The organism is Leptothoe kymatousa TAU-MAC 1615 (assembly GCF_018739865.1).
Taxonomy (GTDB): domain Bacteria; phylum Cyanobacteriota; class Cyanobacteriia; order Phormidesmidales; family Phormidesmidaceae; genus Leptothoe; species Leptothoe kymatousa.
The window spans coordinates 241,311-298,981 of record NZ_JADOER010000004.1; the positions used below are offsets into that span (position 1 = coordinate 241,311).

Genomic DNA, 57,671 nt, shown 5'->3' on the forward strand with positions numbered 1-57,671 from the left:
CGTCGCCATTGGGGTCGGGGTTCTCGAACTCGGTGTCAACGCCGTCCGCATCGTCATCAACATCTAAGTAGTCGGGGGTGCCATCGTTGTCGGTGTCATCGTTGGTGGGATCATTATCACCGTCGATATCCTCATTGATGGTGTCCACACCGTCGTTGTCGTCATCGATGTCTAGATAGTCAGGGGTGCCATCATTATCGGTATCTTGGGCATCGTCAGGACTGCCATTGCCGTTAGCATCTGGAATTTCCAGGGCAGTGGGCACCAAGTCACCGTCGTCGTCGACATCCTGGAAGTCGGGATCCGCGTCGCCATCCGTATTGGTTAGGGGATAGTTAGTAAATCCAGATTCGGTGCCGAATTCAACAATGTTGGGTAAGCCGTTGGTGTCCCCTGCACCGTTGGTATCGATGGCACCGTCATTGTTGGTGTCTAGCGAAGCAACAACAAAGGCTGGCAGCGTATCGGTGGCACCACTTTCTTGCAGGTCAAACAGGCCGTCATTGTCGCTGTCGAGATCGTAATGGTCGGGGGTGCCATCAAGGTCCGTATCATACCGATCATCGATGCCATCGTTGTTGGTATCAACAAAGCCAGGGGCATCGGGATCTTGCCAATCGGAGACTAAATCCCCATCGGCATCGGCATCGGGGTCAAGGCCACGGGTTTCAACGGTGTCCAGAATGCCATCGTTGTCATCGTCGAGGTCAATGCCATTGGCAACACCATCGCCATCCGTATCGATTTGGAGCGTCACCGTGGCGGTGTCCGTAGCCCCATCAACATCGCTGAGGATATAGTCAAAGACTTCGGACTCGCTGCCAACGGTGGCGGGAGTGATGTTGAAGGAGCCATTGGCTAAGAGATCAACAATGGTGCCGGTGGCAAGGGTGACGGGGTTGCCCACGCTGATGGCGACGGGCGTGCCGGGGTTCGCCGGGTCGATGATGGCGGTGATGCTAATGGTGTCGCCATCGCTGTCGCTATCGTTGGTGATGGCCGGTACGTTGGTAATGGTGCCGGGGGTGACTAGGACAGGGCCATCGTCAGTGGCCACGGGGGCTGGGTTGTCGATGGTCCAGACAAAGGAGTCGTCCACCGAGAGCGTGCCATCGCTGGCGGTGACAGTGACGTTAAAGGGACCGGACTGGGAGGCCGAGGAATCGACGGTGCCGGTGATTTCGCCAGTGGTGGGGTTAATGGAAAGACCGGTGGGTAGACCCGTTGCGGAGTAGGTGAGGGTATCACCATCCACATCGGCGAAGTTGCCAGAGACATCGAGACTGATGACGTCGCTGTCGTTGTTGCTCTGGTCTGTGATCAGTGTGTCAACAACGGGGGCATCGTTGACATCGATAATGTCGGCAAAGGACAGGGTGGCCGTGTCGGTGGCCCCATCGGCATCGGTGAGGGTATAGGTAACGGTGGGTACCGTGCCGTTGTAGTCAGGGGCTGGGGTAAAGCCATAGGAGCCATCACTGTTCAGGGTAATGGTGCCGATGGGATTCCCAGAGAGGTCGGTGAGATTAGTGGGAGTGCCGATGGGTAAAGCATCAGCGGAGCCGTTGCCATTGAGGTCGACCGTAGCCGCCGTGACGGTGATAGTGTCGCCGTCGGGGTCGCTGTCGGCGGTGGCATCGGTGATGACATTGCCCGAGACCGGGGTGTCTTCGGTGACGGTGATGGGACCATCGTCGGTGGCAATGGGGGCTGGGTTGTTGACGGTCCACACAAAGGTGTCATCAACGGAGAGCGTGCCATCATTAGCGGTGATGGTGACGTTAAAGGGACCGGACTGGGATGCGGACGCGTCAATGGTGCCGGTGATTTCGCCCGTGGTGGGGTTAATGGAAAGGCCGGTGGGTAGACCCGTTGCCGAGTAGGTAAGGGTGTCGCCATCCACATCGTCGAAGCTACCAGAGACATCGAGGCTAATGACATCGCTGTCGTCGTTGGTCTGGTTTGTTATTGGCGTGTCAACAACGGGGGCATCGTTAACATCGATGATGTCGGCGAAGGAGAGCGTGGCGGTATCGGTGGCACCATCAACATCGGTGAGGGTATAGGTGACCGTGGGCACTGGGCCATCGTAGTCGGGGGCAGGGGTAAAGGTGTAGCCACCATTGCTGTTGATATCCATAGTACCGATGGGGTTACCGGCACCATCAGTAACGTTGGTGGAAATCCCAATGGGAAGAATCTCCTGGTTGCCATCGCCATCAATGTCCATGGTTGCGGCGGTGACGGTGATGGTGTCGCCGTCGGGGTCGCTGTCGGCGGTGGCATCGGTGATGACATTGCCAGACACAGGGGTGTCTTCTGTAACCGCAATGGGGCCATCGTTGGTGGCAATGGGAGCGGGGTTATTAACAGTCCAGACAAAGGAGTCGTCCACCGAGAGCGTGCCATCGCTGGCGGTGACGGTGACATTAAAGGGACCGGACTGGGAGGCCGAGGAGTCAATGGTGCCCGTGATTTCGCCGGTGGTGGGGTTAATGGAAAGACCGGTGGGTAGACCCGTTGCCGAATAGGTGAGGGGGTCTCCATCTACATCGGAGAAGTTGCTAGAGACATCTAAGCTGATAACATCGCTATCGTTGTCAGCCTGGTTAACGATGGGGGTGGCAACGGGGGCATCGTTAACATCGGTGATATCAGCAAAGGAGAGAGTGGCCGTGTCAGTACCGCCGTTGCCATCGCTGAGGGTGTACTCCACCGAGGGCACCGTGCCGTTGTAGTTGGCAGCGGGGGTAAAGGTGTAGGTACCATCGCTGTTAACAACAAGGGTGCCGATGGGGTTGCCGCTGTTGTCGGTGATGTTAGATGGCGTACCGATGGTGAGGGCATCGGGAGTACCGTCGCCATTTAGGTCTACGGTTGCCGCCGAGACTGATAATGGATCATTCTCAATATCGCTATCCGGAACTGCGTCAGTAATGACATTGCCCGAGACAGCGATGTCTTCTGTGACCGCAATGGGGCCATTATCCGTAGCGACTGGATCGTCGTTGACGGGGGTCACCGACAACTGCAGCAGTCCATCATCGGTTTCGGTGCCATCACTAATGGTGTAAGTGATATCAGGGACGGAACCGTTGTAGTTGGTGGCGGGGGTAAAGGTGTAGGTGCCGGTGCTGTTAACGACGATGGTGCCGATGGGGTTGCCGCCGTTGTCGTTGATGGTGGTGGTGGTGCCTAGGGTTAGCGATTCAGGAGTGCCGTCACCATTGGTATCGACTGTGGCTGCCGTAACGGTGAGGGCATCTCCATCGGGGTCGCTGTCGGGGGTGCCATCGGTGAGGACATTGCCAGAGACAGCTGTGTCTTCGGGGGTGGTGTTCGTATCATCCTGGGCGACGGGTGGGGCATTGTCGTCGCGGTAGTCCAGGTCGATTGTGGAGGGGGCTGCATTGGCACCATCGGCGTCGGTGTCATTGTCTGTGTCGGCTAGGGTGAAGTTGCCACTGCCGTCGATGTTTTCGTCGTTGACATCGTAGCCATCGTTGGTGTTGCCACCTTCGTAGGCATCGAGCAGACCGTCGCCATCGGTGTCGTTGTTGTTGGCCGCTGCGGTGAGGCCGGACTCAGCTTGGTCGGTGTCGCCATCTGCGTCGGAGTCGGAGTCGAGGTAGTCGGCGGTGGAGTCGCTGTCGGTATCGACGGGGGTGAGACCAACGCCGGTGGCTACGCCTCCGGCGATGATGCCTGCGTCGAAGTTGTCGTCGAGACCATCGTTGTTGGTGTCGGTGATGCCTGCGCCGATGCCGCTGGGGGCGATGTAGTCGGCAGTGGTTTGGGCCTCAACGTTGTCGGTGATGCCATCGTTGTCGGAGTCGAGGTCGTATTGATCATAGATGCCATCGCCGTCAGTATCGTAGGGTACTTCAACCTCAATAGATATGAATGCGTTGCGGCCGATGCTAGCGTTACCGACACCATACCCGTAATATGCGCTGATGGATGAGGCATTCCTATACTCAGCCGTGATGAAGTGATCGGGATCTGTCGTGGCAGAATCTCCAAGGGGACTAGCGAAACTGGTATATCCAGCAGGTGGCGTGAACGTTGATGGTATTGGGTTCAGATCGTTTCCTGCGGTGATGCTAGTGTGGCCAGAGAACCCGCCAACCTCAGGACCATCAATATCCATCAACGAAGTCGTTGCGGAAATAATGTCGATAACATCTCCCGTGGGATTTGCATCTGTTGAACTACCTGCAGCAGTAATCGAATAACTAAAGGCAACGTAGTCACCTTCACTTGCCTCAAATGATCGAGCAAGAATCCTATCATTGATGATAGCTACAGAATCACCGGATATTGTGTGGAGTTCAAGTTCATCGATCGTGAGTGTGACGTCATAGAAAGTTCCATTTGGCAATGGAATTGCGTTCCGCCAAACAAACACATCTCCTTGCTGAGTGTTGTCTATATCTGCTCCATTTAGAGAATCAGGTACAAAGCTGAGATCCAAAACGGTTTTGAACGCTTCATCCGTATCCAAGATGCCGTCGTTGTCGTCGTCGATATCATTGATGTCGACAACGCCATCACCATCGGTGTCGAGCTGGTCGCGGAAGTCAAAGTCTGAGGTTAGCGGTGTAGCTCCTGTTCCATCAGCAGCGGTGTCGTTGTCGATGTCGGGCAGGTTGAAGTTGCCGCTACCGTCGATGTTCTCGTCATTGACGTCGAAGCCGTCGTTGTTGTTGGTGCCTTCGTAGTCGTCGAGGAGACCGTCACCGTCGGTGTCGGTGGTGGTGGTGGCAGCGGTGAGGCCAGATTCGGCTTGGTCGCTGAGGCCATCGCCATCGGAGTCGGAGTCGAGGTAGTCTGCAGTACCATCGCTATCAGTATCGATGGGAGAGAGACCGTTACTATTAGCGGCACCGGTGGTGTCGCTGTCATAATTGTCGTCTACTCCGTCGCGGTCAATGTCAATAAAGTTGCCACCGTTATTAGGGTCGCCTGTACCGGAGGGTGCCTTGTAGTCTGCAGTGGTTTGGGCTTCAACGTTGTCGGTGATGCCGTCGTTGTCGGAGTCGAGGTCAAGGTGGTCAAAAACACCATCACCATCGTGATCAATACCAAGGGTCGTTAGTTTAAAGGCATCGATGAAGTTACCAATTGTGGCTCCCCCCGCCGCAGAAACTGAGTCAAAGGAGAAGCGGGTGGTGGTTTGTCCCTCTGGTACGGTGTAAGTGCCTGTGTAAACGACCCAGCCGGTATTGTCAGTGGACATGGTTTCCACTACAGTCAATGCGCTGCCGGGGTCACCAATGCTGACTGTGGCTGTATCTACCCCTGCTCGTCCACGGTGGGCGACGGACCATTCAATGGTCGTACCAGGCTCAATTTCAATATCTTGGAAGAGGGACGCTACCTGGTTGGCGTTCAGTTCGGCATGGTAGTCGCCTTCGTAGGAGGCTACGCCTGCATGGCCAGTGTTCCAAATTTCGATTTTGTCATCGGTAGCATCCGTGGACCAAAAGGGGACTGCGGATTCATCAAACAGGGCAAAGTCTCCTGGTGCTATGCCACCTGGAGAGTCAAAATTATCGTTGTTAGCGATTACAACATCAAGCCCTTCATTAGTATCAAGGATGCCGTCGTTGTCGTCGTCAAGGTCGTTAGCATCAATAACACCGTCGCCGTCAGTGTCGAGCTGGTCGCGGTAGTCTAGGTCGGCAGTGAGCGGAGTGGCTCCTGTGCCATCGGCAGCGGTGTCGTTGTCGATATCTGGCAGGTTGAAGTTGCCACTACCGTCGATGTTTTCGTCATTGACGTCGAAGCCATCGTTGTTGTTGGAACCTTCGTAGTCGTCTAGGAGACCGTCGCCGTCGGTGTCGTTAGTTGTTGTGGCCGCCGTCAGACCAGACTCGGCCTGATCGCTAACACCATCAGCATCGGAGTCGGAATCGAGATAGTCGGAAGTGGAATCGCTATCGGTATCGACGGGAGTGAGGCCACCTAGATAGGCTGAGTTAACACCATCGTTGGTGGTGTAGGTGGCAGCCGTATCTGCATTGGGCGCAATATAGCCATCAGTAGTTTGTGCTTCAACGTTGTCGGTGATGCCGTCGTTGTCGGAGTCGATGTCGAGGTGGTCGAAGACCCCATCACCATCCGTATCGCGGTCAAAGCCCAGCAGTGATTCAGGAACTGATGTGGCACCGTAGTAGAGACCAGCAGATAATGCTGTGCCTGTAATTTCAGTAGTGGGAATCGCACCTGTGCCACCACTGATGGGGCTAGAGGGTACATCCAAACGTAATAGGCTAGATTGACCGCCGCTGTTGTTAGCAACGGCATAGATATCACCATTGGCATCTGCCGTTAAGCCAAAGGCATTGGCCGGTAATGTGCCCAGGATGGTGTCTGATGTAATGTTGTTATTGTCATCCAGAGTGACTTCTCTTAGGACAGCTCCGCCATCACTCCAAGAAATGTATGCTCTATCTGCTAAGAAGATAAAGTCGCCTCCGGCAGAACCACTGCCAAAGTCGTGCCAAAGTGTGGCCCCAGCCGGGTTGGTTGGATCAAATCGATGGATTTCTGAAGTGCCTGCAAAGCCTGCATAGGCAAGACCATTTTCGTCAAATGATAGGGCATTGGCAGAAGCTGCTACAGGTAATGTGCCAATGAGAGTTGTAGCTGCAGTATCAGGATCAATTTCATAAACTGCTGAAGGGCTGGAAAATTCAACACCATAGAGCTTGCCATCGGGAGCTATGCCGATGTCACCAAAGGTAATGCCTAGGTTACCTACAGTAGTGGTCGTAGGCGTGCCATTTACATCATCAACTCTGACTAGGTCCTGATTGTTATCGTTGAGATAGATGGTAGAAGATAGTCCTTCGGGACCTACGCGTTCGATAACATCCAGGATGCCGTCGTTGTCGTCATCTAGGTCGTCGATGTCAGTAACACCATCGCCGTCAGTGTCGAGCTGGTCGCGGAAGTCGAAGTCAGCGGTTAGGGGAGTGGCCCCGGTGCCATCGGCAGCCGTATCGTTGTCGCTATCGGGCAGGGCAAAGTTGCCACTACCGTCGATGTTCTCGTCATTGACATCGAAGCCGTCGTTGTTGTTAGTACCTTCATAAGCGTCAAGAAGACCGTCGCCGTCGGTGTCAGTTGTTGTTGTGGCAGCAGTGAGACCGGACTCTGCTTGGTCGCTGGCACCATCGTCATCGGAGTCGGAGTCGATGTAGTCGGCGGTGGTGTCACTATCGGTATCCACAGGGGTGAGGCCAGGGCCACCGGACCCATCGGCAGTTAGATAGGCGCTGTTGAGACCATTATTAGTTGTGTAATCCGCGTTAGTATCTGCATTGGACTCGATATAATCCGCAGTGGTTTGAGCTTCGACGTTGTCGGTGATGCCATCGTTGTCGGAGTCGATGTCGAGGTAGTCGGCGATGCCGTCGTTGTCAGAGTCAGAGAAGGCTGTAGATACTAGCGCAAACCCATAGGCGTCTGCAGAGGCAGTACCCGTTACGGTAATTTCGATGGTGGAATAGGTACCGGGAAGTACATATTCACCATGCCACTCGTTACCAGTAATGGTATTGCCAGAAACAGAAACAGGGCCAGTGGTAATGCCAGAGCTACCGCCGCTGTGGGTGTAGGATATTTGAACATCAACTGGCTCACCGTCGCCTAAGATGGTGTGGGTGGCAGGGTTAGTTGTTGCACCGAGACTCCACACCTGAAATGTGGGGTTCTCGATGGGTTGATCAAAGGTGAATGTGAGCACATCGCCGTCTTGGGGAGCTGTGCCGGTAAATTCACCGGTAAACTCTTCTTCCCCAATGGTGTGTGAACCAGCTGTGGGGGTATTGTAAAAGTCATGTCCCCAGATAGGCCCGTCAAATGTGACATTGACTGTTTCGCCATTGACCGCGTTGACGATGGTTCCTGTTCTGGCGTTGGGGTCGTTGGTGCCTGCCCAGTCGATGTAGTTGCGCTGGGTGACTACCTGCTCAACGGTGTCAAGGATGCCGTCGTTGTCGTCGTCGACGTCGTTGACGTTGATAACGCCATCACCGTCGGTGTCGGCCTGGTCGCGGTAGTCGAGGTCAGTGGTGGGCGGTGCAGCATTGGAGCCGTCGGCAGCGGTGTCGTCATCGCTGTCGGCTAGGGTAAAGTTACCGCTGCCGTCAATGTTCTCGTCATTGACATCAAAGCCATCGTTGTTGTTGGCACCTTCAAAGATGTCTAGCAGACCGTCACTGTCGGTGTCGGCATTGGCTACAGCGGGGGCATAGGTGATGCCAGATTCGGCTTGGTCGTTAATTCTGTCACCATCGGAGTCGAGGTCGAGATAGTCAGCTGTGGAGTCACTATCGGTATCGACCGGGGTGAGCCCACCAAGATAAGCGGAGTTTACACCACTGTTAGCAGTGTAAGTAGCGGCGTTATCTGCATTAGGCGCAGTATAGGCACTGGTTAACTGAGCTTCGACGTTGTCAGTGATGCCATCATTGTCGGCATCGATATCTAAGTGGTCGGCAATACCATCCCTATCCGTGTCATAGGCAATTTGTTTTAGCGAGATATCGTCGAGGGCTAAATCATTACCCACACCGCCGGGGCCATTGTTGCGAAAAATCAGCCTTAGGGATGTGTTGTTGCCATTTTCAAAGCGGATGCCAAGCTCATGCCACTGATCATCTTCTGCAATGTTGCCAGTATCAAAACTTGCTAGAACAGTGCCGCTAGTATCTTGAACTTCAAAGGTGACATCTGGGGGTAAAAAGTTGCGGCCAGGGCTAACCAAGTTACGAACAAATGCAGACAGTTCGTAGTGTCCGTCGGGTTCTAACCCAGTGATGACGCGGTTATAAAATTCACCGGCAGTGAACTCTGCGTTGACGATCATCATGCGGCCATCGGTGTTGCCGGTATGATCGGTAAAGTTGCTCCAAATACCTGAAGCTACGTTGGTGCTCGCATCATTAGTATTGCTGAGAACAGCATATTCACCATCGTTGACATTGGGGCTACCGCCAGTGCCGTCTTCGTAGTTGTAGTTGGTATAGGCCGTGGTGGTTCTGCCACCGGTACCAAAATCTTCGACCAATTCAACATTGAGGTCAATGATGCCATCGTCTGTCAGTTCGCCAGTATTGACAGCTGTGCTGGCCAGGAGACCGTTGTCAAATTCGTCCGCATCTAGGATGCCGTCGTTGTCGTCGTCGAGGTCAATGTCGTCATCAACGCCGTCGCCATCGGTGTCGGGGAGGACGGCGGGATAGGCGGCGAGGGCAGCGAGGGAGAAAGGAGAATTCGGAAGTTGGGAAATTGTGGGTAATGCCTGGGGAAATGTGGTGTCTAGAGCCCAGCTGCCGCCAAGGGCTGCGTTGCCGACTTTGGTGGTGGAGGCGTGGATGGTGGCTCCGGTGATGCGGTGGAGCTTGGTGATAAATTCTTCTCCGGCGTCGCCAGTGGCTAGGTTGCAGGCATAGAAAGATAGGGAGTGGGGAGTGGGGAGTGGGGAGTGGGGGTGGCACTGCCCACCGTCCAGGGAAAACCAGGTTTTTAGGTGCTCGGTGTAGTGAGCGAGGGTGTCTAGGGATAGGTGGGTGTTACCTAAACGAATGCTGCCGGGGATGGCGTGGGCGACAATGTGTAACCTTAAACCGTGCCCTAACTCCTGTGGAGACGCTTCGTGAACGACTTCGCTCAGGGCACGATTCTTTTTTAAGATATTCGTAATTTGTTGGATGCCGTCTTGCTGGGCATCTAAAATATGAGCCTGCACACCGGGCTGCAGACCCTGGAGTAGCTGTTGTGGGTCTGCGACGCCTGCATCAATGAATACGAAGGAAACGGTTCTGAAAGCCTGATTGATCATGGGTTCTGTGATGAATGTGTGGAAATATAGAAATGCTTAAGCAAGGCAGAGCCTCACAACAAAATGTGTGAGAACCGGTGGTTGGGTTTGATGTCAATAGATTGATTGCACTGGCCTTGCCTGAGTTAGTGTCTCTGGCAGCTGGTCAGGCGTTAATTCTGTGCTGGATGCGCTAGCCTGCCTAGGCCATGGGCCTGGTGGGCAGAACTTTTATCCTAGGAATGAATGCCGGGATTTTGTGCGATCGCACACCGTAATACAAGACTATTGATATGCAAGGAGCGTGGTAGTTCTGTCGCAACAACTCTAGCGAGCTGGACACTGATGAAGCGGTGGATGCATACCGAAAGGCTGATGACTGAATCGAGGAAGTTGGTAGAGACCCGATTGAGACTAAGTACAGCAGCCAAATCTACACCAACTTTAACAATCTACCCCGGTCGCCATAACCGCCATTCTTCCTAACTCTGCGCCCAATCTGGTGTGAAGATGTCGTCCTGAATGCGATGGGGTTGCGTATGTTTTCGGTGCATCCTGTGAAATCCTTCACACAACAGACAACCATGCGCAGAAAACTACTTAGTGTTGTCCGATGGCTGCCTGTTGCCCTAGGGAAGGTTACTGAATACATCTGTCAGTCACATTGACATAACCCGCTGTGCTGGGTGTTAACCCGAGGAAGAAGTCATTCACCAAGAAGACAACGTTAGTATCGGCCACCAGGTCAGCGAGATCCTGTACCTGTACCGAAGCAATGTTGCCATTAAACGTAGGATCGGGCGCTGTGATTTCAATGCTGTTGGTCGTTACATTATCTTCCAGCACTAGACAAGCATTCACGCTACCGGCGGGTAAGGTGGTGTCTGTGCTGATGGCAATGTCGGGGGTCGCCCCATTACCCGAAATAGTATTGTTGCCAATGCCCACCACCGGTAAGATTGCCACATCTTCCAGGTCTAGGGTGATGGCCTGACCGCCATTGCCGGTGATGGTATTGTCACTGATGCCCAGGGCACCGGTGTCATTATCTGTTCGCCACTCTTGCACACTGGCTGTCTGGGCTACGGAATCAATGCCGTTACCACCATTGTTCACGATTTGATTGCCCTGAATAAACAGTTCTTGCGCGCCCGCATCCAATAGCGTGATGTCGATACCGTCCAAGGCATTATTCGTGATCTGACTATTGGTGATCACAATTTCCTGGGGCGATGCGCCATCGGGGGTGGATACGGTGACGCTACCATTAATGGCCGTATCACCATTAACCACGGCGATACCATTGCCGCCACTGTTGGTAACAGTGCCGTTATCCAGGGTAAACAATTGCTGGTGGACGCCCACATCGGCCACCACCTGGAGACCGTCACTGCCGCTGGTGTCAATGGTGGTATCGTTCACCGTTAGCTGTTGGGTACTGGCTGCCGTGAGAGAATCTCCCTCCGCCCGTAGCACCAGACCTTCATCCGTACTATTGAGGATGCTAGTAGTGAGGGCCGTACCCCCTGGGGTGCCAACGCTGGTATTAGCAGTTGAGCTAGGGCCAACGGAGATAATCTGGCTAGGAAATTCGGTGCCAGCGGTGGCAATGGTGGAGAAATCCATGCCCACCTGGTTATTGTTAAGGTCAAACCCAGCAATGGTGGCCTGGAGCGGACGGTCGGTGCTGGTATTTTCAATAAAGATGCCGCGCTCAGTGGAATTGTTGACCACGTTGTCGAATAGAATGGCGCTACCGCCCACATCATTGAGGAAGATGCCGCTGCCGCCTGAGTTAGAAATCAGGTTGTTGCGCAGTTCTACATTGTCAATGGCGCTGCCAGTTACACCATGCTGGGTGGCTCCGTCAATTTGGAAGCCCGCTAGGACCGTATTGTTACCCAGGGTCACCAGGTCAGCGGCTGAGCCCCCAGTAATGGTGGGAAAGACCCCGTCGTTTGAGTCGGGCAATGAAACGGTGATGCCGTTAGCATTGGTAATGCTGGCATCGACGTTAAAGTTTTGGTCCGCCGAGAAGGGTAAACGGGTGGCCGTAGACGGGAAGATGGAAAATTCCATGCCGGCAATAATTTGCTCGGGCCCCTGGGAAAGGACGCGCACCCGGTCTGGAATGGTAAACCCAGGGATGGTGCTACCGGAGGCGATTTCGCCATCGACATACACAATGGTGTTGCCATCGCTGTAGGTGGTGGGGTCGCTGTTAATTAGGGTAATGGCATCGTCAACGGTGGCGAAGGGGCTTTCGTAGGTGCCGTCGCCAGCAGCGCCCCCCAGGGCTACGTGGACAAAGCGATAATCTTCTTCCTCTTCTGGGTTGCGTAGGGGTTCAGTTTCTTCGTCGAAAATGATTTCGGATTCGTTGATGATGTTGACGGCCACATTGTCCCGTCGAGCGATGGGGTCCCGCAGGCGGATGGGCACTTCAAATTCTTCTTCGAATTCGTTTTCTTCGTCTTCTTGGAAGCGCAGTTCGGGCCAGGTGGCACCGATGGATAGGGCCACGGTGGTGCCAAATAGCCCATCGTGCTGGAGGGAAAGACCGGCATTAAAATTGGAGTCGAAGTTAACGGCTAGGCGGGCCTGGCCGCCAAGGCTGCTCTCCTCGCCAGACAGTAGATAGCCGCCGACATAGCCCATGAGCTCGCCGCCATCCCACTCGTCTAGTTCGGCCCCAAATTCGGCATCAAAGCCGCCGAGGGCATCTTCTTGTTCTAAAATGCGCTGGCGTTCGCGAATGGCCGATAGCACCAGCTGGTTGCCTGCGAAGCCGGTGCTGGTTTGGAGGCCGGTGTCGGTGTCTATGTTGCGGATGGTGTTGGTGCGATCGCCAATGGGAAGATAGCCATTAATGCGAAATTCCCAGTCATCATCGATGCGCTCATAGCCGGTGGCCAGTTGAAAGAATGAGCTTTCGTCTGTAAACCTGCCGTCGATGCCCACATAGCCGCCGCGGATATCCCCTTCGTCAGTGGTCTCATCTTCATCCTGACGGTAGCCCCGGTGGCCGAGGCTGAGGCTAAAGCTGGGGTCGCCATCATTCACCTGCAGGTCGCCTTCGAGGAAGGTCACGTCCAGCTCATTCAGGTCCTCAATATTTTGGTCTAGGGGCAAAAAGCCTTGGACACCGATGGTTTCGCCAAACCCATTGGTGGCGGTACTGCCATTGACGCCAAAGCGCGCCGGAATTTCTAAATCGGCGGCACTGTAGTTTTGGCTAACGGTGCCCTCAGCTTCATCCCCAGGGGCGTCAGCTTGGGCGACGGTCTGGGCGTTGGTGCCTTTGATAGCACCGGTGGGAGACAATGTAGCTGCGGCTAAATCGGCTGCCGTCGTGGAGATTTTAGTGGCAGCTTCTGTAATGGTTGGTGTAGTTTGCTCTGGCGGATGCTCAATCGCTTCGGACTGTTGGCTAAACTGGGGTGCCCTAGCCGCCGCTTCGGGGACAACTATGGGCTGCGGAATCACGTCTGCGATTTGCGTTACCACGGAATCGATGATGGCAGATGTATTTTCAGCTGCTGAAGCATCGACAATTGGCTCAGCGGCGATTGTGTCTTGGCCAGTGGCCAACAATGTTCCCGCAGCCATCAGTAATGTGGATTTCGAGAGGATCTCCTTACGGGATTTTTTATGCGATATGGGCATTGACAAACTACCTTATAGTTAAAAGATCAGACTTTTTAGCGATATAAACTGGAGCGTTACTGATGCTCGGGATGATTTGCGCGATCGCACCTAGGCTATGGGCCCAGTGCGCAGATCGTTGCACCCGTTAAATCAACAACGGCAAAATATAGGACCATGGCCTTTAGCTGGTGACAGCTACGGTTTCACCATGTCCGATCGCAGGTAGTGCTGGAAAAACTGTTGAAGCAGGGTTGTAAGCTCTTGGTCGTAAAAATATAGTTTGTCGCCCATGGGCCATAGCCAGGTGGCTAAGGGCTTGTTAAAAAATAAAATCATGGTCTTGTTCCTTGAAATCAAGGCTTAACAAGCCTTGTCGGATTAAACCGTGAAGTAGTTTCATAACAGCTCCTAAACCCATTTAGTCGTTGCAGCTATGGGCGGTTGAATCTGTTGGTGGAGACAGACAATAACTATAAAATCCTTTAAAGAACACACATGTTGGTTATGCAATGGTTTTGGCAAGATACTGTTTTGTTATTAAAACGGGCTTGTCCAAACGGTTGAGGCTATCAACAATTTTTCATCTGATGTCTAGCCCATCATGCCCTGGAAGTAGAGGTGTTTCTTCTCAGTGCAAACACCAAATTGTTTATATTTGGGCATAATGGCGGATTTTGAAAAAATGTCCTGTATGTATTAGTGTGCCGATGTTTAAAGGGGATGCTTAACAAGATTATTTGATGTAATCAGGTCGCCAAATCCCATTAAGGATGAACAACGTCCCGTTAATTAACCCGTGCCCTAAACTGCACATAGCCATAGGCCCCTACGGCATTGGTGCTGGCATTGGGTAAGTCGCCTAGGTTCACCACTACAGCCCCATTTGGATTGGCATTAATGCCGTTGCCATCGCCGTCGCAGTCTATATTTGGAAATCTACTGGCTGGATCGATTCCGGGTTCGAAATAAATAGCACTATCACCGTCGTTGGCCCCCGTGTGATGCTCGGTCGTACCATTTAGAAACAGTTTGATGCTGAGGTCGTTGCCGCCAATGCCTCCTGAGGATTGGGCATTGCCATTGTATGCGTTGGGAACAAAGCTAGTGAACGATGGCACATAATCACAAAAAACAACATCGGTCGCGGCTGCATCCCCCGAGGAGAGAAAGTAAATCGTATATTCAATCTCATCGTCGGGCGAAACGTTGCCACCATTTGTTGCCCCATTCAATAGGGGATCGCTGCTAGGTGTTCCATTTACCGTGGGCCACTGATTGGTTTCTAATGGATCCGCATTGGCCGGGTCATAGGCCGGATTGGTGGGGTCGCTGACAGGGGCAATGTAGTTGTCGTCATAGTCGTTGGTGGGGTCGTCAGTATAGCTGGCGAGGCTGCGATTGTCGGTGGTCAATGTATTGTTGTTAATGGCCGTAATCCGTTTGACGAGTAATACATTAGGCTTGTCGCCACTGACAACTTCAACGATTTCAACTTGGTAATCTTCGACCTCGCCGTCGGGGGCTCCGCTGGTGGCAGATAGCCCTGCCTGAGAACTGTAGCGAAAACGCGCATAGGTGGTGCCCGCGGTGGCCCCTGCTGGTATGGTTACGCTGAGGGTGCCACTGGCAACGCTATCATCTAGGGCAATCTGTTCTCCGGCAGAAAAAGTGCCGTCTCTATCCCAATCAATCCAACCGTTTAAGACACCATTTCCCGTTGTTACAACGTTTAGGTTAACTGTATTGCCGATGGCTAAATTCTGGCCTTGCAGGCTGGTGCCATTGAGCTGAATGCCATCATCATTGCCATCGTCGGTGGCGTTGTTGTTGTTGTCTATGCCATTGCTAAATCCATCAAAGTCAATGGTGACGCCGCTGCCCAAAAACGTGGCATAGTCCACACCGTGGAAAGCTCCCCCATCGTCCCCTAGGGTTTGATAGTTGCCGGGCCCCGCACCCGTGCCGGTGTCTGGTGCATCGCCAAAGTCAATTGGGAGCGGTGCGATCGCGCAGCGAGCCCCGTCATTTCTAGAGGCCGGTCGCCCAGTAGATAGCGGTACAATTTGAGTCGCTGGATCAATCGGTTGGCTACTAGATAATGCAGCCGGATCAGAAATATCTATGCGATATAGAATGCCTGTCGCATTATTAGAAACATAAAAAGCCCCGGTGCCATCAAAATATACGGCACCATAGGAGCCATCGGGTAAACCCGTTGCTCCTAAATTCTCAATGGTGCCAGTATCAGGATTGATGCGTAGTAAATTGCCTGTAACCTTTTCAATGGTATAGAGCTGATCGTCGAGTGGATTGAAGCCCCAATCTGAAAAATCAGGGGACGATGGAATTGGAACCGTGTTTACCAGATCCAAAAAGTCGGCGGAGTTTGAATCCACATTAACAACGTAAAAGCTGGTGCGGTCTTGATGATATAGATACAAGTCACCATTTTGATTAACATCACCCACATTAAACGCCCCGGTGGGTAAACCAGTAATGGCGCCCAGATCAGTGATTTGGTAATTGCTATCTAGTCGTAATACGTGACCATTCTGATTGCCAATATCGTAGCCATAGATATAATCATCGGTGGGATTATAGCCAATGCCGTTGATCAGATACGGTGTATTACTCGCATCAGTAATATTGCTACCGACTTCTGTTTCATCCCCAGTAAATAGATTGACAATGTAAATATCGTGGGCGCTATCGCCTAAACTCGCCTTTGCTAGAAATGTATCAGCAGGACAGTTGTTAAACGGAGTAGCCGCCACCGCTACTGGAAAACAAGTTCCCAGCAAAGATAGCAAAGATGCGCCCAGTGCTTTGGGCCACCCTTTAGTTATGGACAACTGTGCTTGCATGGGTCAGTGGGCTGTGCTGTGTTCATATGGAAAAATAATTTCGATGGCACCCTAAGGATGGAAAGCATGCTACAGAAGAACCTGATTCATTAAATCCAATTTAACATTAGAAAAATGTTGATGAAAGACAGTGCTTCTGGCAGTAGATACGGTTACTACTAGGATGCTTGAACACGGCTACATTTAGCTTCCGCAGTCTTGCTGAGAGTTGTCGTCAGCACTGTAGAAGATTACGGAATAGCTCTGTAAGAGACCTATGTAATTCTGCTGTTGACGTTGGCAATGTTGAACACGTTTATTTCACCCTTGCTCGAAATCTCACATACCCATAAGACTCATCAGCGACTGTCGTTGCAGAGCTAGCATTCAAAATGTCCCCTAAGTCTACAACGATGGCTCCATTGGGATTCGCATTGCTATCGTTGCCGTCGTTGTCACAGTCAGTGCCATCAAAGCGTGGATCATTGGCTGGATCGACTCCGGGGCCAAAGTATACGACTGCGTCATCATCATTTGCGCCTGTATGGTATTCCGACGCACCATTTCGATGAACTTCAACACTTAGATCTGCACCCGTAATACCACCCGGAACCTGCGGATTACCATTAAAGCTGTTGGCTAAAAAGTCCGTGTAAGTAGGGACATAGTCACAGAAGCGAATATTCTCAGCTGGTGACTGTCCTGAAGAAAGGAAGTAAATGGTGTACTCAATCTCATCATTGGCCACCACATTACCGCCATTAGTGCCACCGGGCAGATAGGTGCTCAGGGGGGTGGGCCACATGTTAGTTTCTGCAGCATCAAAGGCAGGATCATTAGGGTCAAAAGACGGGCTGCTAGGGTCGCTTACGGCGGGTAAGGTATTGTCATCATAGGGATTACTAACCTCATCTTCATAGGCACCCAAGTCGCCGCCGTCGGACATGCTGGTGGTGCCATTAATCGCTGTAATCCGTTTTACGAGTAGTACCCGTGGGTCACCGGGTTCGCGGTAGGCAACTTCAGAAACATCATTGATTTGGTTGGGTAAATCGGCTGGTGGATCGTCCACGCTGCCATTGGGGTCTTCATAGCTCACTCCGGTGACGCTGCTGCCACCTTCGTCGCTATCAGAGCGAGTGTCATTGTCACTATCGGTGTCTAGATAGTCGGGGGTATCGTCTGTATCTGTATCTTGCGGGACATTAAAGGTGCCACCATCCCCTGCACCCGTATCGTAGATGTCGATAATGCCGTCACCGTCGCTATCATCGTCAGTCACATTCGTGTCTGCCGGGAAATTCGTGGCATAGTCTGCCGTTAGCTGCGCTTCAATCGCGTCTGGAATACCGTCGCCGTCACTGTCTAGGTCAATGAAGTTGGGGATATCATCGGCGTCGTTGTTAGATTCTGCAGGGGATGTGCCCTGATTAGGTCCGTTAGTCGTTTCAATGGCGTCAGCAAGACCATCACCGTCACCGTCGCTAAATTCAGCACCATCGATGATGCCGTTATTGTCAGGATCTAAGTTTGGCCGGTCGGCACCACTCTCCTCTAGGTCGCTAATACCATCATTATCACTATCCAGGTCACACTTATCGGGAATGCCATCGCCGTCACTATCCCGCACCTGCGCTATAAACAAACTATAGTTATTGTCCAATGCGCTGGTGTTGGTACTTTTAACTTCTAGGTTCGTGACCGATGTGCTAGAAGCCCATAGGAAACCGTCGTCGTTGGTGCCATCCTCGCTACCATCTGCGAAGATGCGATATAAATTACCAATGTTGTCTTCGGCGTATCCAGTTTCTAGAGAGCTAAGCAGACGATAGCCCGTGCCATCTAAGGAAACAATGCCATCGTAGTCGCCAAGGTCGGCCAAGTCTCCATCATGGCGTAGTTGCACCTCCACCGGTACAGTTCCCGACATTGTGAATGTCGTACTCTGGGTGGCAGGGACGGTCCAGCCATCACCGGCAGTTGCATTCCCCCCTGTCCAGGAGAGAATCACGCTGCCGGTAGGCAGGCCAAACGATGTACTAATGTCTTGGGAACCACTGTTGCCGCTCATTCCGGCACCCAGGCCAACGGTTGAAGGCAGAATATTAATAAACGTGCCCCCCTCGTCGGCATCAAGAATGCCGTCATTGTCATCATCTAGATCAATGGCGTTGTCTAACCCATCGGCATCGCACATGGCACTGGTGCCCATCCCTGCCGGAGCTAGATCAAACGGAAAGTTAACGTCTGAAACATTTGCCCCAGCGACAGTGACCAAACGAGGGTTCTTTTGGGCGGCATCGGCATCTCCACCACCGTAAATATTAAGGCCCAGATCAGAGTCGGATGTGTCGGTGTTAACCCAGAAAGTACCGTTGCCTAACCCTGGGAAACTATAGTCTCCATTGCCGTCGGTGGCGGTAGTTGTTAACAACGTATCTGTTGCGGGATCAAAAACACCGTCGCCATTATCTTCATACAGTTCCACATCGACAAAGCCAATGCCGTTCTCACTGCCGTTCAAGACATCGTTGCCATCGTTGCTACCGGTGCCAGAACCATAGTCTCTAAAAACATTTCCGCTCAGATCGTAGGTGGTAAAGGTATACGTGGCACAAACCGACATTTGACCGGCATAGCTTGTAATATTGGCCGATTGACTACCTTGGGTCGATGAAATGGTTGCTGTTCCACCATTGGCACTAACAGACAGATCAACCGTTTCACTAGCGCCAGATGCGCTAGCAACAAAGTCTGCTGGGTTGCTATAGCTAGCTACACTAACCGAATCTACATGGTTGAGTGTGGTCGTGCCCCCCGATGTACCGCCAAAGTCTGTTGTGCTGTCGTAGGTAGGAATATTAAAGACAGTGGCGTTGCTATGGCTGGTGTTATTTAGGTTTGTGGCATCAGGTAAAACAGTGGCAATGCTGCTGTTGGGATCTACCGTAATGTTGTTTGTGCTAGCGGCTGTATTCTCATATTGAACAGTTGTAGCGATATGGGAATCGAGTTTCAGTGCGACATTGGTTAAGTCGCCTAGGGCGGGATCAAACTTCGGTATGTTGACTATCTGGGTCCAGTCCATGCCCTGGAGTGGCGAAATAATTTCACACATGACCAGGGTGCCGGGGGTGGAGACTAAACCCGCATCAATGCCCGATTTAGCTTCTTCAGCCGCAATGTCAAACTTGCTGGTTTCACCGGTAAAACGGTCGGCATCTGAGTCGATAAAGTCGTCACCACCAGCATCCTGGGTTGTAAAGCTATATCCTACGGCTGGTTCAACAAAGTCAACATAGTACTTCTCAGCGTCTAAATTATTAAAGCTGTAGGTGCCTGCCGCGTCGGTGAAAGTGGAGCCTACCAGAATGTCATCACTGGGATCTGCTGGAGTGCCGTTGGTGCTATACAGATTCACCTGGGTATTGGGCACTGGTGCTTCCCCTGCTTCGGCAAAGCCATCATTATCTACATCTTCCCAAACAAAGCCGGTTAGTGAGGCTGTGGCGGCATCAAATGGGAAATTAATATTGTTTTCATCTGCGCCGCTAATGGTTACTTGACGCGGATTGACCTGGGTGGGATCTGTGTTGCCACCGCCGTAGCTAAAGCTACCAAGATCAGGGTCGGTTTCATCGATGACAACAACGTAATTACCATCGGGTAAATCTGTAAATTCATAGTTGCCCAGCCCATCTGTAGAAACTGGCGTAGATACCAATATGTCGCCCACCCCGTCGTTGTCGGTATCTTGATATAGACTGACAGTAATACTGGAAATGCCTGACTCACCGCCATCTAAAATGTCATTGCCGCTAGCGGTGCCGCCATTATCTTCAAAAATGTTGCCGCGAATGGCAAAGTTACCACCAACTAATACTGTTTCTGTAGCGCTTGCCTCTTGGCGATGGTTGGTCGGGTCGCCATTGGCAGGCGTGCCAGCGGCTTCATTGGTGACACTGCCATCGGTGTTGTCGTGGGTGTACAGATCTTGGCTGCTGTTGTTCCCGTCCGTCGGATCATACGTCTGGTTTTGGGTGCTAGCAGAGTTGTCGTTGGGACCCGTGTCACCAAGGGTAACGGAGACTGAATCACCGGAGCTAGCGCTGGAACTGACCTTTACAGGGACGCGGACAGTAACGGTGCCATTCTGCTCGAACGAACCATTGGGCAGCCCTAGACCATCTGTGTTATCGCCTGTGAGTAGACCACCATTGGGAATGTCAACCGGGGCACCACTCAAGTCTGTGGGGGATGCTGCACCGTTCGGGCCATCGGGGTCGTAGCCAACAATTTCGATGGGGCCGTATAGAGCGGAGTCGAAGGTGCCGCCATTCACCTGTGAAGGGGTGTCAGGAATAAAGAACTGGGTAGGGTCGTTACCTACGTTGGTGATTGTGTATTCAAAATACACCACATCATCTGCATCAATTGAGCCATTCCCTTGGGAGGCACCTGCACCACTGACGCCGTTGGGAGCTTCTGCAATGCCGGATGGGGTAACGGTGACACCAGCGACCTCGGTCACCGTTACAATCACCTCGTTAGAATCTACTTCGTAGATATCTCCCAGGTTATTGGGGTCTTCAAAGGAGCCCGTGGCGGTGTTACGAATTTCTGTCCCAGCCGGTGTAGCTGCTAACAAAGGCAAGACTAAACCTAAATTTCCACCACTGGCCAACAATATTGATAGGAAAAACTGTGTGGCTTTATTGAAGTGGGATTGGCGGCCCGGGTTGCGTTTCTTAGACCGGTGAAAAGAATTAGCCATTTTTCGAGGGAGAGATGAACAACTGAAGTTGTATGCAGAACAATTGGGGACACGCTTTTCTGGAAATAGGAAAAGATTTTTAGAAAAGCGTATTGAGGGTCGTCGGTGATGCTGATTGTCGAGATGATTGTCTTGATTAGCCCTAAATCAGCTTGATTCTATTCAAATCGGTTCTCTAAACCAGCAGTGGGCTAATCAACGTCCACTTCAAAACGTACAAATCCAAAAGCATTGGCAGGAGTGCCCACACCAGTTGCCCCCGGTAATGTGTCTGGATTGTTCACCAGGTTAAAGACCACAGCCCCCTGATTGTTCGCGGGTTGTGGACAGGGGACAAGGGGCAGAACACCAGGGCTAAAGAAGCGTCCACCGTCGGTGTCGGCGTTGTCGGTGAGAGCTGTTGTTGTGCTGCTAGTGCCTAAGCTGAGGCGCATGGTGTCTGGTAAATAGGATGTGTATTGGGGCACCATGTCGCAGATGTTGAGGTTGGTGAGGTCGCCAAACCCATTGGACATAAAGTAAATGGTGTACTCCAGGTCGTCATCGGGTTGGATGTCATCACGGGTGATGTCCCCTTGCAAAAAGCCATTGGGCCAGTAGGCATGGTTGTCAAATTGAGACTCGTCAATGGTGGCTGTGGCGGGGTCGTCATAGGTGTCATCCACCACATTGGTAATGGGGGTGCCATTGATGGCGGTTAGTCGTTTCACCAACACTAGACCCGGTCGAGTCACGGTTCTAACAATGGCATCAGGGGCGGTAATTAGCTGTAGTCCGGGGGGTTTACCAGAAAAGTCATTGGTGTAGGTATCGTTGCCGACCATGTCGCTGCCTTCTAGCACCAAGCGTACCTGACGGGTGGGGGCATTGCCAGGTACGGCTGTCATTTGAACCCTAACGGCGGTGACTTCGCTGTTATTGGCTGGACAATCTGTTGTGCCAAAGTCGGCGAGGGCACACCATGTTGTTGAGCCTGTGGCTAGATCGTTGCTCGCATCGGTGGGGTTTGGATTAATGTCATCGCGAGACTCATTGGTAAATAAGAAGGTAAAACCATTGAGGGTAATAGGGTTTCCAGCATCATCAACTTCGGAAATGCTATCGAAGCTCAAATCGCCTGTGAAGTTACTGGGGGTGGGGGTGCGCCCGTCGGGACTGGCACCACTGTCGCCGTTGTAGGGTAAGACATCGATAAAGTCTGTCGCCCCAACGGTGTTATTCGACAGATTGGAGAAGAAGAGATCGTAGACAACATCAATGGTGCCATCGGTGTTGATCTTGCTGAAGTTGGCATCATCCGCGTTGATTAGATCTAGCTCTACTAGGGGGGCGGGAGATTGCTTAAAGATGCGGAACTTAGCGGTGTTGCTAAAGCGAACATCGGCATCATCTGACCGCAGTGCTTCACTGGAATAGTCGACGAGTTCACCCTTGTAGTCGTAGCCAGCCACTGTGGCCGTATTGGTGGCTGTGCCACCCGCCGTATTATCTTCTCTGACCTTGGCTTCGAAGGTGATGGGGGATATTGTATCCCCTGGGGTAACTTGCCCTAGGTTCCATGTGATCAGGGTGTAGCCAGGGAAGTTAGTTTGATCTGGGTGGGGCTCCACAGATACTGGGGCAACGTTGGCAGAGCCTAGCTCATAAACAAGTTCCGGCGGTAAGGCGTCTTCAATGATAATTGTGGCTGCTGGAGGGTTGGCACTAAATGATGTGATCGATGGCTGTAGTTCAAATTCAACTGTACTTTCAGCTTCGGCAACTACGGTGTCGTTTCCATTGTTGACGGTTTTATCAATGCGGGTAATGGCAGATGTTAGGGTGATGCGATCGCCATCGTCACCGCCAGAATGACTATCTGGATTATAGCCATCGGCTCTCCAGCCTAGGGTGTCAGCACTGGTGTCCGTTTGTACCGAAGGAATGCTGGTGGTGGTCCAGGTGACATGGTTTGGCAAAATGTGACTACCATCCACCGGATAGATCGACTGGTCCCGTGGGTCGCGTCCCAAGGCTTCTAAATGCACAACAAAGCGGAGTTCTGTTCCTTGGGGAAGGGTGCCAAACTGGGCTGCCGGATCGTCTGTGGCGGTTTTTTGTGGGTAAACCCTGATGCGGGTAATGGCCTCTAGGCCTCCGGGCACTTGCGTTGGGTCAGTGTACCAACCATCGGGAGAATCGCCGTCTTCGCAGGTGGCTGTGCGCTGTTCTGCATAGTTAGCGTAGTACCGAATGGTTTGATTGCTGTCGTTCAGATAGGTGCCTGAACCACCGGTGCCGTACTCAATGACAGGGGTGGTACCACCTGTTTGGTAAATTTGTACATAATTACTAAAGTTACCGTGGACCGCTGGATCAGCTAGCTTCTGGGTGAGATTGTCGATGGCCTCACACACTGCAATGTCTTCTAGGACGCCAGAACCATTGTTGCCTAAACGAATGGCACCGCCAAAGGCCTGGGCTGCTGCCACAAGCCCATCGCCGGAACGACGATGGGTCATGGGATATAGCACTTGCCAGTAATTGTTGATGTTGCTCTCGCTGCTAGTCGGGTCATAGACATTGCGATAGAATTTCTGGGTGAATCCTCCTGGTGTCGGACGATACACGATAAAGTCATCGTGGTTATTAGGGTCGGGATCACTGGCATCTGGTTCAACATTGTTAGCTCCACTAACGCTAGGGGTAGTTAAGAAACTATATTTATTGATGACATTGCGGCTACCGCCTTCGCGGGTATCGGCTGCATTGTTTAGGGGAATATCATCTAGGGGAATCCAAATGGCGACACCCCCTGCCACTAGCCAGGTTTCGTCTGCGTTGAGGCTGCGTCCCCAATAGTTGCGTTCTGGGCGATGGGTACCGCTAGTGTCAGCGTCTTGGATAGTGATGCTGATATCTCCGCCTGGAGCACTTTGGGTACAGGTCCAGGTGCCTGAGTCTGAAACAGCCCTATCGTCATTGGCTGTCAACGCAACACTCCCGAAAGGTAAGTCTCCTGAGGTGCCTATTCCACTGCCTGACGCATTAGGCGCGCAGCCGTCTACATCTGTTCCCCAGGTGTATAAGAGAGAGTTGGGCGTAATGCCTTCTGTTCCATCCCAAATGACATCGGTAATGTTGATAGTGCTTTGTAGGGCCTCACTGCCGACACCGCCTTGTACCAAAATAGATAGGGGAAAGACATAGACCACACCCTCTGAGTTGCCATCTGAACTCATGGTGATTTGCCCCAGGCGACGGATGGCGGCATTATCTTTGACCAAATCTGCTTGGGGTTTTGCAGACACCTGCACTTCTAAGTTGCCGTCAAGATCTGGATCTTGGCTTGGATATTTCAGCATAGGTGTGGGGTTATTGACCCCTTGGTCCAGACTGGCCGATGCTTCTACGATGTCACCATGGGCGTTATCTCCACGTACAATGGCGTCGACATAGAGAGACCCGGTTTCGGATGGGGTGGCGCTGCTGACATTACAGGTGATGGTGCGGTTATTGTTGCTGAGGGTGGCACCAGGGCAGCTTAGCTGTTCGTTAATATCGACCCATTCTTGTTGGCTATCAATGGTGAAGGAGACGGTGAATGCACCAGATCCATCAGTATCAGCACTGTAGATGCCCTCGTAGGTGATGATGTCTAAGGTACGGGCAATGCCATTCCCTGGGTCGGGGCTGCCATCGGGCACACCGCCAGGACCTGTGTAATCAATGCCCCCATTAACAGTGTCATTGCCTGCGCCGGGGTCGGTGCCGCCAGGGAATGTGGGGTCTGGTCCGGCGGTGACGGCAGCGGCACCATCTTGAAACACTAGATATTCAAAGCCAATGATTTCAGCCTTTGTATCCACCGAGGTGGCGATCAGTGCCGTAGTGGTGAGAGTGGTAATTGCAGCCGTACGGCTGACACCGGAGACCACCTTTTTCCAGAATTTTGTCTGTGGTGATTTTGCCAAGTTTAGTAGATCGTCTTGAGCTGAGTTATTTGCCGAAACTTGACTATCCTCAGAGAAAGAGTTGTTAGGAAAGGAGGTATAGGCTTTATTCATCATCGCCAATGATAAGTAAAAAATCGAAAGCTTGGGTGTGTGCCTGCAATGAAGCCGAAAAAATCTTTTAATGGAAAAGATTTTTGTTAGAGATGGCCCATTGAATCAATTAGAAAGATGTCTCTCGCTGAAGAGCTGAGGGACGCTTATGAATAGTGTCAGCCAGGCTTTGCTGAAATCAGTTGTTATTGTTCGAGCTGTAAATCGTTTTCTTGGTTGACAAAGGTAATATCTACCCCACGTACGTCGCTAAAGATAAACTCCACACGACGGTTGCGGGCGTAGTTAGTACGATCAATTTCATCAACCAATAGCTCTGTTTCTCCAAACGATCGGATTGTCATTCGTTCAGGGGCAATGCCATGGTCCATGAGATAACGCCGAGCGTTGTTTGCCCGTCGCTTGGCCAGGTCTTGGTTATAGGCCACACTGGCTCTAGAATCAGTATGCCCGTGTAAATCAACAATGATCGTTGGATATTGTTTTAATACTTCAATAATTCGGTCTAAAACAATGGCACTGTCGGGGTTGATAAAGTCTTCGTCGAGACCAAAGTGAACATTGCGTGGAACCTCTAGTTTGATGGCCTCCGGCAGCGTTTCAACGGGTTCCGGGGGCTCTGGTTCTGCCGGGGGAGTCGTACACTGGGGATTGCCAACAGAGCCTAACGTCATCCGGTTTGGGCGACTGGTGCTGGATTCACCCAGGGCGACAACAACGGTGTTGAGGGCGGGTTCCGATGTGCCATAGTTGGGGTCGCTGGCAATGCCGCTGATGATGTCTCCTGGCTGTAGGTCGGTAGAGCCATAGCTAAAGGTGCCGTTCTCATCCACCTCAACGGTTGCCAGCGGCATGGTCAAGGGACCATAGTCTCCGGTGCCACCCCGGGTCAGATAGAGTTGCACGGTGGAGCCCACGTCTGATTTGCCCTGCACCACCACTTTGCCGTCGATGGTGAAAAACTCATCGCTGTCAAACTGTGGTGGGTTAATGGCGCTGTTGCCAGTGTCGCGACGACGATTGTGGGAGTCTCGAATGGGGTTTGGTCCGTCGCCCCGCTGAAAATCTTGGACGCCACGGTTGCGGCGGGTGTTGAGGTCTATGCTCAGGCCTTCAATATTTTCAAATTCGTTATTTTCAATAATGTTCCGCTGGCTCTGGGTGTACCCACCTTGGCTAAAGGCCGTTACGACCACCCCCGGACCCTTTTGGTTTGCGATTTTGTTATTAACTACACGATGGTCGTTACCCATCAAATAAATAGCCGCCCTGCGCAACCGTTGACCATTAAAGCGAATGTCGTTGTTGCTAATTTCAACGGCCCCTTGGGGCTTAAATAAGAAAATGCCGCTACCATCGTTGCCGCACATCAGGTTGCCGGTGATTAACCCGTTATCAATGTGACCATCTAAACGAATGGCGTCGGGCATGCCTGCAAGACCATTGTTAACAATTAGATTTTCAATGATTTCTAAGTTTTCTGCCCGGGCACCGGTGATGATGCCGCTGCCGTCATGGTAGGAGATGCGGTTATGTTTTACTGTCACCCCTTCACTGTTAAATACAGACACCCCAAAGGCAGACGTTTTCTGCGGTATGGTGCCGTTGGTGGGAATGCCGACCCAGTTTTGTTCAATAACAATGCCCCTGGGGGGATGGTTGTCCTCATAGAAGGGGAACTCGGCATTGGGAATATATTGCTGGGTAATATCCGGTGGGGGCAGCTCGTGGGCAATAAAAATATCGGCGGGGGGTGTAGATTCGGTGACTCCGTGCTGAGAGGTGAAGCCGTGTATACTCAGCCCTCGAATGGTGATGTCGTCAGCGACGACCGTTAACCCTCGAAAGACATCGGCATCGGCCTCTGTGGTGATTTCTACCACGGGGACGGCGACTAAGATTTCTGCGGTGGCTGATTTGGTTGCATCGTAGCCGGGTTGTGACGTACCGTCGATGGCTAAACCAGGCTGGGAGAGTACGGGCAGCAGAGATTGCAATTCGATGGTGGTATCGTTAGTCGGTAGATCAAAGCTGATGACTGAACTATTTAGGGTCGTTGTTATCTGTTGCTTTTCTGGGGTGCTTAATTCTTCTATGGGCAGGGTGCCGTTGGTAATTGCGATCGCTTCTCGCAATGTGAGGTGATCATCAGCCGCAATGGGTCCGTCCCCAGAGCTATTCACTGTAATCAGTACCCTGGGTAACGTACCGTCTACAGACGGTTGCAGCTCTGGTTGGGCATTAGTTTGGGCATTAGCCCCAGTGGCGACAGCGGCTAATAGCAGGGACGTGGCTAGGGTGCGAATCGTGTTTTGATAGGTCATGGCGCTGGCATCCGAATCATCAAGTGGGCGAGCAAAGAGTTGAGGAATGGGATTCAGTTTCATAACGTTTCCCCTGGGATGGAGTGAATGCCTGCATCTGGCCCCCCGTTCTCCGTAGCAGGGTCGTAGACGTCCACATTTTCAGGCAGCATGTCTGGCCCGGTGATACCGTCTGGCGATACCTCTTGGAGGAAAATCTCTTCAGGCGCATCCTCTTGGGCGGCGGCTTCTCCCGGAAAAATAATCTCGGTGGTATCTTCGATGAAAATAACCGGTTCTTCCGATTCTAGAACTGATTCCTGTTGCTGGGCAGGAGCAACATTTTGGAGGCCAAAGCCATTGAATAGGCTGTTGATTTTGGCGGAAACACCCAGGTAAAAACCGCCAGCCGAACGATTGACGCCAAAGTCATCATCGAAGGCACCGCCACCGCTGTAGCCGCCGTACATGCGCAAATCTGGGGTGGGATAATAGCCCACTTCCAGGGAGTAGCCTAGTTCGCTGTAGTCCCCTAGGCCACCAAACCAGCGAGCTTCTGCACTGGCATCCCAATGGTAGTCAAACCGATAGGTGGCCCGCATTTGGGCTAAATGTAAGTTGTTGTTGGATGTGAAATTACCGCCGGCTTCAGCGGGTAGATTGATGCGCGTTTGGCTAGAGCGAAAGGCGTATTTGCCGTAGATCTCCCACTGCCAGTTGGGGGCGTAGAGGGCCTCGGCGGAGAGCACATGTTCGGATGTGTCGATGCTACGGCCAAACAGGGCATTGGTAGGCAAGGTGCCAGGGTTAATGCGATGTTCGTAGCGCAACAGGGCATTTAACCGATCGTCGTTGGGGTCGCGATAGGCAAGACCCATTTTCAGGTTGCTGGTGGTGCCAATGTTGGTAATGCGCTGGTTGGCGGCACGATTTAGCTGATAGTTAAATAATGCGCTGACGGCAGGGGTAAGACGCCCGACGGCAGAGGCATTCAAAACAGTGTTGCTACCCTGGGATGAGTCGCGATGTTCCAGGCGTGTACTGGCTTGTAAATCGGGATTGTCGGTATAGGAGAGGCCAACGGTGTAGGTGTTGCCGTTGATCGTGCCCACTGATGAACCGCCATTGCCGACGGCAAAGGGTTGGGTAAACTGACTACCGGCTGCGGTGCCACCAAAAATACTATTGAAGACGCGTTCGTAGCCTACATCTAGCCGTAGACCGGGGCCTAGCTTAAAGCCATGTTCAATGCCGACCGCGCCTCCCAGGTTTTGGCCGTCAATGCTGCTGAAACGACCTCGGAGGGTGGTGTCTTCACCTAAGGAGCGTTCTCCAGAGACATCAAAGATGGTGTAAGAGTCGCGATCGCTAAAACCGTTGTCGCCATAAAATACCTGACCTAGGCCTACATTAATGCCGGGCATGGCTTCCCAGTCGATGCCAAAGTAGGTGCGGCTGGGATAAATCGGGTCGCTCTCTGAGGAGAGGTTGAGTTCGTTTTGGGCTCGGAACGTTAGATTATTGGCTAACTTGCTGGTCAGGCGGGTGCGCAGCTGGTCGGAACTGGTGTTGAACTGGCCAGGGTTCGTGCGGTCGGTGCGATCGCGATGAATCCAGTCAAACTCTAAGTTTGAGTCTCCCAAACGCTGGGCCAGACCCAGCGAGTAGGTGGTCAGTGAATTATCCACACGACTACCGGGGACAGGACTTTGACCCGGTGTGAGCAAATCTTCAAGGTTGGTAATGGGGCGAGGGGCAACACCATCATTGTCTTCGTGGTCCACCTGGGCTCGCAGGGTGGTGCTTCTACTAACTTTGAAATTCGCCTGGGCACCGTAGCGGGTTTGCCCCGGAACAAAGCTAGTGGTAGCCGCATTGCTAAAGCCCGCATCCGTGGAGCGCCAATAGGCTCGACCATCAAACCAGTTGCTTAAGCTACCGTCTAACTCGACTCGATAGGCCGACCCACTGATGGGGCCTGAGAGATCAAAATCGCTTTCAGAATGAGCAATTTCAGCAATCAAACGGCTAGTATCACCCAGGGAGACCTGGGCATCGGCACCAAATAAGACAAACTCTCGATTGCCCTGATCTTCTCTGAGATAGGATGTGCCTAGCCAAGATTCTCGACTAAGATTGCGATCAAAGTTATATTGCAGCCGCCCAGCCAATATATTGGTGTCGGTGTCCTCGCCTTCGAACTGATACGTCACCACGATACGGCGTAGTAACACTTCCCCAAATTCGCCAACGGCAGTTTGGGTGACCGGGTCTTCAAACAACAGGGTGCCGCGGTCGTAGTCAATGTCATAATCCGTATTGCGGAATAGACGTTCTCGGTTAAGAACGGTGCCAGGCCGATCGAGCTCTTCGGTTTCAATGTAGACCTGTTCACTCCCAGATATCACTAACCGCCGTGAGAGAAAATAGAGGCCGCTGGTGCCATCTGGGGCAATGGTGTCGCGCTGAAACCCTTCAATATTGTCACCGTATAGTCCTGTCAGGGCTAGGTTGCCAAGGTTGTAGTTCAGCTTAAAGCCATGGAGTTGGCGTGATGTAGAGGTAAACAACTGGGAAGAATTGGCAAATTCTTCAGTGTTATAATCGCCCCACATGGCATAGTCGGCAGTTGCGCCTTCCACCTGTGATGTGCGCTCCAGTCGAAGATAAAATCTATCCGTTGAGGGGGTGGTGATATCTTGTGTAGAATCATCGCCATAGACGGGATATAAATTATTACAGCTACCGGCGCCTTGGCGAAACAGGGAGGTTTCACCTCGGCAGTCTTCGTTGAGGGCGCGATCGCTATTAAAGGCACTAGTCAATAGCCACTCCCCCACATTACCCATGGTAAAGAGGGAGGCATCTAAATCTACACCGTACCCATTGTCTTCATCCGGGGGTAAAAAATCCCGTAAACTGCTATGAAAGTTTGTTCCCCGTGCGCCTAACCGTAGATCTACAATACCAGTGGCAATACTTGGACGCTGTGGTGTAGAAAACTGTACCTGGTTAAACGTTTCCAAACCAATTGTTGTGGCCTGGAGTTGCACAACATGGGACTCTAGCGATGACTGTAGCTCTGCCGTAAAGCGGCCATTCTGAGCCTCCACCTGAAAACCCGGTTGGTCAGGGGCATAGTCCACCCCCACAAAGTCACCGTCACTGGAATTGAGCGTGACAATGGCATCCCAATTGGAGACATTACCATTACTATCTAGCAAGCGTCCTTGTAGTACAGTGGTGGATCGCCCATCTGCCGGAATTTTAGAATCCCGAGAACGCAACGTCATTTCGACGGGGGCACCTCTTACCTCCACAAGCCGTGATTGCAAAATGCTACCGTCGCTGCTGCGCACTACCGTAAGGGTGTTTTTCCCTGCGTCTAAAGGGATGCCAAACCAAGTTTGGGTAACCAAGTTAGTGGCTGGATTGGATTCGGTTCGGCCAATGAGGTCATTGCTAACGGCGGTGTCATTGATCCGCAGTTCTAGGTCAGCATTAGCTGGAAAACGAACAATGACGGTAATAGCTGGAACATCTACAACACTTTCGGTCGTGGGGTTGAGAATTTCAATCTGCTCAGCCGCAACAGCGGGGGATAGGTTGGGTGCGGTTTCAAGGGGGGCGTCTTGAGGAGAAACCACCGTGCTATTTTCACTTAATTGGGCGACCGTAAGGCTTGGTGCGATGCCACTTGAACTATCAAGGGAAAAATTGTCGAGGGTAAAATTATCGGCTGTGTCGCCTAGAATGATCGAGCTCTTCGGGGCAATGTTCCCACCCTCAGCGACGGTTCCAAAAGAGTCATCATCGACCGCCGTTAGTGCTTGATTAGCTTGGAACTGTCCACGGGCTGATTTATCCTCCAGTGCAGAGGCGTGGGCTAGGCCGCTAAATGCGATGGTGGATAAAGCAATTGAACTACTTAAAAGGGTTTTAAGATGACGCGGCGACAGCTTGGTCCGCAAAGGTGTCAGCGTCTCTAATTTTGGCCTGAGCTGAGAGGTAAATTCTGTTCCTTGACGGGTCATGGTCACGTTGTTTTTATGGAGCAAGGTATTCAGAAGTTCAGCTTTAGACTTGAAAAAGACAATAGGCGGTGTCTTTCTCTCTTCAGAACCCTTCGGATAGATGTCGTACTTTTTAAGCTTGATAACAGCTAGCAGATTTAAATAAGCCCGGTAAGGGGTTGGACGGGAAGGCATTATGGTGTCTCCTCCTGGAAGGTGGGGGTGACACCAAAGTTCATGCGCACCATGCCACCGGGGGCAAGATTCACCATGCGTGACTGGCTGTTGCGCTCGTTGAAGTAAAGGTTAGGGGCTAATGCATAGCCAGGCAGGCTGCTAAAGTCCAACACGCCACTGCGCACACCTGGCAGCATACAGGCCACTGAGAACAGACCGTCGGCATCGGTGACAATGCGATTGCCATCGTCTAGGAAGACAACGGCATTGGGAATGCCAGCTTCTCCAGGCTGTTGTTCCCCATCAAAGTTTTTGTCCACAAACACCCGGCCAATGAGGGTGGCGCAGTCGTTGACAATGCCGGGATCTACAACTAAGCGGTGAATGCTGGGGCCATCTTGGATGAAGAACCCATTGTCGCTACGCTCAGCATTGACTGAGGCCAGGTTTTCGCCATCGCCCCTTAGGGCGTCAGGTGTCACCCGAGTGGCATAGAGGACGTTCATGGTGCCATCCACTGGGATAGCTGTTGTGGTTGAAAATGTGATGGTTGAGCCAGATGCCTCGGGGGTAATCTCTACGGTTTGGTCATTAAGTACACCGGTGACCGATTCTGGAATCAGTTGGAAACCTTGGGGCAGAAGGTCGTCGACGGTGATAGATTCTAGGGCAATGTCTGTTAGATTCCTTAGGGCTAGGCGGTAGACAATGGTGTCTCCTGGTTGCGCGGCGGCTCGGTCGGCGGTTTTGGTAATGCTGATTTGGTTAGGTTCACACATCACCATGCCTAGGGCTAGGGAGAACAGGTTAAGCCCCTGGGTCTCGGCGTCGAAAATCTCGACTACGGTTTCTGAGACCTGGCTGCCACCGGACGTACTAATGGGAATGCCATCCAAGGCGGTTGCTGTATAGCGAATAACTGAGTTGTTCACACCGCCGGTACTGTCCGTTAGCTCAAGTTTGATCCGTCGCTGGGGAAAATCAGAATCTGCTGGCGGGTTGACCACCAGAATATACTGGGCGTCTCGGTCGGTTTGGACCAGACCTGCGTTGACTGGGCTTGCTAATGGGGTAGTTGTATCAAATAAGAAGTTATATTGGCCCGCATCCGCGTTGGTGACGAAAAACGGATTGCTGTTTTCTGCGTTGGGGAGTTTACCGCCAGGAATGCCGTTGTTTTCAATGTCGGGAAACTCTGTTGTGGTCAGCGGTACCAAGGGCCCTAAATCTAGCCCCGTGGCATCGGGCTCGTATAGAACAACGGAGAAACCGTCATAGTTGGGTAAGAGATCACCGTTGCAGCCGAGGATTTGCCCCAAAGGGTCAATCAGTCCTTCGGTTTCAATGATGGTTTCCGCAGAAGTGCCACCTAGGGAAATATTGCGATCGCTATCCCGATATGAATAGGATGCTCGATTGTATATTTCACTGGCCTGTGCGATCGCAACAAATGGCGCTTGCCCCATACCACCTACCAATAAGATGGTCGTCATACGGCGCGTCCATTTACGCCAGGTCCTTAGTGGTGGTTTAGGTAGCTGGGATAGCTTCATGTTTAGCCTCAAACCTGAATAATCAAAAAATTAGCGTTCACAGCAGTTTTCTCGTCGCGCCCTGGCTAGTCAGCGCTGGTGCGCCCTCATCGAGATGAGAGTATTTATCTTTAGGAAAATACCGTATCGAATCAAGTAAAGGAGAGTCGGGAGAAGGGCTGAAAACTTCTCCCGTGGTTCCCTTAATTACTTCACCTGGACGTTGTAGGATGCCTTCACCGCTTGGGCAGAGGCTAGATCGTCACTAAAGTTCCACTGAATGTGGGTATACATGTCCGCCGGTGCTGGTTGCAGCTCAACCGTTCCGTCAGGCAGGGTAACTTCTACCATCGGTGCCATTACAAAGCTGTCCCCACCATCGATGCTGTACACAATGTCAGCATTGCTGTTAGTGGTAGCAGACTGCAGAACATAACGTGTCTGGGTTGGGACCGGTTGGGTAATCGATAGCCCCTTGGCCTCAACTTCACTAGAGTTAGCACCATCTACCGTATAGCGCAGCACATCCCCCGGTTGAACAGTCACTTTCCCTTCCAAGGCTTCCCAAGAGATTTTCTCTTGTCCGTTTTTATCTAGGCCAACGATTTGCTTTTCAGCACTGAGCGTTAGTTTTACTTCGGGGCGCAGTACGGCCTGGACGATGGCCTCCTTTACTTCCTGGAACTGAGCCATTACGGGTTGATTGGTTGCCAAGGGGATGGCGCCAACCAAAGCGAATGCTCCGAGACCTAAGAGGAGGTGTTTTTTGGCAAAAAGACGTTGCATCATAATTACTCTCGTTGAACTTGTAAAAAATTTCAGACGTTGTTGATAGTTAGCATCACACCGTTCACTGCAAGGGTGATGTCAGCAGAAGGAAGGGGGGATTGTGCCGCTTCCTTCTCTTTGCTGTTCGCTAGTTAATCCGGCGCTCGAACTCAACGTAGCCAGTTTCTAGGGGGTCGATATCACCTTGGATGTCAAAGACATACTTGGTGCTATCGGTGTTGTACGTTGTACCCGACAGTTCAGCGGAGGGCGTTGTGGTATCTGGGTTGAAGTCAGGATTACCTGTGGTGCCACCGCCATCACAAACCGGGCCCCCATTGAAGAACACCACACTGCCTGTGGAACCAGCATCTAAGTTGGTCAAGTCCACTGCGCTAGGTACATGGCGAGTGTCCAACTCAGTGTTGGCATCGTTATCAAATGCCCAGTTGTTGGCATCAGTTACTGCCAAGGAACAGCCTTTCTCTGTGCCATCCTCAATGATGGCCAGGTCAGATGCGGTCAACACTACGTTGCCCTGCATGGGGGCAACTTCGGGCTCAGAGATGTTGTTATAGGTCACGCGGTAGCGGATATGGTTGCCAGGTGCGGGGTTACCAGAGACCGGTGGGCCATCACCCTGAACCACTTGTGCCGTCTTAACCAGTTCCAAGAAGCCGGTGTAAATCCGGTCAATGGTGGTGTTTTGGATATCCGAGGTATCTAGAACATTGGTAATGTCAGTGGTGTCGATACCGTCGTTGCCGCCGTTGTTAACGTCTTCGTTTTGGACGTCCGTTACCCCTGCAAATGTTGCTTCGATAGGTACGGGGAAGCTATCGAGTTCAGTAATTTCAGTGGGGTTGTTAGGCAGGTCAACCTCAACACCATAGTCGAACTCGTCGTCACCACCGGGAACGCCGTCGTCTGCTCGGACGGGGACAATAATGTCAGGGTCAGTCGGATTAGTCTTGCTCCAAGTGCCGGTGGGCTGATCATATTCATACTCTACGCGAGTACCATCCGGCGCAATGATAGTGGCCGTTGTCTCATCCGGTAGATCAGTGTTAGTAGGCGGTGCGATGGGCTCTAGACGTACCCAGCCATCTTCTGTACTGGAGCTATCCACCGTATTGGTGAAGCTCACCACCGGCGGATCCCCATCGGAATAGGGCGCAGACTTGTTGGTAAAGTCATCGTTGGTGCCGGTGGGACCGACCGCATCGGCTGAACCATCAGGACCATTGAGTAGGTCAGAAATGGGTTCAGGCTCTAGTTCGACAACAATGGCCTCACCACCACCATCTTCAGGGGTGGTGGGGTTATCGTCCGAAGGGTCTACCGTCCCTATATCCAGGTTCTCAGGGTCCGTTGGATCGTCGTTGGTAACCTTATCGCTTACACCTGTGGTGATTAGGTCACTCGGATCGTCAATATAGCCATCATCGGGGGTGAAGCCTTCAGGCAGATCGGTGGTGGGGTCATCAACGATGTCTGGGTTGAAGCTACTGTAGGTATCGGTGGTGGGGTCGTAGTCACTAGGGGTTTGGTCTCCAGATTCATCCATTACGGGAAACGTTAGGGACTCATCCTCTGGGGTTAACGGGTCGTCTTCGACTCCAGAACCAAAGATTTGAGCAATGTTGGCAATGGTAAAGGGGGTTTGCCCTGCATAGCCGCTAGCTTCAACAACAATTTCAAACCCGGTAACGGTGGTACCCCGAGCAATGGAGGTGTTAGCTGTTTTGATAAAACCAACACGGGTGGTATTGGCTGTGGGTGTGCCTGTGGACCACTGGGCTTCTAATGCGTTGATGGTGACAGCAGACTCTGTATAAACCGGGGTCCATGTGCCATCGGCAGATGTGTGAGATACCAGACTGGTGTCCGCAGGCAGGGCATCTGAAATTAGAACGTGTCTAACATCGGCACCATCGACGTTAATGCTAATGGGCTGTAAATCTGCAGCCTCAGCTGTACTACCGGTGGGCACGGTCGTGCCGACGGTAAAGTCTAAATCGTAGGTCAGCTGGTCATCAATGGGAGATGTGGTATTGGCCCCCGGATTGTGGTTAGAAAACTCTTTTTCTAGGGTGACTAGGGGTTGTTTCAGCGGTTCTAGGCCAACGGTGACGTCTCCGGTGTCGCTAGCTTCCCGTTCTCCATTGGTCGGCGCTTCAGGACCGGCTTCTGCTGCTGTTCCATCCGCAGGGCTGTCGTTGTCGTCTGTGAAGACGCTACCACCAGACGAGTCATAGGGTTGGTTCTGGCCATCTCCTGGGGTGTCACCATACTGCACGGTGATGACATCATCGTCTTGGGCGCTGGTGGAGGTTTGAATGATAACCTGAACGTCAAAGGAGTCGCCAGGAGCGAGGTTTTCGAAATCAGTACGGCTAGTAATGGTTTCGGTCGCTGGGTCAAAGTTGCCGTCGTTGTTCAGGTCGGCAACAATGCTCACCACGCTATCTACGGGACCGCTGAAGTTTGCGATCGCAGGCAAGCTAATGTCTGTTTCATCATTACCAACGTTGGTAACTTCAAAAATAAACTCTACCTGGTCTCCCGGTTCTACCGCCGCACCAGGGGTTGTTTCATTTTGAACAGATGTATTAACAACCGTAATACCGGCAATCTCTGCAACTTCCACTTCAACAGTATTGGACGTGGAAGTCTGAGGCGTACCCTCAGGATCTCGATAGGTGGCCGTGGCGGTGTTAGTGATTTTTGTCCCAGCAGCAGTCCCATCTGCTAGCACGAGGCTAACCATGTTAAATACACCGCCAATGGCAAGGGCAGATGCGATGACTGGCTTGCAAAGCTGCCAGCTGAGTCCTTTAGAATTTTTATTCTTTGTCATTATTTCTGAGAACCAATGAAAACAAAATGAGCAGGTGAAACAACTATCTCGGTGCAATCAACGCCATAGTTGAAACAGGAAAAATGAGTCAGGACCGTGGCCATAACACGTGTAAAAACGCGAAAGCCTTACATGGAAAGCAATTGCTAATAGTCTGAGAAATTCAAAAAAAAATTAGCAATAAAAATGTCCTTTTTTCCGGACAGGCCTCTAAGGTTGAGTAATACTAAATGAATAGGTGAAACCAGAACTCTTGAACCCTTAGAAAAGCGATAGGAGATTCTCAGATTCCACTCTTGCTGACAAGAGCTGAATCCATATTTTCTCAATCGCTTAAATTTGCCTACATATCTTGGATACCCAAAAGAACTTGAAGTGTTGCTAGGTTAAACCGCTTGTATTTTCTGGGCTCCTGCTCTCAGCATTTTCTCTTTATGTCAGGTGGTTATACTCACTGTAAGGTGAATATTTCTTGTTCACCTTTGCTTCCTGCGGATAGCACGTAAGTGCGCATCGGTAAAAATATGAGGTGTTGATGAGGCTTTTGGACCGATAAATGAAAATAGGAAGGGGAGAGATGTTTTATCATCTCTCCCCTTCCTATTGTTCGATTTTTAAAGGGTTATTAGCCGTAGGTGGAGGCCATTGGTGTTTGGTTTCCTGTTGGTGCTTGGCTTCCTGTTGGTGCCTGGGTGTTGATTGCCGCTTTCGGCTGTTGGGGAACTTCAAACTGTGGCAGGGCTACCACATATCGATATCCATGGTTGTAGGACCCTTGGATGAGGATTTCTCCACCGTGGAGTTCTGTGAGCTGCTGGCTTAGCAGTAAGCCTAGCTCCTGTCGCGCATCAATTAACTGTGATTCCTCCGCTTGTCCGCCGATGGCTGGCATCTCCGTTAGCATGTCAAATCCATAGGTAGACTCAGGGGCGCTTGGCGTTGGAATCAGATTGTTCCGTTGGGCCCACATAATGACAGTTTGCGGTAAGTCCTCACCGAGCCAAGGGTTTTTGACCCATGTTGCAAGGTGGAGTCGATTATCTTTTCTGGATACGTGCAGACGAATGGTGCTGCCGTCGGTGGCAGCGGCTGAAATACTAAGGATAAGATTGTACAACAGCTGTTTGATAATGTTTTTGTCGAGCACCCAGATGCGGGACCCCGGTTCGACGGTGAGCTTTAGGTCAGATTTTTGGGTCTGATAGCTTGTTTCTATGGGCTGTAAACTCTGCTGAGCCAGCATCTCGATGTCTTCAGAGGCAAGGCTTAACTGACTGGGGTGCTCATCTAATACTCCCAGCTCCATGATTTCATTGGTTAGGGCCAATAGGTTTTGGCTGCTCTCTAAAACAATAGTTGCGTATTCCTGTTGTTTATCTGTCAAAGGGCCATAAATTTTACGGCTGAGCATGCTAGCCATGCCCGTAATGGTGGTTAACGGGTTGCGTAACTCTTGGGTGAGCTGGGAGATTAAATTCACCCGTAGCGTATCAATTTTGCCCTGCACCGGTATGTTCAACGCATCTCCCACCGGGGCGCTATTGCTGTTTTGCTGGATTTTTCCATTTTCTAGCCAGCACTGCTTCTCATACTCACTCATGGCCCAGCGAGCATTGAGCTCAAGGAGCGCTAGATCTTGCTGGGTGTACTGCCTGGGCATAATGTCCATGATTTCTAATGTGCCGATGCAGCAGCGATCGGACGTCATTAGGGGGACCCCTAAATAGGCGTGCACACCATATTTTTGAACGAGAATACTATGGCTGAAGGCTTGATGCTTGGTAACATCCGATAGCATCACCGATTGTCCACTGTCGATGACCTGGATGCCAAAGGATTCTTGCTTGGGTAGTTCACGGGTGGCGGCCAGTTGGTTCATCAAACCCAGGCTAGACAGACCCATGGTGGCCTTAAATACCTGGTTTTCTTGATTGAAAATACTAATTAAACAGATGGGGGCCGCCAGCAGTCTCGATGCGCTTTGGGCGGCTTCTTCAAAAATCGGAATTGGTGCTGAGCCTAGAAGTTTCAGCTCCTCCAGCGTTCTCATGCGCAGCTTGTCCCGTTCTGTTGGAGAAATTCCATCCAATGAGCAGGCAAGTCTTGGACTGATGGGTTGAGTGGGCTGATGGCTGGTTTCAGCTGGAGTAACACCGTAGTGCATTGCGATTACTGCGAAAAATCGGGTTCTGATGACTCCATCTTTCCCGAAATGGTGCGCTGCTAACCGTAAAGTCCCTCTCAGCAAGTAATTTGAATATAATTTCCCTTGGTCTAACTCGAATTTATCAAAGGTGTTGCTAAGCGTGGTTAGATTCCATGGATTCCTTTTTATGAAAGGGTTTTACCGATCTATGGAAATGGGGCCATGGTGGACCCCAGGTTGATGTCCTCATTATGAGGACATCAACCTGGGCCATTATCCTGCCCATTGATTATTCATTCATTAAGGGCTTGTTAAAAAATCATGGTTTTGTTCCTGGAAATCATGGCTTAATAAGCCTTTTCGGATTAAACCGTGAAGTAGTTTCTTGACAGCTCTTAACGTACTTTGAAGCGACACATCATACTTGGATCATTGGGTTAGAGTGGTATAGCTTGTCTGGAGCCTAGGCGCTAGATCTTTGCCCTAAGCGTAGGCGCTGGATCTTTGTCCTAAGCGTAGGCGCTGGGTCTTTGTCCTAAGCGTAGGCGCTGGGTCTTTGTCTTAAGCGTAGGCGCTGGGTCTTTGTCCTAAGCGTGCCAGACCTTTGCCTTATTTGTTGCATTGTTTGGATGGTTGCTATGCAGTCTGCCCTTGCTGTCGGTACTCTGTTGCAAAATCGATACCGCGTTGTCCGACTATTGGGGCAAGGTGGTTTTGGCCGTACCTACCTGGCTAAGGATCAAGGCCGTTTTGAAGAAGAGTGCGTGATTAAGGAATTTATGCCCGCAGCGGGTAGCGATCGCTTCTCTAGTAAAGCGGCTCAGTTGTTTCAGCGGGAAGCCGAAATTCTTTACCAGATTAGCCATCCCCAGATTCCCAAATTCCGAGCCACCTTTGAGCAAGATCAGCGATTATTTTTAGTCCAAGACCATATCGAAGGGCTAACCTATCGAGATATTTTGCAGCAGCGTCCGGGGCAGGCCTTCTCAGAAACTGAGATTCGGGCGTTTTTGGGGCAACTGCTGCCTGTTTTGGCCCACATCCATGCCAAGGGCATTATTCATCGAGATATTAGCCCAGACAATATTATTTTGCGTCGCAGTGACCAAAAGCCTGTGCTGATTGACTTTGGTGTGGTCAAAGAGGTGGTGACGCGGCTCCAGACGGATGCGACATCCGTGCAGGCAACAACGGTGGGTAAGGCAGGATATGCCCCTAGTGAGCAGCTACAGTCAGGACGGGCCTACCCCAGTAGCGATCTCTATGCCCTGGCGGTGACGGTGATTGTATTGCTGACGGGGAAGGAACCCCAGGCTTTGTTTGATGATGCTAACTTGAGTTGGAACTGGCGACCCTTTGCCCAGGTCAGTGACGCTTTTGCCTCTGTTTTAGATCAGGCGCTGAGCTATCGGCCTAGCGATCGCTATCAATCAGTGAGTGAAATTAGCCGCGCTCTGCAGCAGGGGGCTGCCCCTGCTGCCGCCCCTGGTGTTCCTGCCGCCCCTGCCGCTCCTGGCGCACCGCCCCCTGCTAGATCCGTTGCGAAGCCACCGCCGCCAGCGGTCTCTCAAATGCGTACGGTGGCGGTGGGTAGCCCCATGGCCAGTACGGGGAGTACTCAACTGGGTACATCAGGGGCCCAACCGGCATCGACGCGCACCCCTAGAACCAAGGTGGTTACATCCCAGCCCAGATCAGGGGGGATGGATAACCCTTTAGTGCTGACGGCCATGTTCGCAGGTGCCATCAGCCTGGCGGGGTTTGGCGGTTGGGCCACCGTTAACTATGTGCTGCAGCCAGAGCCTCCAGATCAAAGCGAGAGGATTCAGCCCCTACCGTCTCCAGAAGAATTAGACACCCCTCGACCGGAAGAGACTCCCGAGGTTAAACCCCTAGATCCTGAGACGCCCACCAACTATGCTTCTGACCTGGGCTTGGCGGCGGGGGATCAAAAAACTGTTGAAGGGGGTATTAAACAGGGCGATACGGTTAGCTATCGATTTGAGGCCAAGGCGGGGCAAACCTTGCTGACAAGCTTAGACGGCGACGGTGTGGTCTTATCGGTGCTAGATGCGGAGGGGAAAGAGCTGCGGAGGGGACGGCGAGTCTCGGATTGGCAAGGCGAGCTGCCAGACGATGGTCGCTATACGGTGCAAATTTTGACCACCCGTGGAACGGAACAAGGTTCCTATAAGCTGTCCCTAGGCTTGGCGGCGGCGGAAGCAGAGGAACCCGATGAAGCCGAACTGCCTGGGACTGAGGCCCCCGAGGATCTTTTGCCTGGGGAAGCCGAGACCGAGCCTGGGGAGGGGGACCCTGAGGAGCCGAGCCCAGACACTGACCCGGTGGAAGAACCCGCAGAAGTTCAGGAACAAATTCTGACTCAGCAGATCCAGTTTCCTGAAGGCCAAACGGGAACGCTCCGGTCTAGTTCAGTGGGGCCGGGCCGGGTGCAGCGCTATGTGTTGAATGCCCAGCAGGGCCAAATTATGACGGTGAAAGTTGTTCAGGCGAGTGGGCCTGTCACATTTGATGTGTTATTCCCAGGTGGTGAACCGATAGCGGATGCTGAAGGGGTGCTGTATTGGAATAGTTACCTACAGCTGGGGGGGAGCTATCAAATTGATGTGCGGTCCGCCAGTCCGTCAGAATTTACCTTAGATATTCAAATTGTTGGTGGCGGCACCGAAAACCCGTAGGCTGGTCGGCCCCGTCGTAGGGTGGTTCCAGTATGGAGGGTGGGCATTGCCCACCTGCCAGGCCATTGTCGGCATCAATATTGAGATGGTTGAGTAACGGAGGGATGCGTGTGAGTGGATTATTGATTGCGGCAACGGATACGGCGTGTGGCAAAACCGTATTAACCTGTGCGCTAATGGCCTACTGGCAAAAATACTGTGGCTCTCGTCGGCTGGAGGTACTTAAGCCCGTGCAGTCGGGGGAGGGCGATCGCGAGCTCTACCAGCGGGTATTTCAGCTAGAGCAGTCGTTAGAGGAGCTCAACCCCGTTTTCTACCAAGCCCCGTTGGCTCCGCCCGTGGCGGCGGCGATGGAAAATACCACGGTGGATTTGGCCCCTGCTTGGCAACGCTATGGTGCATTGCGACAGCAGTGTGACTGGGTGCTGGTGGAAGGGCTGGGGGGCCTGGGCTCGCCGGTCACCGATGAAATGACGGTGGCTGATGTTGCCTCGGATTGGCGGTTGCCGGTGGTGCTGGTGGTGCCGGTGAAGCTGGGGGCGATCGCAGCGGCTGTGGCCAATGCTGCCCTGGCCCGCCAACATCGATTGCGGCTCCAGGGGATCGTGCTGAACTGTACGACACCAGAGGCGAGCGAACGGGTAGAGCAGCTAACCCCACCGGACATGATTAGTAACCTGACTCGGGTGCCCGTACTCGGGGTGCTGCCCCATTTCTCAGATCCGACAGATCTGGCCCAGCTCAGTGCTGCGGCCCGTCAGCTCTCGTTGGAAGCCATTATGCCCCAGGCATTTTGGGTGGCCTGAGGGGTTTGGAAGTCGGAGTTTGGAGTTCGGAGTTCGGAGTATTTTGTCTTATCTTTCCGACTTTTGAATTCTGAATTCTGAAGTCGCCAAAATGTCCCGGCTTAAGTTGGTAACCATATACTTAACTGTAGCTGTGTCTGCTACGGTCCTATGGTTTCTACACTGCCTCCCAATACAACCATTTCCAAAGATTTTCCCCAGGTGCGATCGCAGATTCAAACGCTGCAATCCCAGTTAGTCGAATGGCGACGACACCTGCACCAACGACCGGAGCTGGGCTTCGAAGAAAACATCACCGCTGACTTTATTGCGCAAAAGCTGACCCAGTGGGGCATCGAACACCAAACGGGCATTGCTAAAACCGGCATCGTCGCAATTATTCCAGGGGCTGCGCCCGGTCCGGTGCTGGCCATTCGGGCCGACATGGACGCTTTGCCCATCCAAGAACTAAACCAGGTGCCCTACCGTTCGCTCCACGATGGCAAAATGCATGCCTGTGGCCACGATGGCCACGTCACCATCGCCCTGGGCACCGCCTACTATTTGTCTCAACATCGGGATACCTTTGCCGGTACCGTAAAAATTATCTTTCAACCCGCAGAAGAAGGCCCCGGCGGTGCAAAACCGATGATTGAAGCGGGGGTGCTCAGTCAGCCTGAAGTAGATGCCATTATTGGTTTGCATATTTGGAATAATATGCCCCTGGGGACGGTGGGAGTTCGCAGTGGGGCACTGATGGCGGCGACCGAATTTTTTCATTGCACCATTCAAGGTCGGGGAGGCCATGGAGCGTTACCCCATCAGACAGTTGACTCCATTGTGGTCGGCGCCCAGGTCGTGACCGCATTACAAACAATTGTGGCCCGTAACATTAGCCCCATTGACTCGGCTGTTGTCACCATCGGTGAATTTCAGGCCGGCACCGCCGTTAATGTAATTGCTAACAATGCTCGACTCAGCGGCACTGTGCGTTACTTTAATCCTGAGTATCGAGACTTTCTCCCAGAGCGGATGGAGGCCATTATTGCCGGAGTTTGTCAGGCCCATGGTGCCAAATATCAGTTTGACTACCATCGGTTATATCCACCTGTGATTAACGATGCCACCATGGCTGAATTAGTCAAATCTGTCGCTAGCAGAGTGATCGAGACCCCGGCAGGGGTGGTCCCAGAATGTCAGACCATGGGGGGGGAAGATATGTCTTTCTTTTTGCAGGAGAAGCCAGGTTGTTATTTCTTTTTAGGGTCTGCAAACCCTGACCTAAATCTGGCCTATCCCCACCACCATCCCCGGTTTGATTTTGATGAAACAGTTTTGGGGACAGGGGTGGAGATTTTTGTGCGTTGTGTTGAAAAATTTTGTCAATCGTAGATGTTGATCGCATAACACACCCTAAGGGGTATGGCACGCACCGCCCCTATAAGAGACCCGCAGCCTGCTAAGAATTAATGACAACAACAAATTCGGTTTTACCCCAAAAAGATCTCTCGGCCAACCAGGGTTGGCGAGGGACCCTGGATCTTTGTTTTGCCAGGGTGGATGGTAAAACATTGCCAACAGCAAGCTACACCACCTCGCCATTGCGGATTCAGCGTCCGTTTTATCCGGCGGCGGCCCCCGGCAACTGCCAAAGTGTGGTGGTGCACACGGCGGGGGGCATGGTGGCTGGCGACCAGCTGGAAATGGCGATTGCGGCTGAGCCCAAGACCCAAGCTTTGGTGACCACGGCGGCGGCCCATAAGGTCTATCGCAGTACGGGGGACTGGGCGCAGCAGACGATTCGGCTGACGGTGGCCGATGGGGCCTATATGGAGTGGCTGCCCCAGGAGCTGATTTTGTTTAATGGTGGTCGGTTTCGCCAGTCGCTACGGGTGGATTTGGCCCCCGGCGGCGTATGGCTAGGTTGGGATATTACGCGTTTTGGCCGCAGTGCGCGGGGGGAAACGCTGCAGTCGGGCCAATGGCGCTCGGCCACGGAAGTTTGGCAGCGGGGGCGGCCCCTATGGATCGATCGCCAGCAGCTAGGGGGGGGCTCCGAGGCGCTCACCAGCCAAAATGGATTGGCGGGCTATCCGGTGGTGGGGACGTTTTTGTTGCTGGGCTGTGCGATCGCGCCAGACCACATCCTGGCCCTCAGAAATCTAGACGGTGGAACCCATGCTGGCGATAGAGGCCTCACCCGGCTAGAGCATGGGTTAGTTGTCCGCTATCGTGGCGCCTCTAGCCAAATGGCCCGCCAATACTTTATTCAAACCTGGCAGTGGTTACGGACCCACGTGCTGAACCAAGCCAGCTATGTGCCTCGGGTATGGGGGGTGTAGGCTTGCCCACCGTTCGGGGTTGCTGGCGTTGGGAAAATCACCACCGGAATAACCGTTTATTGAAATAAGATTTAGCCGTCTGTGGACCTGACAATATATTGGTTTAATAGGTCCTGAGTCATGGCTGCTAGCTGTGGCCTTGTGGTCATTACTCTTTTGCACATCCTATGCAACTCACTCCCCAAGAAAAAGACAAGCTGCTTATTTTTACGGCCGCCCTCGTTGCTGAGCGTCGCAAAGACCGAGGTCTAAAGCTAAACCATCCAGAATCTGTCGCCTATATTTCAGCCGCGATTTTAGAAGGGGCTAGGGATGGTCGCACCGTCGCTGAACTGATGACCTATGGCACCACCTTACTCACCCGCGATGATGTCATGGACGGCATTGCTGAGATGATCCACGAGGTTCAGGTTGAAGCGACATTCCCGGATGGTACTAAGCTAGTAACCGTACATAATCCAATTCAATGATTTTTGTAGGGGCACCCCACGTAGTGTCCCTTGATAGGCATATCTATGGTTGAGTCTGACAGGTCTGTAAATGGTGATGTGGAAGCGTCTTTTCAGGATATTGACCTGAATCAAGAGGAGCGCAGCGACGTGTTAGGGGCCATTGTCAATGCCCTGGATCGCTATGCCTTTCCAGATGCGGCGGCGAAGGTCCAAGCCGATATTCGCCAGCGGTTAGACCAAGGGGGCTATGGCGACATTATCAGTGGGCATCAGTTTGCTGAAACCCTAACCACCCAGCTGCAGACGTTAACGGGCGATCGCAGCCTACGGGTGCACTTTAGTCCGGTGCCCTTACCCAACCTCAGTGCCGAAACGCCACCCACCGCCGAAGAACTGGCCTACCAGCAGCAACAGAGCCAGCGGCGCAACTTCGACATTAACCGAGTCGAGCGGCTAGCGGGCAATGTAGGGTTTTTGCAACTCTATGGGTTTGAGCCCCCCGAGTTTGCCGGGGAAACCCTGGCGGCGGCCATGACCTGTTTGGCCTACACCGAGGGGCTGATTATTGACCTGCGCTACAACCGAGGAGGTTCCCCGGCCATGGTCGCCTTGCTATGTAGCTATTTGCTGCCCGCCTATCCAGCGGTGCACCTGAGCGATGTGAGCTGGCCCGCAGATCAGCGCATTCAACAAAGTTGGACCTCTGCCTATGTGGGCGGTCCTCGATATTTGGATCGCTCCATTTATCTATTAATCGGTGCTGAAACCGCTACCGCCGCCGAAGAGTTTGCCTACACCTTAAAACAGCTGAAGCGGGCCACTTTGATTGGTGAAACCACCGCTGGCAAAGCCAACCCTGGCTCGGGGCAGCGCCTACACGATCATTTTTGGATGTTTTTGCCGACGGGGCAGGTGCTGAACCCCGAGACCGGAGAAAACTGGGAGGGTAGTGGCGTGCTGCCAGACTTTAAGGTACCTGAGGAGCTAGCGCTGAAAACAGCTCACTACATGGGGCTGACGGAGCTAAGCCGCAAGGCCGCAGCCCCTGGTCAGGAGCTAACTGCAGCCCTGGAGACGGTGAAAAAGCAGTTGGATCAAATGCAACAAGATTTAATTAGTCAGCTTGGAGGATTACGATAATGGCCCATGGTGTGGTACCCGGAGAACTTTTGCCCGCTGCTGGTGATATTGAACTGAATGCCGGTCGCGAAACCGTCACGTTAGCCGTTGCTAATAGCGGCGATCGTCCTATTCAGGTGGGGTCTCATTTTCATTTCTATGAAGTGAATGATGCCCTGCAATTTGAGCGCGACCAAGCCAAAGGCATGCGTTTAGATATTCCGGCCGGCACAGCCGTTCGATTTGAACCGGGGGATGAGCGCTCTGTGACCTTGGTGGCCTTGGCTGGGGCGCGTCGTGTATATGGGTTTAACCAACGGGTCGAAGGCGCTGTTTGAACCTTGTTTCGAGTTAAAAATATTGTTAGATTTCAAAGGGCTCTACGGCTTTTTGACTAGGCCTGGTTTGAGTCGCTTGAAAAATCAGCACCTCATCGGGTGACAAAGCTACGAAAGATTGAGTATGCCTGATAGGAGGATTAATAACCTGAATCAGGAAATGTTGCCTGGTAGTTATTGATCGTGACTCTATGCTGTCTCTTGGGATAGCTAGCCCGCTTTAGCTCGGGTAATCGAGCCCATGTATACGCTTTTTGAGATTAACTGACATTCACTATGCTACGACCACACCATTTTGCTGCCATCGCTTGCCTTCAGGGGGCATTGCTGTTGGGTAATGTGCCGGCATGGGGGCAACAAACGCCCGCTGGCGAAGGGGTAGAATCTGTGGCCTTACCCGAGGCAATTAGTCCTAGTTTGGATGGCATTGTGGATTTGGCCACGACAGATATGCCGTTGGGCGTTGGCTATTTGGCGCCAAAACGGTCGGTTGATTTACAAGCCAGTTGGCTATCGGCGGTGGAACTGCCTTTATATACTGAGCCCGGCGGTAACCACTGGGGCTGGATCTGGCAGGGGTGGTTAATTCCCAATGGTCAGCAGGCATTTGCCATTGGCCGCGATGCTAGTTTCACCATGGTGAGTGTGGAGTCGGAACGCTTGGCGTTTCCCATTTTGCAGGTGCGCGACGATGGTTGGATGCAGATGCAGTATACCGATGGCGGTAGTGCCTGGGTCCATCGCGATCAATTTGATGATCGGGGCCTGGAACTGGCGTTTTATTCTTGGCAAGAAGGGTTGGAGGATGCGGAAAATCTTGCCCTGCGGGATGCCTCTGACGCCCAAGTATTGAGATCGCAGCCCGAGCGTGGCCGCAACGTCCTCAGCCTGGTTAGCAGCAACAGCCTGATTGAGCCCCTAGAGGTACAAGATAACTGGATTCGGGTACGGGTGACCCGTCCCACCAATGGGTGTGAGCCCTTGGCAGGGGCTAGTGAAGAAGAAGGCTGGCTGCAGTGGAAAGATAAGGATGGTGAAGTGCTGATGCTACCTAGTCGTGAAAATTGTGCGGGTTAGCTAAGGGGGCCGCTCCCCCAGGCTGACTGGTGGCCCATCCACTTCAATTCTTTAAAATGTTCGTCATATACTCGTCGGGTTTCCGGGTGTGCCGTAAGCTATCCAATGGCTTTACTTTTTACCGTCTACCCCTAGGACACTCCGATGAGCTATCGCATGGATCGCCGCGCCTATGCTGAAACCTATGGCCCCACCGTAGGAGACCGGGTTCGGCTAGCGGATACCGCCTTAATTATCGAAGTGGAGCAAGATTTCACCACCTATGGTGATGAGGTGAAATTTGGCGGCGGTAAGGTGATCCGTGACGGCATGGGGCAGTCCCCCATTACCCGTGCCGATGGTGCGGTGGATACGGTGATTACCAATGCCCTGATTCTCGATTGGTGGGGCATTGTCAAAGCTGATATTGGCATCAAAGATGGTCGCATCGCCAAGATCGGTAAGGCGGGCAATCCCTACATTCAAGACAATGTGGATATTATTATTGGCCCCGCCACCGAAGCCATCGCAGGGGAGGGGATGATTGTCACCGCTGGCGGCATCGATTCCCACATTCACTTTATTTGCCCGCAGCAAATTGAAACTGCGATCGCAAGCGGCGTCACCACCATGATTGGCGGCGGCACCGGGCCTGCCACCGGCACCAATGCCACCACCTGTACCCCTGGCGCTTGGCATATCTATCGCATGTTGCAGGCGGCGGACGCATTCCCCATGAATCTAGGGTTCATGGGCAAAGGCAACAGCGCCCAGCCCGCCGGTCTAGTGGAGCAGGTGCAAGCGGGGGCCATGGGGCTGAAACTCCACGAAGATTGGGGCACCACCCCCGGTTCCATTGACACGTGCCTGGGGGTGGCCGACACCTTTGATGTGCAGGTGGCGATCCACACCGACACCCTCAACGAAGCCGGTTTTGTCGAAAACACCATCGCCGCGTTCAAAAATAGGGTGATTCACACCTATCACACCGAAGGGGCGGGCGGCGGCCACGCGCCGGACATCATCAAAGTGTGTGGTGAAGCCAATGTGCTGCCCTCGTCCACCAACCCCACCCGACCCTACACCCGCAACACCCTAGACGAGCACCTAGACATGCTGATGGTGTGTCACCACCTCAGCCCCAGCATCCCTGAGGATGTGGCCTTTGCCGAATCCCGCATCCGTCGAGAAACCATTGCTGCGGAAGATATCCTCCACGACCTGGGGGCCTTTAGCATGATTGCCTCCGACTCCCAGGCCATGGGTCGGGTGGGTGAAGTGGTTATCCGCACCTGGCAGACGGCCCACAAAATGAAAGTGCAGCGCGGTGCCCTGGCAGAAGATTCTGACCGCAACGACAACCATCGGGCCAAGCGCTACGTGGCCAAGTACACCATCAACCCAGCCATCACCCACGGCATTGCCCACGAGGTGGGTTCCTTAGAAGAAGGCAAGCTGGCGGATATTTGTCTGTGGAAGCCCGCCTTCTTTGGGGTGAAACCCGAGATTGTGATTAAGGGGGGGGCCATTGCCTGGGCCCAGATGGGGGACCCCAACGCCAGCATTCCCACCCCCCAGCCGATCCACATGCGCCCCATGTTTGGCAGTTATGGCGGTGCCATTGGCAGCACGTCCCTGACGTTTATTTCCCAGGCGGCGGCAGAGGCCGACATCGCCAGCCAAATTGGCTTACAAACAAAAGTGGTTGCCGTCAGCGGTTGCCGCAACCTGAGCAAGGCCGACATGAAGCTCAATGACTACCAGCCCAAGATGGACGTGGATCCTGAAACCTACGAAGTGCGGGCCGATGGCCAACTGCTCACCTGTGAACCGGCAGAAGAGCTCCCCATGGCCCAGCGATACTTCTTGTTTTAGACTCCCCGCGCTTGTTGTAAATGAAAAATTCCCTTGCCCTAGGCAGCTGGTTGTTTATTTTCGGCTCCAGTTTATTTGCCCTGGAGGCCATTGGTGAAATTATCAATAGCTTTTCGCCGGTGGCGTTGATCCATCTGGCTGAAGGCCTTTTATTTTTGGTGGGGTCAATTTGTTTTCTACCAAAGCCGCAAACCAAACCCTAGGTTAGATTTTCCCCATACTATGACTAGCTTTCAATACACTAGCCTGATTGCCACATCGCCTGACGTGGTTTGGCGTTTCCATGAACGGCCCGATATTCTTAAGCTGCTGACGCCCCCCTGGCAGCCGGTGGAAGCGGTGCGCCGCGAAGGGGGGCTGGGCCCAGGGGCGCTTAGCGAATTTCGACTGTGGCTCGGTCCCGTGCCCATCACCTGGATTGCCCGCCACACCGACGAGTATGAACCCAATCGACTGTTTACCGATATCCAAGAAAGTGGCCCCCTAGACGCCTGGACCCACCGACACCGCTTTGAGCCAGAGGGCGACCACATGCGGCTGACCGATGACATTACCTTTACGCTGCCGCTGGAGTGGGCCAGTGAACCGATGATCGGCTGGTTTGTGCTCCAGCGGTTGCGGGATATGTTTGAGTATCGCCACCAGGTCACCCAGGAAGCCTGTGGCTAGTGGTGGTGCCCAGGCTAGGCAAAAGGCTAGGCAATCTCTGTGGGAGGGGTTTCTCCGTCTTCCTTCAGTTGCTTGAGCTGCGATCGCATCACCTGTTCCAACATCGTTCTTGGCACTTCGATGCCTTGGCCTTTCCCTTTGGTTTGCATAAAAATCAGACTGTCCACCTGTTTCATCGACAGCAACTGAAATAAAAGGTGGGTGCTGGGGTGGGGTAGGGCCATCATCTGTGGATTGTCGGCCACACCCATGGAAGCCGCTTCCAGGGATGGATAGGCATAAATGACCGTCTTAGTCGATTTAGGATCCTGACGACCGCGTAGGGTGGTCATCACCCATCCCTGGCCCAAGGATTGAACCACATAATAGATTTGAGCTGGAAGCTGCCCCGCGATTTCCTTTAAAAGCGGAGCAACCAGGGAAATTGCTTCGCCAGTTGTCTGATCCGGAGCTTCTTCAATCAAAATTTCGATTTGTTTTTCGATATCCATCCGACTTTTTTGATAGTTTCGTGAAAATTGCTGACTTTTGTTAGAACGTGCGGAAAACTGTCTATGCTCGGGTGAGGTATTGCCTGGGACTCGCAAGCTCTAATGACAACGCTGCTAATGCTCGAGGAAACATCGACCACACTGGTAGAGGCACTAAATAAAGAAGTATTGCAGTTACTACAGCAGGCGACCAGGACCTCAGAGAGAAGCTGTCAGTCCGTTGCCGATCGCATTTGTAGCGAATCACTTCGTATTTGCAAAGAAAGCCAACGTATTCAAGACTCTGGCGATGTAGAAAGTTGGGCATTTAACCTCGCTAATCATCGAGTTGATCAATGCATTCGCTATTACAAACTTAGCTCCGAACGGGGCCGAATCGAGCTGCATAGTACCCTTAGTGCCATAATCTATCGCTATATTTCAGTTCCCCACGCCCAGACTAGCTATCAGGCACGTCTTTCCCTAATTGAGGACTTTCTGCAAAATTTCTACAGCGAGGCGATCAACGCCTTCCGCCGAGAAAATCAGATGGCGACCAATTTCCAGCCACGCACCTCGCTCGAACTCGCCGAATACATGGCCTTTACCGAGCGCTACGGTAAGCGACGCATACCCCTGCGGCGGGGGCGCAGTCAGCAGCTAATTATTTTGCGGGCCCAAACCTTTTCGAAGCAGCAGCCCCCCGAAACCACCGTAGACATTGAGCAAGCCACCGAAGCGGCCAACGATAACGATCAGGCCTGGAAAAATGCTCCGGTGCAACGACTGCGCGAAGAAATTTTGCTCCAGTCGGATACGCCACCGGAAGATAGCCTGCGGGAGCGGGTGGTGGATGAATTAATGTCCTATCTAAAAGACAAAAAGCAGGCGGACTGTGCCGACTACTTTAGTTTGCGGCTGATGGATTTACCCGCCAGCGAAATTGAGGAACTGCTCGGCCTAACATCCCGCCAGCGCGATTATCTACAGCAGCGGTTCAAATACCACCTATTGCGGTTTGCCCTCACCCATCATTGGGAGCTGGTGCACGAATGGCTGGGCATTGAACTCGATAAAAACTTAGGTCTGACGCCCCAGCAATGGGATCATCTCCAGGAAAAAATGGATCAAAGTCAGACCAAGCTCCTGCAGCTGAAGCAGCAGGGATTGTCCGATGCTGATATTTCCCAGGCCCTGGGATTGAGTTTGACCCAAATTAGAAAGCATTGGTCTAAATTACTAGAACAAGCCTGGGAATTGCGTAATCTATCAATAGGCTAATTAACGATCTAGTGGGTCGTGCTTTTGTGCATCGGGTCGAGCTAAATTTTTACACTCTCGGCTTTATCATCCGGATCAGGGACATTTCGCCATGAATAGTGAGTCAGAAAATTTGAAACGCTTATTGCTAGAGTTCTTAACTTTTGACCGCTCGGCGTCCCCTCCATCGGGGAGTAAGTCTACCACTTTGACAGAGTCCAACCCATCAGCAGTCTGTGCATCTGAAGTCGGATCTGACGCTGTATCATTTGACACTTTATTTGAAACGGGTCAGTCGTTTCACTTCGGAGATAAAACCACTGTGCAAGATCGTTTCCACACACTTCTAAAGCACCGTTTCCAAACGGAATTTGCGAATCGGCCCCCACTATTTCCTTGGGAGGCAGAGGTCCGTGAATATCCAGCTGAGGTGCCCGCCTACGCTCAATCTATGAGTCGGATGTGGCTTGAAAACCCACTCCAGTTTAGTGTTTCGAGTAAGTTGCCCGAAACCGTTCTGCATCGTTTGCTAGATCGCTGCCAAAATATGGTGCAGTCTACTCAAAAGCAGGGCGTTAAGTTAGTGCAAATTGTAGAATCCCTTTTCCCGGATTCGCTTGATGCATTAGAACCCATTGCCAATATTGTCCTAACACCGGCGTATCGTTCTGGTTCTGCTTTGGCCGAAGCAACTCTACAGGAAGTAGAGAACTTGGCCGGCGGATTTGACCAGGCTACACCAGAACAACAAATTGCTTTGACTATGTTGGCTTCTATGGAAATTATGTCGGCCCTGGCGCTGACAGTTTCAGCGGAAGAGTCGACCGTTGGCCGCGACTGGGTCACCTCTGAAGGTGTTGTTCATGTTGATGTGAACTATTCCGGTGCGGTGTTGATCATTAACGCTACATTGCCCACAGGTGGAAGTATTCAGCTGGTGGGTGCAGATTCAGATAGTCAGTCTTCTCGCCCTGAGGCGGGGATGTTGACCCTGGCTCAAACGGCGCCAGTAATTGGTGCTTCCTATTCCTTGGAAGTGTCATTAGATAACGATGGTCAGCGACCTCTGAGATTTTCCTTAATGGTGTTAGACCCATCTGTTAGTTAGGCCCGCTAGGATGAGACTGTGCCTGTGGGCACCATTTACCTAGTAGGGTTCCTGCGATGTCTAGTTTGAATAATCCAGTTTCTGGTTTAACCGTCCGATGGCGGCAGCGGCTTTCAGCCCTGCCGCCATCAGTGCCTGAGGACTCCATTGCGTTGAGGGGCCTGGTGCAGTGCCTGGTCACCATTGGTATCTGCAGCTTAATTGTGGCGGCATCGGGGGTAACGGATACGTCCACTTGGAATCTTTTGGCCGTGCCCTTGAGCATTGCAGGTGCTTACTGGAGTTGGCGTAGTCGCCGTCGTCGTAATATTGCGGCTAAGTTTTTGATTGCCCTGGGCATGTTAGTTGCCCTGGCCTTTTTTTTAGGGCGCATGTTGCGGGTTCCAGGGGATACGCGGATTGTGCTGGCGGAGCTGCTAATTCATTTGCAGGTGCTCCACAGTTTTGATCTACCGCGTCGGAAGGATCTGGGTTATTCCATGATGATCGGCCTGATTTTGGTGGCGGTGGCGGCAACGATTAGCCAAACCCTACTATTCGGGCCGTTTTTGTTGGTATTTTTTTTGGTGGCCTTGCCGGTGTTGGTGCTGGACTACCGCTCTCGCTTGGGGCTGCTAGACTGGCGACGGCTGTCGGTGGGGATGCCACTGCGTCAGCTGGGGGGCATTATGGCGATTGTGCTGGCCCTGGGGCTGATGTTTTTTGTGGCGATGCCCAGGGTGCCGGGCTATCAGCTACAGACGTTTCCGGTGAGTGGCAGTATTGATGTAACTGGAGAGGCCTCCAGTCGTCAGATTTTTAATCCGGGCTATGTGAGCCGGGGCAATGACAGTTCCGCTGACAATGATGGTGATAGCTCCAATTCGGGGGGGAGTCCTGAAACGGGGCCGGGGCGCATCAATCCTGATTTTTACTATGGGTTTAATCGGAAGATTAATCAAAACCTGAAGGGCGATCTAGAACCTAAGGTGATTATGCGGGTGAGATCGCAGCGGGCTGGGTTTTGGCGGGTGATGGGCTTTGACCAGTACACGGGGCAAGGTTGGGAATCTTCGCGGTCGGCTGAACTGGTGGATTTGGGCCGTTCTCCTTTGTCCTATCGATTTTTACCGATTACGCCCCAGCCGATTGGGCCAGCGGAGGAGGTGGTGCAAACCTACACGATGGTGCAGGACTTTCAAAACCTGGTGCCTGTGCTCTATTCCCCTGAGTCGGTCTATTTTCCGGCGGATGATTTGGCCATGGATCCGGAGGGCGCCTTACGACCTTCGGGGTTGTTGCCGGAAGGTCTCACCTATACGGTGGTGTCTCGGGTGCCCCGGCGAGATCCAGAACGGTTAAAGCAAGGTTCGAGTGATTATGGTGATGGCATTCGCAAATATTATTTGCAGGTGCCTGGGGAAATTCGCGATCGCATCCGCACAGAAACCGAGCGTTGGCTAGCCACCTCTGAAGACCCCTTGGCCACCCCCTACGACAAGGCCACCTTTCTCGCCCAGGTCTTGCGCGAAAACTACACCGTGCAAACCGACCTCCCCTATTTTGAAGAGGGAGACGATCTCGTCAGTGCATTTTTATTTGACTATAGGGGCGGCAGCCGCGATCAATTTGCCACGGTATTGACCATCATGCTCCGCTCCATTGATATTCCAGCCAGGCTAGCCACCGGGTTTGGGCCGGGGCAGTTTAACCCCTTTACCGGGTTTTACATCGTTCGCAATACCGATGCCTATGCCCAGACCGAAGTCTATTTCCCAGGTCAGGGCTGGTTTTACTTTAATCCTATTCCCAATAGTCTGTTATTTTCCCCAGAAGACAATAGTGCCAACCCCTTTAGCGTATTACGACAGCTATGGCGCATCCTCGTTGGGGCGTTGCCTGCCCCCGTGGTGCAGCTAATGCAAAAAGGGTTTCAGCTGTTAGTTATGGCCATTGCCATGGGGCTGCGGTTGATTTCACGGTTTAGTGGCCAGGGCTGGTTGAGTGTCCTGTGGGCGGCTGTGGGTTTGACCGGTGTGGGCTTTTGCGGCTGGCTCAGCTGGCAGGGCTGGCGACAATGGCGGCGGTGGTTATCGCTAAACCAGTTAGCGCCGGTTGAACGGATTTATCAGCAAATGCTGGGGGTTTTAGCGCGCCAAGGATTTGGCAAACGCCCTAGCCAAACACCGTTAGAATATGCGGCCAGTTTGCAACGGCGCTCCGACTTTCGCCAGGGACCCTTAGTGCGCCAAATGGTTGATGGCTATGTGGGCTGGCGCTATGGTGAAAAAGCTGTGGATGTCGATGGCCTACGGGCTGGGTTGCAGGCCCTGAAGCGATCTGGGCGTTAGGGCGGCGGCTATATTGCCTGGTTTGATAGTAGCTATCAAATGATTTAGCGGTCAAAACGACAGCAATTTCTTACAATCACTTTAAGGCATCAAAAATAAATGATGGAATCTAGAGCCGTTTTTGGGTAATCCGGTGCTAGATTCCATTGGCGCTGGTGGCTAATCATTGAGACCCGCCGTGCAGGCGCCCCTAACAACGGGGGTACTATTGTTCTTTTTCTCCTTCAGAGGTCAGTCCGTGGTCAGTTTCAAACAGCTTGTTAAAAATCCACTTAAGGCGCTTACTACCGGTGAAAAATCTTCCCAGGACTTTCAACCAAAGGAGTTCGACCGTCATGTGATGACGACCTATGGTCGCTTTCCCTTGGCCCTAACCCGGGGGGCAGGCTGCCGTGTGTGGGATGACCAAGGCAATGAATATCTGGATATGGTCGCGGGCATTGCCACCTGCACCCTGGGCCATGCCCACCCGGTGATGGTGGAAGCGGTGACTCAGCAAATGCAGCAGCTGCACCATGTGTCGAACCTCTATTACATTCCAGAACAGGGGGCTTTGGCCCAGTGGTTGACGGATCATTCCTGTGCGGACCGGGTGTTTTTCTGCAATTCTGGCGCTGAAGCGAACGAAGGGGCCATTAAGCTCGCCCGTAAGTATGGCCATACGACGTTGGGCATTGAGGAACCGGTGATTATTACGGCCAATGCCAGTTTCCACGGGCGGACATTGGCCACCATTACCGCTACGGGCCAGCCAAAATATCAAAAGAATTTTGCGCCCCTGGTGCCAGGGTTTCACTATGTGCCCTTTAATGATGGCGATGCCTTAGAAAGTGCGATCGCAGCCCTAAATGCTAACGGTCCCCGTGTGGCTGCTGTGCTGTTAGAAGCCCTGCAGGGAGAAGGTGGCGTGAACCCCGGCAATGTTCAATACTTCAAACGGGTACGAGAGCTATGCGATCGCCACAACATTCTCTTAATCATGGATGAAGTGCAGGTGGGCGTAGGCCGTACGGGCAAAATGTGGGGCTACGAAAATCTAGGGATTGAACCCGATGTGATTACCGTGGCCAAGGGCTTGGGCGGGGGCGTGCCCATTGGGGCCATGCTCTGCAAGTCAAGCTGTGATGTATTGCAACCGGGGGACCATGCCAGCACCTACGGCGGCAATCCATTTGTTTGTGGTGTGGCCTTAGCCGTTTGTCAAACCGTACAATCTGCAGGCTTGATGGCTAACGCTAGTGCCCGGGGGCAACAGCTGCGTCAAGGATTGTTGAAATTAGTGGATGCCTATCCCCAACTGTTTGAGCAAGTGCGCGGCTGGGGCTTAATCAATGGCCTGGTGCTCAAAGAAGACGCAGCCATAAAATCTATCGATATTGTGAAAGCGGCGATTGAACAACAATTGTTGTTAGTTCCCGCAGGACCCACGGTGGTGAGATTTGTTCCACCCCTCATCATTACTGAAGCGGAAATTGATGAATCGTTGAAGAGGTTAGCGGCCTCGATAAACAACATCGTTTAGGGGGCCTATGTAATGTATTGTTCCACCATGGGCTTAGCCGTTGCTGTTCCTTGGGATGAGTAGTCGAGCTGTCAGATTCAGTCAATTTGCCAGATTTCCATCGCTTACTCATCCCAATCAGTAACGGCCTGACCGCCGTTTAGTTCCCTTCATTACAGTCCATTGCCGAGGAAATTGATCTGACCACAATTAGGGCCAAGTAGCGTATTTTCCCTATTGTAGGTTGCGTGGTTTGTCAGTGTTAACTCTTTTTTCTCGGATTTATACTGTAATCAGTGCATTGATGCCTTTATATTAATCAACTTTTGGTTAAGCTCCTATGCCATCACCTCTTATTCTTGTGGGTCTACCGCGCAGCGGTTCAACGCTGGTATCGCGCATTCTCAACGAGAGTTTAAATTGTTTTATTATTAACGATTTTTACTACCTCCAGTATGTTGAAAGTGTTGACGGCTTTGCCCAGTCAAATCCAACGATTAAAGGGCTACTCGTAGACTTTATCGTTACCCAGGTGAAGAACCGAACAAAACCAGAAGATTTAGATGATGAAGTGTGGTTTGGCCTGCCATTTTCGGCGGCAGATCTACAGGAACTCGATCGTTTCGCTGAGGCATATAAAGCCAACGATGAATCTAGGACCTGGGCCCAAGTCCTAGAGGATATTATGCAGTTTTTGGCTGAGTTATCCCATAAGCCAATGTGGG

The 57,671-nt window shown here is 52.4% G+C and carries 29 protein-coding genes (1 of these 29 only partly in view); 16 read left to right on the top strand and 13 right to left on the bottom strand.

Translation table 11 applies throughout. The annotated features are described in order from the left end of the window. From IXB28_RS03635 to IXB28_RS03690, 12 genes are all read right to left on the bottom strand, one after another. The coding region (locus tag IXB28_RS03635) for an Ig-like domain-containing protein (protein ID WP_215617184.1) at positions 1 to 9,853 on the bottom strand (9,853 nt) is incomplete at its 3' end. Positions 9,854 to 10,471: 618 nt separating this feature from the next. Continuing rightward, complete coding sequence (locus tag IXB28_RS03640; RefSeq protein ID WP_215617185.1) at positions 10,472 to 13,498, bottom strand: beta strand repeat-containing protein; 3,027 nt, start codon at positions 13,496 to 13,498, stop codon at positions 10,472 to 10,474. Positions 13,499 to 13,675: 177 nt separating this feature from the next. Further along, positions 13,676 to 13,816: a hypothetical protein gene (locus IXB28_RS03645; protein ID WP_215617186.1), complete on the bottom strand. Its 141-nt coding sequence runs from the start codon at positions 13,814 to 13,816 to the stop codon at positions 13,676 to 13,678. Positions 13,817 to 14,265: 449 nt separating this feature from the next. Beyond that, the gene (locus IXB28_RS03650) at positions 14,266 to 16,344 is read right to left on the bottom strand and encodes a DUF6923 family protein (protein WP_215617187.1); all 2,079 of its coding nucleotides are present in this window, start codon (positions 16,342 to 16,344) and stop codon (positions 14,266 to 14,268) included. 295 nt (positions 16,345 to 16,639) lie between these two features. After that, positions 16,640 to 21,097, bottom strand: coding sequence for an SdrD B-like domain-containing protein (locus IXB28_RS03655; RefSeq protein WP_215617188.1), 4,458 nt, complete (start codon positions 21,095 to 21,097; stop codon positions 16,640 to 16,642). A 191-nt stretch (positions 21,098 to 21,288) separates the two neighbouring features. Beyond that, positions 21,289 to 25,146: an isopeptide-forming domain-containing fimbrial protein gene (locus IXB28_RS03660; protein WP_215617189.1), complete on the bottom strand. Its 3,858-nt coding sequence runs from the start codon at positions 25,144 to 25,146 to the stop codon at positions 21,289 to 21,291. A gap of 182 nt (positions 25,147 to 25,328) precedes the next feature. Beyond that, positions 25,329 to 27,530: an OmpA family protein gene (locus IXB28_RS03665; RefSeq protein WP_246559601.1), complete on the bottom strand. Its 2,202-nt coding sequence runs from the start codon at positions 27,528 to 27,530 to the stop codon at positions 25,329 to 25,331. Then, positions 27,527 to 31,654 carry a TonB-dependent receptor gene (locus IXB28_RS03670; RefSeq protein ID WP_215617190.1) on the bottom strand — a complete coding sequence of 1,376 codons (4,128 nt, stop codon included), beginning with the start codon at positions 31,652 to 31,654 and terminating at the stop codon, positions 27,527 to 27,529. The genes IXB28_RS03665 and IXB28_RS03670 overlap by 4 nt, the downstream gene beginning before the upstream one ends. Continuing rightward, positions 31,654 to 33,129 carry a hypothetical protein gene (locus tag IXB28_RS03675; protein ID WP_246559602.1) on the bottom strand — a complete coding sequence of 492 codons (1,476 nt, stop codon included), beginning with the start codon at positions 33,127 to 33,129 and terminating at the stop codon, positions 31,654 to 31,656. The genes IXB28_RS03670 and IXB28_RS03675 overlap by 1 nt, the downstream gene beginning before the upstream one ends. A 246-nt stretch (positions 33,130 to 33,375) precedes the next feature. Next, positions 33,376 to 33,861, bottom strand: a complete 486-nt coding sequence (locus IXB28_RS03680; protein ID WP_246559603.1) for a hypothetical protein — start codon at positions 33,859 to 33,861, stop codon at positions 33,376 to 33,378. 223 nt (positions 33,862 to 34,084) lie between these two features. Next, positions 34,085 to 36,796 (bottom strand): DUF7925 domain-containing protein, encoded by a 2,712-nt coding sequence (locus IXB28_RS03685; RefSeq protein ID WP_215617193.1) that lies wholly within the window; start codon positions 36,794 to 36,796, stop codon positions 34,085 to 34,087. 625 nt (positions 36,797 to 37,421) lie between these two features. Next, entirely contained in the window at positions 37,422 to 38,960 is a 1,539-nt protein-coding gene (locus tag IXB28_RS03690) for a GAF domain-containing sensor histidine kinase (protein ID WP_215617194.1), read from the bottom strand. A gap of 620 nt (positions 38,961 to 39,580) precedes the next feature. On the opposite strand from IXB28_RS03690, the gene IXB28_RS03695 reads away from it, so the two are divergent. From IXB28_RS03695 to IXB28_RS03745, 11 genes are all read left to right on the top strand, one after another. Continuing rightward, on the top strand, positions 39,581 to 41,641 hold the full coding sequence (locus IXB28_RS03695; protein ID WP_215617195.1) for a serine/threonine-protein kinase: 2,061 nt from the start codon (positions 39,581 to 39,583) through the stop codon (positions 41,639 to 41,641). Positions 41,642 to 41,751: 110 nt separating this feature from the next. Then, positions 41,752 to 42,447, top strand: a complete 696-nt coding sequence (bioD, locus tag IXB28_RS03700; protein ID WP_215617196.1) for a dethiobiotin synthase — start codon at positions 41,752 to 41,754, stop codon at positions 42,445 to 42,447. Between the two features lie 150 nt (positions 42,448 to 42,597). Beyond that, positions 42,598 to 43,818 (top strand): M20 metallopeptidase family protein, encoded by a 1,221-nt coding sequence (locus tag IXB28_RS03705; protein ID WP_215617197.1) that lies wholly within the window; start codon positions 42,598 to 42,600, stop codon positions 43,816 to 43,818. Between the two features lie 77 nt (positions 43,819 to 43,895). Beyond that, on the top strand, positions 43,896 to 44,768 hold the full coding sequence (locus IXB28_RS03710; RefSeq protein ID WP_215617198.1) for an urease accessory protein UreD: 873 nt from the start codon (positions 43,896 to 43,898) through the stop codon (positions 44,766 to 44,768). Positions 44,769 to 44,935: 167 nt separating this feature from the next. After that, positions 44,936 to 45,238, top strand: a complete 303-nt coding sequence (gene ureA, locus IXB28_RS03715) for an urease subunit gamma (RefSeq protein WP_215617199.1) — start codon at positions 44,936 to 44,938, stop codon at positions 45,236 to 45,238. A 45-nt stretch (positions 45,239 to 45,283) separates the two neighbouring features. After that, positions 45,284 to 46,360, top strand: coding sequence for a S41 family peptidase (locus IXB28_RS03720; protein ID WP_215617200.1), 1,077 nt, complete (start codon positions 45,284 to 45,286; stop codon positions 46,358 to 46,360). 11 nt (positions 46,361 to 46,371) lie between these two features. Continuing rightward, the gene (locus IXB28_RS03725) at positions 46,372 to 46,677 is read left to right on the top strand and encodes an urease subunit beta (protein ID WP_215617904.1); all 306 of its coding nucleotides are present in this window, start codon (positions 46,372 to 46,374) and stop codon (positions 46,675 to 46,677) included. 276 nt (positions 46,678 to 46,953) lie between these two features. Then, positions 46,954 to 47,754 (top strand): SH3 domain-containing protein, encoded by an 801-nt coding sequence (locus IXB28_RS03730; protein WP_215617201.1) that lies wholly within the window; start codon positions 46,954 to 46,956, stop codon positions 47,752 to 47,754. A gap of 144 nt (positions 47,755 to 47,898) precedes the next feature. Further along, entirely contained in the window at positions 47,899 to 49,608 is a 1,710-nt protein-coding gene (ureC, locus tag IXB28_RS03735) for an urease subunit alpha (protein ID WP_215617202.1), read from the top strand. Positions 49,609 to 49,628: 20 nt separating this feature from the next. Beyond that, entirely contained in the window at positions 49,629 to 49,811 is a 183-nt protein-coding gene (locus tag IXB28_RS03740) for a hypothetical protein (protein WP_215617203.1), read from the top strand. Positions 49,812 to 49,830: 19 nt separating this feature from the next. Further along, entirely contained in the window at positions 49,831 to 50,277 is a 447-nt protein-coding gene (locus IXB28_RS03745; protein ID WP_215617204.1) for an SRPBCC family protein, read from the top strand. Between the two features lie 26 nt (positions 50,278 to 50,303). Here the strand turns inward: IXB28_RS03745 and IXB28_RS03750 are convergent, their stop codons facing one another. After that, positions 50,304 to 50,768 carry a hypothetical protein gene (locus IXB28_RS03750; protein WP_215617205.1) on the bottom strand — a complete coding sequence of 155 codons (465 nt, stop codon included), beginning with the start codon at positions 50,766 to 50,768 and terminating at the stop codon, positions 50,304 to 50,306. Between the two features lie 102 nt (positions 50,769 to 50,870). Between IXB28_RS03750 and hetZ the strand changes: the two genes are divergently transcribed. The 5 genes from hetZ to IXB28_RS03775 all read left to right on the top strand — a co-directional run. Further along, positions 50,871 to 52,028, top strand: a complete 1,158-nt coding sequence (hetZ, locus tag IXB28_RS03755) for a heterocyst differentiation protein HetZ (protein ID WP_215617206.1) — start codon at positions 50,871 to 50,873, stop codon at positions 52,026 to 52,028. Positions 52,029 to 52,119: 91 nt separating this feature from the next. Then, positions 52,120 to 53,115: a hypothetical protein gene (locus IXB28_RS03760; protein ID WP_215617207.1), complete on the top strand. Its 996-nt coding sequence runs from the start codon at positions 52,120 to 52,122 to the stop codon at positions 53,113 to 53,115. Between the two features lie 56 nt (positions 53,116 to 53,171). Further along, positions 53,172 to 55,445 (top strand): DUF3488 and transglutaminase-like domain-containing protein, encoded by a 2,274-nt coding sequence (locus tag IXB28_RS03765; RefSeq protein WP_215617208.1) that lies wholly within the window; start codon positions 53,172 to 53,174, stop codon positions 55,443 to 55,445. Between the two features lie 238 nt (positions 55,446 to 55,683). After that, a complete protein-coding gene (locus IXB28_RS03770) occupies positions 55,684 to 56,967 on the top strand; it encodes an aspartate aminotransferase family protein (protein ID WP_326520940.1) in 1,284 nt (427 codons plus the stop codon). Between the two features lie 319 nt (positions 56,968 to 57,286). Beyond that, positions 57,287 to 57,671, top strand: the beginning of a protein-coding gene (locus IXB28_RS03775; protein WP_215617209.1) for a sulfotransferase family protein. The gene runs 692 nt beyond the window's last position; the window shows 385 of its 1,077 coding nt (coding positions 1-385); the start codon lies at positions 57,287 to 57,289; its stop codon lies beyond the right edge, outside the window.

Coding starts and splice junctions, on each gene's coding strand:
- IXB28_RS03640 (WP_215617185.1), bottom strand. CDS start 13,498: ATGCCCATATCGCATAAAAAATCCCGTAAGGAGATCCTCTCGAAATCC.
- IXB28_RS03645 (WP_215617186.1), bottom strand. CDS start 13,816: ATGATTTTATTTTTTAACAAGCCCTTAGCCACCTGGCTATGGCCCATG.
- IXB28_RS03650 (WP_215617187.1), bottom strand. CDS start 16,344: ATGCAAGCACAGTTGTCCATAACTAAAGGGTGGCCCAAAGCACTGGGC.
- IXB28_RS03655 (WP_215617188.1), bottom strand. CDS start 21,097: ATGGCTAATTCTTTTCACCGGTCTAAGAAACGCAACCCGGGCCGCCAA.
- IXB28_RS03660 (WP_215617189.1), bottom strand. CDS start 25,146: ATGATGAATAAAGCCTATACCTCCTTTCCTAACAACTCTTTCTCTGAG.
- IXB28_RS03665 (WP_246559601.1), bottom strand. CDS start 27,530: ATGAAACTGAATCCCATTCCTCAACTCTTTGCTCGCCCACTTGATGAT.
- IXB28_RS03670 (WP_215617190.1), bottom strand. CDS start 31,654: ATGCCTTCCCGTCCAACCCCTTACCGGGCTTATTTAAATCTGCTAGCT.
- IXB28_RS03675 (WP_246559602.1), bottom strand. CDS start 33,129: ATGACGACCATCTTATTGGTAGGTGGTATGGGGCAAGCGCCATTTGTT.
- IXB28_RS03680 (WP_246559603.1), bottom strand. CDS start 33,861: ATGGCTCAGTTCCAGGAAGTAAAGGAGGCCATCGTCCAGGCCGTACTG.
- IXB28_RS03685 (WP_215617193.1), bottom strand. CDS start 36,796: ATGACAAAGAATAAAAATTCTAAAGGACTCAGCTGGCAGCTTTGCAAG.
- IXB28_RS03690 (WP_215617194.1), bottom strand. CDS start 38,960: ATGCACTACGGTGTTACTCCAGCTGAAACCAGCCATCAGCCCACTCAA.
- IXB28_RS03695 (WP_215617195.1), top strand. CDS start 39,581: ATGCAGTCTGCCCTTGCTGTCGGTACTCTGTTGCAAAATCGATACCGC.
- IXB28_RS03705 (WP_215617197.1), top strand. CDS start 42,598: ATGGTTTCTACACTGCCTCCCAATACAACCATTTCCAAAGATTTTCCC.
- IXB28_RS03710 (WP_215617198.1), top strand. CDS start 43,896: ATGACAACAACAAATTCGGTTTTACCCCAAAAAGATCTCTCGGCCAAC.
- ureA (WP_215617199.1), top strand. CDS start 44,936: ATGCAACTCACTCCCCAAGAAAAAGACAAGCTGCTTATTTTTACGGCC.
- IXB28_RS03720 (WP_215617200.1), top strand. CDS start 45,284: ATGGTTGAGTCTGACAGGTCTGTAAATGGTGATGTGGAAGCGTCTTTT.
- IXB28_RS03730 (WP_215617201.1), top strand. CDS start 46,954: ATGCTACGACCACACCATTTTGCTGCCATCGCTTGCCTTCAGGGGGCA.
- ureC (WP_215617202.1), top strand. CDS start 47,899: ATGAGCTATCGCATGGATCGCCGCGCCTATGCTGAAACCTATGGCCCC.
- IXB28_RS03740 (WP_215617203.1), top strand. CDS start 49,629: ATGAAAAATTCCCTTGCCCTAGGCAGCTGGTTGTTTATTTTCGGCTCC.
- IXB28_RS03745 (WP_215617204.1), top strand. CDS start 49,831: ATGACTAGCTTTCAATACACTAGCCTGATTGCCACATCGCCTGACGTG.
- IXB28_RS03750 (WP_215617205.1), bottom strand. CDS start 50,768: ATGGATATCGAAAAACAAATCGAAATTTTGATTGAAGAAGCTCCGGAT.
- hetZ (WP_215617206.1), top strand. CDS start 50,871: ATGACAACGCTGCTAATGCTCGAGGAAACATCGACCACACTGGTAGAG.
- IXB28_RS03760 (WP_215617207.1), top strand. CDS start 52,120: ATGAATAGTGAGTCAGAAAATTTGAAACGCTTATTGCTAGAGTTCTTA.
- IXB28_RS03765 (WP_215617208.1), top strand. CDS start 53,172: ATGTCTAGTTTGAATAATCCAGTTTCTGGTTTAACCGTCCGATGGCGG.